The 45,567-nt window shown below is 60.6% G+C and carries 34 protein-coding genes (1 of these 34 running past the window's edge); 21 read left to right on the plus strand and 13 right to left on the minus strand.

Features of this window, described 5'->3' with window-relative positions:
- Window positions 1-1,921, minus strand: the 5' portion of a protein-coding gene (locus tag ACLEJR_RS07455) for an autotransporter outer membrane beta-barrel domain-containing protein (RefSeq protein WP_440813041.1). The gene continues 173 nt to the left of window position 1, outside the view; the window shows 1,921 of its 2,094 coding nt (coding positions 1-1,921); the start codon lies at window positions 1,919-1,921; its stop codon lies off the left edge, out of view.
- 398 nt (window positions 1,922-2,319) lie between these two features.
- Between ACLEJR_RS07455 and ACLEJR_RS07460 the strand changes: the two genes are divergently transcribed.
- A complete protein-coding gene (locus ACLEJR_RS07460; RefSeq protein ID WP_440813043.1) occupies window positions 2,320-7,269 on the plus strand; it encodes a hypothetical protein in 4,950 nt (1,649 codons plus the stop codon).
- A gap of 58 nt (window positions 7,270-7,327) precedes the next feature.
- On the opposite strand, the gene ACLEJR_RS07465 is transcribed toward ACLEJR_RS07460, so the two are convergent.
- The 3 genes from ACLEJR_RS07465 to ACLEJR_RS07475 are packed head-to-tail and all read right to left on the minus strand — an operon-like array spanning window position 7,328 to window position 9,103.
- On the minus strand, window positions 7,328-8,002 hold the full coding sequence (locus tag ACLEJR_RS07465) for a GNAT family N-acetyltransferase (protein WP_440813046.1): 675 nt from the start codon (window positions 8,000-8,002) through the stop codon (window positions 7,328-7,330).
- A gap of 10 nt (window positions 8,003-8,012) precedes the next feature.
- Complete coding sequence (locus ACLEJR_RS07470; RefSeq protein WP_440794727.1) at window positions 8,013-8,459, minus strand: N-acetyltransferase family protein; 447 nt, start codon at window positions 8,457-8,459, stop codon at window positions 8,013-8,015.
- A gap of 2 nt (window positions 8,460-8,461) precedes the next feature.
- Window positions 8,462-9,103 carry an FMN-binding negative transcriptional regulator gene (locus tag ACLEJR_RS07475; RefSeq protein WP_440813049.1) on the minus strand — a complete coding sequence of 214 codons (642 nt, stop codon included), beginning with the start codon at window positions 9,101-9,103 and terminating at the stop codon, window positions 8,462-8,464.
- Window positions 9,104-9,201: 98 nt separating this feature from the next.
- Here ACLEJR_RS07475 and pdxR point away from each other — a divergent pair, with 98 nt between their 5' ends.
- Window positions 9,202-10,830, plus strand: coding sequence for a MocR-like pyridoxine biosynthesis transcription factor PdxR (gene pdxR / locus ACLEJR_RS07480; protein WP_440813051.1), 1,629 nt, complete (start codon window positions 9,202-9,204; stop codon window positions 10,828-10,830).
- A 236-nt stretch (window positions 10,831-11,066) separates the two neighbouring features.
- Here the strand turns inward: pdxR and ACLEJR_RS07485 are convergent, their stop codons facing one another.
- From ACLEJR_RS07485 to ACLEJR_RS07495, 3 genes are all read right to left on the minus strand, one after another.
- Entirely contained in the window at window positions 11,067-15,683 is a 4,617-nt protein-coding gene (locus ACLEJR_RS07485) for a dermonecrotic toxin domain-containing protein (RefSeq protein WP_440813052.1), read from the minus strand.
- 271 nt (window positions 15,684-15,954) lie between these two features.
- Window positions 15,955-17,055, minus strand: coding sequence for a polyamine ABC transporter substrate-binding protein (locus tag ACLEJR_RS07490; RefSeq protein ID WP_440813055.1), 1,101 nt, complete (start codon window positions 17,053-17,055; stop codon window positions 15,955-15,957).
- 11 nt (window positions 17,056-17,066) lie between these two features.
- Complete coding sequence (locus ACLEJR_RS07495; RefSeq protein WP_440813057.1) at window positions 17,067-18,098, minus strand: histone deacetylase family protein; 1,032 nt, start codon at window positions 18,096-18,098, stop codon at window positions 17,067-17,069.
- Window positions 18,099-18,670: 572 nt separating this feature from the next.
- Here ACLEJR_RS07495 and tssA point away from each other — a divergent pair.
- Genes tssA through ACLEJR_RS07575 form a run of 16 tightly spaced genes read left to right on the plus strand, consistent with a single transcriptional unit; the run spans window position 18,671 to window position 38,826 of the window.
- Entirely contained in the window at window positions 18,671-20,230 is a 1,560-nt protein-coding gene (gene tssA / locus ACLEJR_RS07500) for a type VI secretion system protein TssA (RefSeq protein ID WP_440813060.1), read from the plus strand.
- Window positions 20,231-20,262: 32 nt separating this feature from the next.
- On the plus strand, window positions 20,263-20,766 hold the full coding sequence (gene tssB / locus ACLEJR_RS07505; protein WP_440794740.1) for a type VI secretion system contractile sheath small subunit: 504 nt from the start codon (window positions 20,263-20,265) through the stop codon (window positions 20,764-20,766).
- A gap of 23 nt (window positions 20,767-20,789) precedes the next feature.
- Window positions 20,790-22,265 carry a type VI secretion system contractile sheath large subunit gene (tssC, locus tag ACLEJR_RS07510; protein WP_440794742.1) on the plus strand — a complete coding sequence of 492 codons (1,476 nt, stop codon included), beginning with the start codon at window positions 20,790-20,792 and terminating at the stop codon, window positions 22,263-22,265.
- Window positions 22,266-22,273: 8 nt separating this feature from the next.
- On the plus strand, window positions 22,274-22,684 hold the full coding sequence (tssE, locus tag ACLEJR_RS07515) for a type VI secretion system baseplate subunit TssE (RefSeq protein WP_440794744.1): 411 nt from the start codon (window positions 22,274-22,276) through the stop codon (window positions 22,682-22,684).
- A gap of 6 nt (window positions 22,685-22,690) precedes the next feature.
- On the plus strand, window positions 22,691-24,478 hold the full coding sequence (tssF, locus tag ACLEJR_RS07520; RefSeq protein ID WP_440813062.1) for a type VI secretion system baseplate subunit TssF: 1,788 nt from the start codon (window positions 22,691-22,693) through the stop codon (window positions 24,476-24,478).
- Window positions 24,442-25,461 (plus strand): type VI secretion system baseplate subunit TssG, encoded by a 1,020-nt coding sequence (tssG, locus tag ACLEJR_RS07525; RefSeq protein WP_440794748.1) that lies wholly within the window; start codon window positions 24,442-24,444, stop codon window positions 25,459-25,461. The genes tssF and tssG overlap by 37 nt, the downstream gene beginning before the upstream one ends.
- Complete coding sequence (tssH, locus tag ACLEJR_RS07530) at window positions 25,458-28,040, plus strand: type VI secretion system ATPase TssH (protein WP_440813064.1); 2,583 nt, start codon at window positions 25,458-25,460, stop codon at window positions 28,038-28,040. Before tssG ends, tssH begins: the two co-directional genes overlap by 4 nt.
- 10 nt (window positions 28,041-28,050) lie before the next feature.
- The gene (locus ACLEJR_RS07535) at window positions 28,051-29,568 is read left to right on the plus strand and encodes a sigma-54 interaction domain-containing protein (protein WP_440813067.1); all 1,518 of its coding nucleotides are present in this window, start codon (window positions 28,051-28,053) and stop codon (window positions 29,566-29,568) included.
- A gap of 58 nt (window positions 29,569-29,626) precedes the next feature.
- Window positions 29,627-29,767, plus strand: coding sequence for a type VI secretion protein (locus ACLEJR_RS07540; protein WP_440813069.1), 141 nt, complete (start codon window positions 29,627-29,629; stop codon window positions 29,765-29,767).
- Between the two features lie 19 nt (window positions 29,768-29,786).
- The gene (gene tagH / locus ACLEJR_RS07545) at window positions 29,787-30,989 is read left to right on the plus strand and encodes a type VI secretion system-associated FHA domain protein TagH (protein ID WP_440813071.1); all 1,203 of its coding nucleotides are present in this window, start codon (window positions 29,787-29,789) and stop codon (window positions 30,987-30,989) included.
- A gap of 5 nt (window positions 30,990-30,994) precedes the next feature.
- Window positions 30,995-31,507: a type VI secretion system lipoprotein TssJ gene (gene tssJ, locus ACLEJR_RS07550; protein ID WP_440813104.1), complete on the plus strand. Its 513-nt coding sequence runs from the start codon at window positions 30,995-30,997 to the stop codon at window positions 31,505-31,507.
- Window positions 31,494-32,825: a type VI secretion system baseplate subunit TssK gene (tssK, locus tag ACLEJR_RS07555; RefSeq protein WP_440813074.1), complete on the plus strand. Its 1,332-nt coding sequence runs from the start codon at window positions 31,494-31,496 to the stop codon at window positions 32,823-32,825. Before tssJ ends, tssK begins: the two co-directional genes overlap by 14 nt.
- 5 nt (window positions 32,826-32,830) lie before the next feature.
- A complete protein-coding gene (gene icmH / locus ACLEJR_RS07560) occupies window positions 32,831-33,691 on the plus strand; it encodes a type IVB secretion system protein IcmH/DotU (protein ID WP_440794759.1) in 861 nt (286 codons plus the stop codon).
- Window positions 33,692-33,704: 13 nt separating this feature from the next.
- Window positions 33,705-37,175: a type VI secretion system membrane subunit TssM gene (gene tssM / locus ACLEJR_RS07565; RefSeq protein ID WP_440813076.1), complete on the plus strand. Its 3,471-nt coding sequence runs from the start codon at window positions 33,705-33,707 to the stop codon at window positions 37,173-37,175.
- Window positions 37,172-37,900, plus strand: a complete 729-nt coding sequence (locus ACLEJR_RS07570; RefSeq protein ID WP_440813079.1) for a PP2C family protein-serine/threonine phosphatase — start codon at window positions 37,172-37,174, stop codon at window positions 37,898-37,900. Before tssM ends, ACLEJR_RS07570 begins: the two co-directional genes overlap by 4 nt.
- The gene (locus ACLEJR_RS07575; protein ID WP_440813082.1) at window positions 37,897-38,826 is read left to right on the plus strand and encodes a serine/threonine-protein kinase; all 930 of its coding nucleotides are present in this window, start codon (window positions 37,897-37,899) and stop codon (window positions 38,824-38,826) included. Before ACLEJR_RS07570 ends, ACLEJR_RS07575 begins: the two co-directional genes overlap by 4 nt.
- Before the next feature lie 175 nt (window positions 38,827-39,001).
- Here ACLEJR_RS07575 and ACLEJR_RS07580 read toward each other — a convergent pair whose 3' ends face one another.
- A complete protein-coding gene (locus ACLEJR_RS07580) occupies window positions 39,002-39,361 on the minus strand; it encodes a DUF6124 family protein (RefSeq protein WP_440813084.1) in 360 nt (119 codons plus the stop codon).
- Between the two features lie 655 nt (window positions 39,362-40,016).
- Here ACLEJR_RS07580 and ACLEJR_RS07585 point away from each other — a divergent pair.
- The 3 genes from ACLEJR_RS07585 to ACLEJR_RS07595 are packed head-to-tail and all read left to right on the plus strand — an operon-like array spanning window position 40,017 to window position 42,300.
- Window positions 40,017-40,451 (plus strand): DcrB-related protein, encoded by a 435-nt coding sequence (locus ACLEJR_RS07585; protein WP_440794771.1) that lies wholly within the window; start codon window positions 40,017-40,019, stop codon window positions 40,449-40,451.
- A 23-nt stretch (window positions 40,452-40,474) separates the two neighbouring features.
- Window positions 40,475-41,770: a PAAR domain-containing protein gene (locus tag ACLEJR_RS07590; RefSeq protein WP_440813085.1), complete on the plus strand. Its 1,296-nt coding sequence runs from the start codon at window positions 40,475-40,477 to the stop codon at window positions 41,768-41,770.
- Window positions 41,767-42,300: a hypothetical protein gene (locus ACLEJR_RS07595; RefSeq protein ID WP_440813088.1), complete on the plus strand. Its 534-nt coding sequence runs from the start codon at window positions 41,767-41,769 to the stop codon at window positions 42,298-42,300. The genes ACLEJR_RS07590 and ACLEJR_RS07595 overlap by 4 nt, the downstream gene beginning before the upstream one ends.
- A gap of 388 nt (window positions 42,301-42,688) precedes the next feature.
- Here ACLEJR_RS07595 and ACLEJR_RS07600 read toward each other — a convergent pair whose 3' ends face one another.
- The 5 genes from ACLEJR_RS07600 to ACLEJR_RS07620 form a co-directional block, all read right to left on the minus strand.
- Window positions 42,689-42,943: an SMI1/KNR4 family protein gene (locus tag ACLEJR_RS07600; RefSeq protein WP_440813089.1), complete on the minus strand. Its 255-nt coding sequence runs from the start codon at window positions 42,941-42,943 to the stop codon at window positions 42,689-42,691.
- Window positions 42,847-43,161, minus strand: a complete 315-nt coding sequence (locus ACLEJR_RS07605; protein ID WP_440813091.1) for an SMI1/KNR4 family protein — start codon at window positions 43,159-43,161, stop codon at window positions 42,847-42,849. Before ACLEJR_RS07605 ends, ACLEJR_RS07600 begins: the two co-directional genes overlap by 97 nt.
- Before the next feature lie 80 nt (window positions 43,162-43,241).
- Window positions 43,242-43,859: a hypothetical protein gene (locus tag ACLEJR_RS07610; RefSeq protein ID WP_440813093.1), complete on the minus strand. Its 618-nt coding sequence runs from the start codon at window positions 43,857-43,859 to the stop codon at window positions 43,242-43,244.
- 148 nt (window positions 43,860-44,007) lie between these two features.
- Window positions 44,008-44,418 carry an SMI1/KNR4 family protein gene (locus ACLEJR_RS07615; protein WP_440813094.1) on the minus strand — a complete coding sequence of 137 codons (411 nt, stop codon included), beginning with the start codon at window positions 44,416-44,418 and terminating at the stop codon, window positions 44,008-44,010.
- The coding region (locus ACLEJR_RS07620; protein WP_440813095.1) for an RHS repeat-associated core domain-containing protein at window positions 44,409-45,567 on the minus strand (1,159 nt) is incomplete at its 5' end. The genes ACLEJR_RS07620 and ACLEJR_RS07615, both read right to left, overlap by 10 nt.

Here is a 45,567-nt window from a genome sequence, read left to right on the forward strand (position 1 = left end):
CGCCGTCGACCAGACGCTGGCGAGAACTGCCGCGGACGTCGCCATAGAGGTGCTTCCAGCCGACATTCAGCCGGGGAATCAACCGCGTGCCCTGGTCCAGAACGAAGGCGCGGGCGAGGTGTAGGCCCAGACCACTGGTGTAGTGGTCTTGGGTCTGGCCCTCGAACTGCAGCGCCGCGTCGCCGCCTTTCTCCGTGAAGTGATCGCGTTGGTAGCGCTGGTAGCCCAGCTGGACGTAGGGCTCGATATCGAAATGACCAACGTCCAGGTTGTAGCCGATTTGCCCGAAGACCTGCTGCGTGCTGGCGTCGTAACGACCCTTCAAGCGATCGTTGAAGCCATTGAAGTCGACGTGGCGCTTGGTGTTGCCTTCGTGGTTGCCGTACACCGCGCCCAGGCGTAGCGCCAGCGGCCCGTCCTGACGCAAGGCGTAGGCGCCGACGTGCCAACTGTCGAGCCCGCCATCGAATCGATAACCGTCCAGCCGCGTCTCGCTCTTGCCGCCGGCGATCCCCAGGCGCCAAGCCGGGCTGATTGCCCAATCGGTCCCTAACAGCACCCCTGTAGTCGAATGCTTCAGGGCGTAGTCGTCCAGATGTTTGCCGATGCGGCCGCTGTTGCCGATGGCCTGGACCCAGACCTGGCCGTTGCCATGGGCGCCCTGGGGATTGCTCCGGCCCATGGCCGCGAGCACCCCGGTGCCGATGGGGGTGATGCTGCTCAAGGTGGCATTGCCCAGGTCGGCCACGTCATAGCCAGTGAGCTGGTCGATGGCGTCGGCGGCGGTCGTCAGGTTGGTGCCGAGCAGGGCATTGATGGCGGTGTTGGGTTTTGGTTGGGACTGGGCCGTTTGCGCCGGGGCGACCGAGGCTTGAGCCGCTGCTTGCAGGGGTTCGACGAGCGGGGTTGCCGTTGCTTTTGTTTCCGCTGGAACCACCGCAGCCTCGGCAATGATGGCTACTTCGATAGGCTCGGTCACTGTCGGTTTGAGCGGCTGCAGGTCTTCAACAGCCTCGACGAACGATTGCCCGTTTTCGGTGGTCGCTGCCAGCGTGACCGGTACGTAGTTACGGGTGTAGGTCAGGCGAACTTCCTTGTCCAGGTAGTCTGCATTGGCGTCCATAAAGGCCAGTTCATTGACGACCTCGCCGAACTCACCTTCGATGGCGTTCGCCCGGATCACTGTATGCGCGCCGTTCTCGATGGCATCGCCCGCCACGCCGGTGACGGTCAATGTTGCGTTGCCCAGGCGTGCGGTACCGCCCACGTCGAGGGTGGCGTAATGGCCCTCGGCGTTGACCCGGTGAATCAGGTTGGCCGTTTCCGACAGGGAAAGATCCCGGACCACCGACGGCGCACCGGTCTGTGGGCCGATTTCCAGCTGGCCCGCGACGTTGAGCCACTCCACCGTACCATTGCCACCGAACCAGGCTTTCTCGCGCACCTCCACACGGCCGGTGACAGTGCCGGTGTTGGTCATGCGCGCTTCGGGCTCGACAATGATGCGATTGGCCAACACGCCCTGGTTATCCAACGTACCGAGCACGCCGATCGGTCCTTCGATATGGCCGCTGTTCACGAGTGTGGTCTTCGGCTCGATCACAGCCCAGCCAGCGAAGCGTCCAGTGTGTTGCCACTCACCTTTTGTCAGATGCAACGCCTCGAAATGGCGCGCCTCTTCAAGTTTCCCGCCCTTGGCAATGTCCAGTTTCAGCATGTTCGTGCCGCCACCCCCGTCCACGGCACCAACGAATTTTCCGCGTCCGTTGAGGATGGCCAGGTCGTTGATGTCCGTCAGCCTCTCGCCGTCCTTGTGAGGCTTGAGATTCTTGCTCGGATGGGTGTCCGTCGCCTCGGCGAACGCTTTGAGACGACCTTGCAGCTCGGCCGTTGTGGGGATATCGGCCAACGGCTGAGCCATACAGATATCAGCACTACCCAGCACCAGCGCAACGGCCAGGGCGAGGTGTCGGGGCGGGTATGAATGTCGGGCGGGCATCGAATGCGACCTCTCATGAAGGGAGTCCGCACTGTAAAAATTCCACCCGTCGAGCGATGCCAGCCATGTCTTTGCTGCGGGCAAGACGCGGCGGATGAAATCCGTAGGCCACTGGCGGCGCACTCAATGATTCATGGTGTCGGCTGGCAAGGGCTGACGCTTTGCCCTACAGCATCCTCGGACCGGTCGGTTTGACGGGCCATGGTCACATCAACTTACGCTCGCGCAGCGGCCCAGCTGTCTCCCATACATATGTACGCCATGGCGGCTCGAACGGCGCGATAGGGTCCGGACTCTTCAATCAGAACCGGACCCTTCAGATGTCGATTTTCCCCAACGATGAACCGGGTGTTGCATCGCCCGGCCCCCGGTCGGAAGCGACCGACGCCCAGGCGAGGGAGCAACTCAGGCAGTTGGACCTGCTGGACACCCACCAGGTACAGCTGTCCCGGTTGTTCGCCGCCGTTCCCACCTTCGACAAGGTCATGGGAAACCTGCTGGTCGGCCTGCTCAAGGCCAGGATTGCGGCAAAGATGTTTCGTCCATCGCTGCTGGCGGGACTGGAACCGGATCACTGCTATGTGAACCGCTTCACCACGAGCCCGAACGGCCAACGCATCCTGATTTCAACAGAAAGCTTTACCCAGCTGCTGCGCAACAGCCTGATAACCGGCACTGCCCCTGACTTTGCCAACGGTGGCGTCGGTTTTTTCACTCGCCCCGATTCCCTCAAGGACGCCGACAGCCTCTTTGCCGGCGCGCTCGACGTGCCTACGTTGCGGGCCCTGCAGACGGTGTTCCATATCCCACACCCGCCCACGAACGAGCAGGTGAAACGTGAGTTCCGTGACGAGCTGGCGCGTTTTCGCCAGCGCAAGGACTGGGAGGCGGCGCTGGGCGTGACGGCCTCGTCCACCACGCAAGCCGCCCTGGCGCAGTTGTTGTCCCGACGCTTCCTGCACCTGTTCGATCTGTACAAGGCCGATCGGGACCCTGTCGCCCAGCCCAGCCAGGCTGTGCGAATCCAGCAAAGCGATGACGATCGTCTGCTGGACCTCATCACCACGCATCCGTCCCAAGACGACCGGAGTCGTTTGTCGCGCGCTCCCGTGCCCCATGTCTATGCAGTCATGCTCGACAGCGGCGCGGCACAGCGGCAGAAGTGGCCGGCGGCGATGGTGATCAAGTTTACCGACCGGCCTTCGCTGTTCCTGTATTCCCTGGAGCGTGGGCTTGAGCGCTTCGAAGCGTTCCAGGACCTGGTCAGCCGCGTACGGCCCTTTCTTGACGGTCAGGAGCACGTGATCCGGGACATTTCCACGGAACTGTCGGGGCATGTCTTCGAGGTGGCGGCCGCGGACCTGCTGCAGATGCAAGGCGCGGCGCTGGAAAAGGTTTTCAGCGCGCCCGCAAACCCAACGGTTGCGGTGAATGATTTTGCGCGGCTCACCGAAGATGCCCTCGGCCTGCCGTCGTTATCGTTGGCCGGGCCACTGGTGGCCCGCCAGGAAGCCTTGATAGAGAAGCGTCGCCCCGCTTTCTACAAGAGCGCGGCCCCGGCCGAGCAGGCCCATTATCGGCGTCTCGAAAGCCAGGTATTCGACGCCGTCTACGTTCTGGGCAGCGACGTGCCGACGCTGGTGCGGTTCACGCAGCAGAAGATCAGGCAGTACGTACAACAAGCCTTCCACCCGCGCATCGACGTGGACCCGGATCGGACCCAGGTCAAGCTGTTCTTCGGCGACAGGGCCAACCCGAGACAATCGCGGACCACTAGCCTGACTCAGTTGATGCTCGACAATCTGCGGGCGCAGCAATACCCGAACGCCATGCGCGAAGTGCTGGCGGTGTACCTGATCGACCGCCACGGTCAACGCATTCGGCACCCGGACAGTGGCTTCTCGGTCACGATGACCGGAGGCGAGCTGGCCAGGATGGCGACGAGCATCGACGCCGGTGGCAACTATGAACTCCTGTTGCGCGAGCGAATGAACGAACCTCGCTACAAGTCGGCCTGGAAGGCGGCCTACCGGGCCAACCTGCTATTCAAGGGCTATGAGGCGACGCTCCAGGGCGACGCCGTGTTCAAGGCGCGTGTGATCGATCCGGTCGCCAAGCCCGCCCATCCGCCAAAGCTGTTGGCCAGTTGGCTGGAGGCGATCGTGCAATCTCCCACGGTTGCCACGCGGCCATGGGTGGGAGGCCGCCGGGTTCATGTCTACGGTCTGCTCCTGGGAGGCAGTGTCGATGCTCAGGGCAGCGCGCCGCGCAATGCCCTGAGCATCGACGGTGCGTTGATCTTTTCAGACCAGGCCGGGCCAGACATCAAGGGCACCGTGGGCGTGTATTTTCCGGACAGCCCCCAGGGTAATGACCTGCATGAATTCGCCGACCTGAGCGACGGCATTACCGGGCTGTTGCAGCAGGAAGAGTGGCGCACGTATTTCCGTTCGCGAATTTCAGCCCTCGATCAGGAAGAAATCAAACGCGCCCTGGGCCAGCACCGTGGGCGTCCCCTGATTCGGGGCTGGCTGATCAGCGACGATTGGCTGGAGAGTTTTCACCGGGCCCACGTCAACTACCACAGCGCCTACGCGGATCACCGCTCCAACAGCAATCGCGACATCGGCCTGCAAACCACTGCGCGACTGGTGATGATGGCGGTGGAAATCGTCATGGACCTGGCCGCCCTGTTGCTGATCCCCGGCTTCCAGATGCTGACCCGTGCCATCAGGACCGGCTTGCTGGTGCTCAGAACCGGCGCGGTGCCAACGAACACGACCACGCTGGCGTTTGTCCATGCGGTGGCCAATACCCGTAAGACCGCAGGCCTTGGTGGCGTGAGCTTCAACCTACGCGGAGGTTCCTCCTTCCTGGCGGTGACGGCGCGCCAGAACGCGCCTGGCGCGCCGTTTGGCCTGCCCCTCGAAGCGGCGCTTTATCGGCGCTATGCCGTGGCCGATACCACGGTGATCCGGGGGCTGCCCGCGGACGCCCGCGGCTTCTATCGCCCCACCATCACCGACAGCGCCACGGGGAGCGCCGCGCGCCGGGTGTATGTGCAGCAACCCGACGGAACGGTGTTTCGGGTGCACGACCACACGCCGCTCGGGGCCGTCGAGGCGACCATCGTCGACCCGGTGTCAGGGTTGAACATCCGCTCCAGTGGCGTGATGAGAAGCACCGTGGCGCGTGCGCCCAATGGCGAATGGCACGCCGTCGGCTTTGGCTTGGGCGGGGGTAAGCGCTCGCCTGCAGGTTCGCCTCAAGCGGGCCCGTCGAGCGCCAAACAACCCTCGACCGCGCTTCGCGCCGTGGCCGACCTGGTCCGCACGCCCAATGAGTGGGACGTCGAGATCATGGACCTGGTCCCCGCGCTCATCACCCGCCTTCCAAGCTGGCCGCGAAACCGCAGCCTGTTGGTCATCGATCAACGGCGTGGACACCAGGACTGGTCGATACGCTTTACCCCGGGCGTGGTCGAAAGCGGCTACCCGACCGGCACGCACCCGCTGCGCGCCGACACGGACGTCGTGCTGATTCGCACAGGGGAAGACCACTACACGCTGCGGCTGGCGGGCGATACCGACGTCACGTTCGACCCCGACGGCAACTGCTTCTTCAACGCCGTCGCCCGAGGGTTGAACGAGGGCCAGCCGTCACAGAGGTTTTCGATGCAGGGGCTGCGTAACGAAACCGCTGCCTACATCGAAGGCCACCCCGAGATGAGCAATTACCTGGTGGCCCCGCCCACCGGCCTGCAGCAAGCGCTCGCCGACAATGCACGTTCCCTGGAGCATCTGATGGGCAAGGCCGCGGTCTTCGATGTGAGCCAGATTGTCTACGGCACGCACAACCCGCATAACCTGTTTCAACCGCTGGTGAATTTTCTCAACCTCTATGCTGGCGATGCTGCTCGCCGAACATTGAATCAGGCCTGGGACGCCGCCCTGCCGCCCGAAATCCTGCGGCACATCGGCAGTTACCTGTCCCCCCGGGCACCGGGTCGCCCGATACTGAGCAGCATCCCGTACTACACGCAAACCGATCGATCCCTGCGGACCTTCTTCGAAGACACGCTGTTGGGGCCCATCAACCGTTCGGAAATCGTCGAACTGCTCAACAATGAATACCTGATGTTTTCCCAGGACGTGGTGCACATCATGCTCGAATACGGGCTCAAGGCCCGTGAGCTGACCGATCACCATCCCAGGAACAGCCTGGCCTATGTGCGCTATGACGACGCCCTGCATGGCCACCTCAACGAGACGCAGCTCGAAGAGGCGCTCAACGGTGCCTACCTGGTGGACCGCGATGACTTGAAGAAGGCCAAGAGACGCTACGAGCAGGAGACCGGCAACCTCATGGATGACGACGCGGACTTGCTGGAGCAACACATTTATTACGACCGCGCCGATGACCTTGTCGACTTGCTCACCGTGGCGCTGGAGCGATTTCCCGTGTTGCAGGCGCGGGCAAGCATTCTACTCAAGTCTCCGGTGATCGCCTCCAACCTGGGAGGCCTGTTCCCCGTGAGCCTGCTGTCGCAATGGATACGCACACCGAGCATCTCCAACTCGCGCCTTCAGCTCATCGGCGATTACGTCAGCGGCCGCTATGACGAATTGACGAGGTATGGCGCCATCGATATCAACTGGATGCGGCCGTTCGACGACTGGAACCTGCACAGCCTGTTCACCCATCGCCAGGCCTTGCTGGATTTCTTCGGCTTTCTCCAGGAGGTCCGGTACGTCAAGGACAGTGACCTGTCGGCGGTCGCCCGGTTGTTTAGTTTGCCAGGGCAGCCGCTGTCCAACAGCCGGGTCGCGATCCTGTTCAACCGGCCGAACCTTTGGGTCTCCATTCGCTCGATGCGCGGGATTTCGCGCGACAGCGCCAGGGCGATCTGGCACGACTTGATCGGGCCGCAGTTCAGCGACGACAACATCCGTTTCGCATTGGGGCGACCAGGTTCGTTGGACAGCGAGTCGGCGCTCACCAGCGCCTTGATCGACAGCCTGGTCAATGATGAGGCCCGGGCGCATCGACTGATCCGGGATGCGTTCACCATGAGCGACCGACAGGTTCAGTACTTCCTGCATAACTTCGATTTTTCGGCGAGCTCCACAGGGCATGGCCGGCTGGATTTCGCCAGTTATGTCAGTGCCCATGGGGCCATACCCCAATGGGCCTGGCCGTACGCTCGAAGCGGGGTGACGCCGCAGGTACTCGAGCCGTTCCTGGCCACGAGAAAACCGCCTGAATCCTGATCGACCTTGAACGATCGCCACCGCGCGCCGATGCGCGGTGGCGATCCTCGCTCGCTCATCACGCCGAGCGACATTCGGCCAGGCTGCGCACCTGGCCGCCTTCTCGCTGATTCTCGTCGCTGAGCCATCGCTCGAACGCCGCGCCGAGCGCCGGCCATTCCGAATCCAGCATCGAGTACCACGCGGTGTCGCGGTTCTGTCCCTTGACCACCATGTGCTGACGGAACACGCCTTCAAAGGTGAAGCCCAGCCGTTCGGCGGCGTAGCGCGAACGGGCGTTGGCGTTGTTGCACTTCCATTCCAGGCGCCGATAGCCCAGGGCAAACGCTTCCTTCGCCAGCAGGTACACCGCCTCGGTGCTTTTCGGCGAGCGCTGCATCGGCGCGCCGAAGGTTACGTGGCCGATCTCGATGCGGCCTTGCGCGGGAACGATGGACATCAGGCTGAGGATGCCTTGCACCTGTTCATTGGCGCGATCGATCACGGTGAAGAAATACGGGTCGAGATGGGCAGCGTGGTTGTCCAGCCAGGCATTGAATGCCTTGCGCTCGGAAAACGGACCGTAGGGCAGGTAGTCCCAGAGTTTCGGATCGGCGCCGGGGCCTTCGAGCGCTTGCCATAACCCGTCGGCGTGGCGCGCCGGGTCGAGCTTTTCCAGGCGGATGAACCTTCCTTCGATCAGTCGAGTGGTAGGCGCCGGGACACCTTTCCAATTGGCGAGTGAAATCGACATGCTGCGCTCCTTACAGGGCTTTGCGAAATTGAATGAAGCCAGGCCGTTCGGCGACGCGCTCGTAGAGCTGGATCGCGGTCGCGTTGGTTTCGTGGGTCAGCCAGTGAACCTTGCAGCAACCGTCGGCCTTGGCGGTGTGGTAGACGAATTCGATCAACTGCCGGCCGACGCCCGTGCCGCGGCATTGTTCCGTCACCAACAGGTCTTGCAGGTAGCAGGAGTTCTCGATGCTCCAGTTCGAGCGGTGATAAATGAAGTGCACCAGGCCTACCGCCTTATCGCCCTGCCAGGCGAGTGCACCGTGGGTCGGCTCGCGCTCGTCGAGCAAGCGTTGCCAGGTGCTCTGGCTGACGGCGTCCGGCAGTTCGGTGTTGTAGAACCGCAGGTAGGCCTGCCACAACGGCAGCCAGGCGGCGTGGTCGTCAGCGCTGACGAGGCGGATCTGGGTCTGGCTCATGTTCACTCCTTGGGCGAGGGGGCGGGCATCAAGCGTGCGAGCGCCTGATCCTGCGGGTCGAGGCTGGCGGCGAGGCCGTTCTGTACCCCGGCGGCGTCCGCCGGGCTGCGGTTCTGGCTGAGCTTGCGCTTGCCTTCCAAACGCTGGATGGGCAGGGCGAACCCGACGATGGCCTTGAGCATGCTGTCGATGTATTCGGCCGGCGCATCGTCGAGTTTCCAGGGCTGGCTGCGACCGGTTTCGTGGCGGTCGGTGAGGGCGCCGACCAGCTTGCGCAGCCGATGCGGATCGCTGAACACCTCGGCACTGCCGTAGGCGTGTACGGCCAGGTAGTTCCAGGTCGGCACGACTTTGCCGTGCTCGGCTTTGCCGGGATAGAAAGCCGGGCTGACGTAGGCATCGGCCCCGGCAAAAACCACCAGGGCCTGTGCCCCGGCTTGCAGGTCGCGCCACTGCGGATTGGCCCGGGCCATGTGCCCATAAAGGCTGCCGTTGGGGCCTTGTTGCGTATCCAGCAACAGCGGCAGATGACTGGCCTGCAAGCCGTGCTCACCTTGGGTGATCAACACGGCCAGGCGGCAGTCGTCCATCATCCGGTGCAGCTCGGACAGGTCCTCCACGGCGAAAGCTTTGGGGTTGTACATGACGATTTTCCTTGGCGATTGCGAGCATCCTAGGCAGGCTATTGGTCTGTTGTAAGAGCCACTTCAGGCCAATTCGATAGGACCATTGCGAGGTTGTCATGAGCCCCACCGTGCCGCCGCTGTCATTCAACCCCGCCGGAATCGAGCTGGACCGTCGTCATGGACTCAGTCGCCAGCTGTACCAGGCGTTGCGTGCGCGGGTACTCGACGGGCGCCTCGCCAGTGGCACGCGGCTGCCGGCCAGTCGTGACCTGGCGACGGCGTTGTCGATCTCCCGTAACAGCGTGGTGCGCGCTTACGATCAGCTATACGCCGAGGGATTCATCGAGGGGCGGGTGGGGGACGGCACATATGTGGCTGAGCTGTCTTCTCTGGTGACGGGCGGACCCCATCGCGAGCAGGCCCGCACCCGCGGGAATGTGCATTCGAACGTGGGAGCGAGCCTGCTCGCGAAAAGCCCTTCGCCGGAAAATATATCCACAAATATATCCACAGGGTTTTCAACAGGCTTATACACAGCCTTATCCACAGATTGGCTGGATTTACCTGTGGGTCCATCCAGTAAAGTTATCCACAGTGATGCGCTGGAGCGGGTCCAAAAGAACCATTTGGCCCAGCCACCCAGCGGTCCGCCACGGGCTTTTCGAGTGGGCGTGCCGGCGTTCGATCTGTTCCCATTCGACGTCTGGGCCAAGCTGAATGCGGCTTTCTGGCGTAAACCGGATCTGCAACAGCTGTGCTACGGCGATGCTCAGGGCGATGCACGCCTGCGCGGCCTGATCGCCGCCTATCTGCGCAGTTCCCGAGGCCTGCAATGCACGGCTGAACAAATTGTGATCACCAGCGGCGCCCAACAGGGCATCAGCCTTTGTGCACAGCTGTTGGTGGACCCCGGCGATGTGGTGGCGGTGGAAAACCCTGGTTATCGCGCTGCCGGGCACGCATTTGCCGTAGCCGGGGCTGAGGTGCGGGGCGTGCCGGTGGACAGCGACGGCCTGGATTGCTCCGCGCTTGCTTCGTTGAGCCATTGTCGGCTGGCGTACGTCACGCCGTCTCATCAATACCCCACCGGGGTGGTCATGAGTCTACCCAGGCGCCTGGAGCTGCTGGCCTGGGCCGAGCGCAACGATGGCTGGATCGTCGAAGACGACTATGACGGTGAGTACCGCTACAGCGGCGCACCGCTGGCGCCCTTGGCGGCGCTGGATCGCCAGGGACGGGTGCTGTACGTCGGCACGTTTGGAAAGGTGGCGTTCCCGGCGCTGCGCCTGGGCTACCTGGTACTGCCGCCGGGCCTGGTCAACGCGTTCGCCCGGCGCCGTGCGGTGGATGTGCGCCACTCGGAAGTCAGTACTCAGGCGGTGATGGCCCAGTTCATGGCCGCCGGGCATTTTCAGCGGCATATCCGGCGCATGCGCCGGGCCGCCCTGGCCCGGCGTGATGCGCTGCTGGCCGGTTGGCCGAAGGCTATCGCCGGGGTCCGTGCCATGCCCACGGTCGTCGCGGGCCTGCACGTCATGGTGCCGGTGGACAACGTTGAACGTGAACGCCAGTTGATCGCGCAGGCCACTGCGGTGGGGGTCGAAATCAATGGTCTGAGCAGTTATTGGTTACCGGCTACCCCGGCAGAGCAGGCTCGGGCCGGGCTGGTACTGGGTTTCGCTGCCGTCCCGCCAGCGGCGATTGCAACGGCGCTGGCGGACCTGGTGAAAGCCTGGAGAAACTGAGGCGTCAGACCTGCCATGAAGTGCAACGCCGCTCATTCAACAATCACCCAACCTGTGGCGAGGGAGCTTGCTCCCGCTGGGCTGCGCAGCGGCCCCCGTAGCGGCAACCCGGTTCAGCAGGCAAAACGCCGCCAGCTGTGATGGGCCTGCTGCGCAGTCCAGCGGGAGCAAGCTCCCTCGCCACAATGAGTCAGACAAGCCTTAAGTGAACAGCCTTACAGGCCCAACGCTGAGTGTCATGAGTGTTTCTTCTGAAAGAACACCTCCTTGGCCTGATCCACCGCAATTTCACTGCGGTAAAGGTCGATCAGTTGTCGTTGGCTAAGGGGCTGGTTCACCTCGTCAAGGGTGCTCCTCTCGTTGGCTTGCTCCACGGTTTTCAAGCGTGCCGACAGAAAAGTGTAGGCGGGCACCCAGTTGGTCGAATAACGGAAATCGGCAAACCAGAGCGTTTTGTTGGACTTCAGGTCCTTGATCTCATAGCGGTCGAGGTAGCCGTAGGGCGGCTGCTTGATGCGCTGCCGGTTCGTCTTTTTGCTGATGGAGATCTGGTTGCGACTCTTGAGCCATACCACGCCACTCATGGTCGGCGGGCGTTGCTTGATCACACTCATCACAGTGTCGAAGCCCAGGACATACAGGGCGCTCGCTTCCTTATCGAGTTGCGTGCGCAGGGCCTCTGCCGAGCGCCGTTGTGCCTCGGGCAGCTCGAAGGTTTCGTTGGATTCCACACCCTGGGCCTGATCGAGCGCTTTTTTGATCGCCGCGCTGACTTTTTCCATTCGACCGGCGTGAGCGTTGAGCACCATGCCGATACCGGCGGTTGTCTGGCCGGGCTTTTTCACCGCCTCCTCCATCTGCGCCTTAAATGCCGTCAGCCCGTTGATCAGGTTATTACCCTTGACGATGCTGACGTCCAGTGCCGGCACCGTGGCAGACGCAGCGTCCGGTTTCACATGGGGAATCCATTCACCGGTCTCCTTGCGGTGGAAGGTGACGATGATGTCTCCCGAGAACGGATTCTTCACGTCGAGCCAATCGGTTTCTTCCATCATTCTGGACAGGCGCGGTTCGCCACTGACCAGGCCCCAGAAGCGCGCACGAATGAATTTTTTCCTGGGCCTGGGGCGCTGTTCATAAGGCGAGCCGGCGTTTCGCCGGTCGCGTCTTTCATCCAGGGCAGACGCCAGGTGATAGACCGTCCACTGCTCGAGCGCAGCGATTCCCGTGCGCAGGCGAGTCAGTTGCTGCGGCAGTACGCTGCCCCGGTATTCGGTACCCAGGTAGTGAAGGTGTTCATCGATGGCGGCGAACTGTTCGGCCAGGCTGCCAAATGCATCGATTCGCTCGTCCAGTCGGATCACGCTGCGCTCATCGATCGCGTCGCGCAGGCTCTGGTACGCAACCGTGGCGTTATCGACAACCTGGTTGAGCGCTTCCCAGCCTTCGGGCATCGTCTCGACGCTTTCCAGTGACAGGCACAGGTGGCGGTACATATCCAGCTTGATCAGGCGCAGGTCGGCGGCGGTGTAGAGCGGCATTTTTCTGCGGTGCCGGCGGATGAATTCGAAGCCTTCATAGCCGAGTTCCTTGAGCTCGGTGAAGCGTGTTTCCATGTAGTCCAGGCGCTCGATCATGTCATCGCCGACGTTGACCATGTTCTGGGCCGCATCGATGTGCTCTTGCTCCAGCACCTTGACCCTGGAGGTGACCATGCTCTTGGCCTTGCCGATGGCCGGGGCGAATCGTTCCTGAAGCGCTTCCATCTCGGCGAAGGTGAAGTTGATCTGCGCGTTCAGGTAGCCGAGCCGGGTGCGGGGGTAGTCGGGTCTGGACTGGAAGAGTGGCCACTCCATCAGCACCTTCAGTGCCTGTTCGTAGTTCGCGCGTTGTGCCTTGAGCAGGCTGACGTACTCATCGCGCTTCACTTCCCTGGCAGGCCCCGATGCTTCGTTCATTTCCTTGGCGTGCATGGTCAGCAGTTGCTGGTTCTGCGGTTTCGTTTCCTCGAATTTGTTCAGCGCCGCCAGCAGATCGATCCGGCGCCGCTGGGCGTCGGCCACGACTTTCTGCCTGATGGCTTTGGAGCCACTGCCGCGTATGCGCAGGCGCGTGTCGATGTGCCATTTACCGTGAGCGTCGCCTATCAGGGGCGGTCCCTCGCGGGTGGGGTCCTTGCCATCGACGATGGAGACCAGCTCGCCTTCGACCTTCACCTTGAACCAGCTGCCGGCCATTTTGACCGACCAGTCCTGCCCCTGCTGATAGAGCCCTTTAAGCGCGCCCTCGGCTTGCAGCTGCCCCGGATCCTGGGGTTCGTCGATACTCAAGGTGTCAAGCAACCTGGTGCTGTCGCGTGATCGGCCCATCAAGGCGCCGCTGGAACGGATGGCCTCGTAGTGTTCGGCCGGCAGCGCCTTGCTCGAAAGCGGTTCGAGTTGCTCTATCACCAGCTCATGCTTGGGCTTGGGCAGGCTTTCCAGCTCGCGCACTTCCTGTGGGCGTTGGGCCTGATATGGCTTTCGGGAGGCCCTGGCGCGGTCGATGGCGTGTGTAATGATTGCCAGTGCGACGTTCAGCAGCAGGTCGGTGAACACTTCCCATTTGGCTGGCCGGTCGGCCGGGTCCTTGAGCTGAGTCAGTTTGTCGATGTCGTCCAGGATTTGCCAGAGCCAGGTTGCGGTGCCGACCGCCGTGCCCAGGTACGGCAGCGCCAGATTGAATATCAGCCAGCCGGCGCGCTTGAAACTCTCCCAGCGATTTTCTCGATTGGAAACCGACTGACGATCAGCCAACTCGACCATGGCATCGGCGTTGGCCTTGAACAGCTGCGTCAGGAAGTCCGCCCCCAGGGTCTTGTCGGTCAGGCTGACGGGCCCGCTATTGGCCAGGGACGTCAAAGGCGCAGCCACGAACGCCACGATGCTCCAGGGCGAGGGCAGCAAGTCCGGGAACACATAACGGCCGTAGTCGTCACGTACCCCGTCGGGTAACCAGGCCAGCACCGACTGGCGTAGCGAAGGGGTCTGCCTGATCGCATACAACAGGTTGCTGAACGAGGGGTACTGGCTCAACTGCGGTTGCAGCATCGGGCGATACAGCAGGCAAGGCCCGGCGCTCGAATCCTCGGGGCCGATGACGAACATATTGGTGACGATGTCTTCGGCGTCGCCCAGTTGCAGTTCGGGTACGAAGGCCAGTTTGCGTATGACAATGGTTTTGCCGTCGACCTTGCGATCAGCCTCCCGCCTCGCCATCAGGGCGGCGACGTAGCGGTAGCCACGGTCGTCCAGGTGCCCTTCACCGCGGATCTTGCATTCGAGCGCCAGCATGGGGAGCTGAATGCGCAACTGTTCGATGTACAGCTTTTCACGGCGGCTCGACTCCGCCGGATCGTCACGCAGTTTGCGCTTGATCAACTCGGGGTATACGCGGCCGATATCCACCTGGGTAATGAGGCCTTCGAGGTAGTCGACGGTCAGCCACTCGGGTAACTCTGTCTCGTCCAGGAACACCACGGACTTGTCGCCCAGTGGCAGCGCGATCAGGTTCTGCAAGGCCAGCTCAACGAGGCTGAAACGGGTGACGTCGATCTGGCCCGGTACCACGAAACTACCCCAGATGACCGGGCTGCGGACTTCGATCTCCAGTTCTTGCAGGTCCAGCTTCGCGGCGTCAGGATGCTGCGCGATCATCTGGGTCCTCAGCAGGTTCAAGGCGTAGTCACGAATCGGCGGAATTTCATCCAGGTAAGTCTTGCCGGCATGGACCTGGTTCAGGATCGACAGGTCTTTCATGTGCTGGGCGAACAAGGTCTGATCCGAAGGCGAGGCTGCCATCAGCCAATGCGGCATCTGCTTCTGGAACCAGGCCACCAGCGCATCTTCATCGGGATCGTCCGCGCCGGCAGGCGTGTTCTCGTAGGTCATCCACGTTTGCGGCAACGTACCGATCACCTTGACCTGCTCGGCAATCATCCCGCAGGCCTTGTGATCGAAAATATTGCCGTCGGGCTCAAACAGCTGCCACTGGATCTTGCGGTAAGTAGCACTGCCAAAGTGGTCCGGAAGGGATTGCCCCAGGGCCTGCCGGGAGTCGAATTTCTGGTAGCCGTTGACGATCGAGTACTTGAGGATGACCTCTTTTTTGTCGATGGTGCCGATCAGCACCACGATCGAGTTACCGCCCAGCCGCGATACCTCGGGGCCATCGACCTTATCGATGTCGATCAGGTACGCGTGGCTGTCGTAAGAGTCATGCTCCTTGCGGTCCTTATAGTCAGGATACTGAAACAGTTGCCTGGCCATGGCGCATTCATCCGACGTCCAGCCTTTTACATGCCCGACATTCCAGGCCTTGCGCAGTGCGCTGGAGAGTTCATGCCAGCGCGGGCCGGCCTCACCCAGCGAGGCATTCCAGTACGCCAGTTGCTGCTCCTGGCAGGCCGTCAACATCGCCGGTACCAGTTCGTTGAGCAATCGCCCGATCTGGTCGATACGCACTGGCAAATGCACGTCGGGGGAGGTGAGCGGCAGTTGCGTCAGGAAGTGCAACCCTTCGATCAGCAACATCGGATCGCTTTTTTCATTCACCAGCCCGGCCAGCATTTCGCTAAGGGTTTCATAGCGTGTCGGGCGGCGCACGATTTCGTCATCGACAATGTCCCAGGCCGGCTGGCCGACCACGGTGTTATAGGGATCGAGGTTCAGCTCGGGGTAGAGCTTCTTGAGCGCATCGCGCAGCAGTACCGACGCGACCTCCGGATACGTCGGCCCGGCGAGCAACTGATTGAGCACGACATCCCTGGGGCTGGTCTCGGGCTTGGGGATCGGTGTGATAGCGGTGGGTGTCATCTATGGCTCCCTGCCTTGATACATGGAAACCCCGCAGCAAAACGCTCCGGGGTTTCCATGCTAGGGCGGTGCCAGATGGGTGAGGCGGTAACTATGTATGCCCTGTGGAAGCAGGCTTGCTCCCACAGTTTCGGCTAATGCGGCTCGCAAACTCCGCGCCCACCACGGACTCCCGTGGGAGCAAGCCTGCTCGCGATGACGGCGGCACCTACAGCATCTTCACCACAGGCATATCCCTGATCGCGGGCAAACCTTGCTCTCACAGAGTCTTTCACTGTCCGGACTTGATCCGGGTCCAGGCCCGCGTTCGCGCCCGCTCGGCGTCCTTGGGCAGCGGCTGCAGGGTGTACAGCGTCGCCATCGCCGCCTCGGTCGGGTACAGGTTGGGGTTGTTGCGAATGGCCGGGTCGACCCTGTCCGTGGCGTCCTTGTTCGGGTTCGGATAACCGACGAAATCGCTGACCGGCGCGATCACCTCCGGTTGCAGCAAGTAATTGATGAAGGTGTAGGCATCGTCCGGGTTCTTCGCGCCTTTGGGGATGGCGAGCATGTCGAACCAGATCGGCGCGCCTTCCTTGGGCAGGCGCATGTCCACCGTCACGCCGTTTTTGGCTTCCTTGGCCCGGTTGGCGGCCTGGGAGAAGCTGCCGGAATAGCCGACCGCCACGCAGATGTCACCGTTGGCGATGTCGGCCATGTACTTGGACGAATGAAAATAAGTGACGTGCGGACGAATCTTCATCAACAGCGCTTCAGCCTTGGCGTAATCCGCCGGCTTCTTGCTGTTGGGGTCCAGGCCCAGGTGCTGCAAGGCCAGAGGCAGAATCTCCGAAGGCGAGTCCAGCAGCGCCACGCCGCACTGCTTGAGCTTGCTGATGTTCTCTTCCTTGAAAATCAGGTCCCAGCTGTCCACCGGTGCATTGTCGCCCAGGGCTGCCTTGACCTTGTCCGGATTGAAGCCGATCAGAATGGTGCCGTACATGTAGGGCACGGCGAATTTGTTGCCCGGATCGTTGGCCTCGATCAACTTCATCAGCTTGGGATCGAGGTGGTTCCAGTTCGGCAGCTTGCTGCGGTCCAGCGGCTGGAACACCCCGGCCTCGATCTGCTTGGCCAGGAATACGTTGGATGGCACCACCACGTCATAGCCGGAGTTGCCGGTCAGCAGCTTGGCCTCCAGGGCTTCGTTGGTGTCGAAAATATCGTAGACCAGTTTCACCTGGCTGTTCTGCGCCTTGAAATCGTCCAGGGCCTTGGGCGTGATGTAGTCGAACCAGTTGTAGACGCGCAAGGTGCGCTCCTCGGCCTGAACGGCGCCACACAGCAGCGCGGCGCACAGGGCCGGGGCCATTAAACGCTTGAGTTTATTCATGCTGTTTTTCCTCATTGGGCGCTTTGAAAACCTTCGAGAACGTTCACGGCATTGATGCCGATTTCTGCCACCGCATAACCGCCTTCCATCACGAACAGCGTCGGTTTTCCGAGCGCCGCCAGGCGTTTGCCCATCGCCAGGTAGTCCGGGCTGTCGAGCTTGAATTGCGAGATCGGATCGTCCTTGAACGTGTCCACGCCCAGCGACACCACCAGCACATCGGCGTCGTAGCGCTGGGCTTCGCCGCACGCTTGCTCCAGCGCCGCGCTCCAGGTGTCCCAGCCTGAGCCGGCCGGCAAAGGGTAGTTGAAATTGAAGCCTTCACCCGCGCCTTCACCGCGCTCATCGGCATAGCCCAGGAAAAACGGGAATTCAGCCTCCGGGTGCCCATGGATCGAGGCGAACAACACATCGCTGCGTTCATAAAAAATCGACTGCGTGCCGTTGCCGTGATGGTAATCCACGTCCAGGATCGCCACTTTCTTGTGGCCCTGGTCGAGGAATGCCTGGGCTGCGATGGCCGCGTTATTGAGGTAGCAATAACCGCCCATCAAGTCACTGGCCGCGTGATGCCCCGGTGGGCGGCACAACGCAAAAGCACTGCGGGAGCCGCGCTGGATCGCAGCCTGGGCGGTGAGCGCCACTTGGGCGGCGCTGTAGGCCGCCTGCCAGGTTCCGGCAGTGATCGGCGCACCACCGTCGAAACTGTAATAACCCAACTGCCCGTGCAGACTGGTGGGCATGACCGTGCGCAACGTCCGCGCCGGCCACGTGAAGGGCAGCAAGTCGCCGTCGCGCCCGAACTCAGCCCAGCGCGCCCAGGCGCCCTTGAAGAACTCCAGGTAGGCGGGCGTGTGAATCCGCTGGATCGGCCCCAACCCAAAGTCCTCCGGCGCTTCAACGGGCCCCAGCGCTTGAGCCTTGACCCGCTCCAGCACGTGATCGGCACGCGAAGGCATCTCGAAACAGGGCATCAACTGCCCGTCCATCAATTCGCAGCGTCCGTGGTGCAGGTGATGATCGTCCGAATAGATCGTCAGCATTGTTGTTCTCCGCAGGCTGAATCGTTGGCTCACAGTCTTGCGGGGCAGGGCGTTTCAGAGAACGGCAGGAGAGGCCAAAAGGGGATCGAAACGGCCAAAAGGTTTGACCGCAAATGGCCCCTGGAAGAACTCGGTGGCTGGACCGCTGAACCGGACCTTGCTACGACCCGTGGCGAGGGAGCTTGCTCCCGCTCGGCGGCGAAGCCGTCGCTGATCCCGTGGGTACGGTTTGCCTTTAGGACATAGAAAAAATGATGTGTGGTTTTTATTCAGTGAAGAAAGTGTTTCGTCTGGGGCATTGAAACAATATTTAAGGGGACAATTTCTGTTCTGAAACTTCCAGTGCGAATTTGATTTCCAGCTTTTATAGAAAAAGCGAAATTTCCTACTTTTTTAATTTCTGAATCTTGGCATTCTGCCGGGCGTTCGAAAGATCGAAGCCCATGCTGAATGGCGTCGGGCGGGCAATGACGGCATGAGATGAAACTTCCTACAAGTCGTTGCGAAGATTCAACGCGAATAGCCCCATCACTCATGTAAGTCCATTAGGAAAGTTCAAAACAGGCTCGCGAATGTCCTATTCCGAAAAGCTGTCCACCCATTATCTGGCTATAGCCAGGAGCCCAATCTCCCAAGAGAGTTTTGTGGGCGTGGATGTACGCTTTTCAAACGAATACGAAGCACTGGAGCGCGAGGTAAATAAAGCCGGGTCGATGCACGGAAGTAGTCAGGTCGACTGGTCAAAGGTCATTGAAGGCTGCGAGCAACTGCTGCGCACCCAGTCGAAGGATCTGCGTGTCGCGGCATGGCTGACCTGGGCGTTATATCAGTGCGAGTCGTACCGAGGCCTGCTGGCCGGAATCGGCCTGTTGCAGCAGTTGTGTCATCACCATTGGCCACAGGTGCATCCACTCAGAAATCGAACCCGTGCAGCCAGCATCGGTTGGTTGCTGCCCCGTCTGGAACAGGCATTGGGTGATGACGTAGCGATCAAGGACCAGTTGCCGATATTTCATCATCTGGCGGAGCGACTTGCAGGCCTCGAGGCCATCTGTAGCGCTCAGTTGGGCGATGACGCGCCGTTGTTGTTGCCGCTGTGCCGGCGGCTCAACACCATGATCCAACGTACAACCGAAAACCTGCCCCAGCCCGGTGCCATTGAGGCGGTGGTGGCCCAGGTAAAACAAGCCGCCACGCAGTTGCTCGCGCCTGGCACCCCCATTGAAAGCGAAAAAGAGGCTCATAAGGCGCTGCGCGCGCAGCAGGAAGGCGCTCAACAGTTATGTGCCTGGTGGCTCAAGCAAAAAGCGACCGATGTCCGTGCCCTACGCCTCAATCGAACCTTGCTCTGGCTCTCCATCGACGTATTGCCCGAGCGGAACGCCGAACAGATCACGCAACTTCGCGGGCTGCCGGCGGACACGTTGAAAAGATTTTTGGACGGTTTCCGGCAGGGGCACTACGCGGACCTGCTCGTGGAAATCGAGGCCAGCCTGGCGAAGTCCCCGTTCTGGTTCGATGGCCACAGGCTTGCCTGGGAATGTCTGCGAGGCCTGGAGGCCGAACAAGCCATGCGGGAAGTGGAAATCCATTTCGCATCGTTCATCGAGCGACTACCGGGGGTCATTGACCTGCGTTGGCATGACGGGGGGGCTTTCGCCGACCCGGCTACTCGGTCCTGGATCGAAACCCACGTCAAGCCCCACCTGGGAACTGCCAGCCCTGCGCCCGATACCGCTGTCATTGGGGACAACCAGGCACCTTGGGAGCAGGCCTTCGAAGAAGCCCAAGCGGTCCTGCATCAGGAAGGGCTCAAGCCTGCCATCCGGTCGCTCAGGCAAGGAATGCAAAGCGCCCAAGGGGCACGCGAGCAATTCCTCTGGCGGTTCGCAATGGCCCGCCTGTGCTTCTCGGCCAGGAAATACGAACTTGCCAAGGTTCAACTCGAAGCGCTCGACCAGATGTTGCATCGCGCCGAGCTGCATGTATGGGAGCCCGAACTCGCGCTCCAGATACTGCATCTGCTCCATAACTGCTGCGAGCTGTTACCCCAGAGCCACACCATACGTGAGCACAGGGAAGAGACCTATCGCAGGTTGTGTCATCTCGACCTGGAACGGGTCATTGAATAGGCCTTCGGGCCCTGGAACGTAAGGAAAAAATCATGGCCAGAGAAGGCTCGATCGCCCCCAAGGAACGCATCAACATCACCTTCAAGCCCGCCACCGGCGGCGCCCAGGAGGAGATCGAGCTGCCGTTGAAGCTGTTGGCGATCGGTGACTACACCCACCGCAAGGACGAACGCAACGTCGAGGATCGCAAGCCGATCAGCATCGACAAAACGACGTTCGATGAAGTGCTGGCCAAGCAAGAGCTGAGCCTGACGCTGAGCGTAGCGAACCGCCTCCAGGAAGAGAGCGAAACCGAGGATCTGGCCGTACAGCTGCGCGTGCGTTCGATGAAGGACTTCACCCCTGCCAATCTGGTCGACCAGGTGCCGGAGCTCAACAAGCTCATGGAGTTGCGCAACGCGCTGGTGGCGCTGAAGGGGCCGCTGGGCAATGCGCCGGCGTTTCGAAAAGCGATCGAAAACGTGCTCGCCGACCAGGATTCGCGCAGTCGAATATTGGATGAGCTGGGCTTGAATGCCGCCGTCCAGGACGCCTGAACCCATAGTCAAGGAAGCTATCGATGAGCACCCGTGCAGCACAGCAAGCAATTAGCGAACACAACGAACAGAGCATTCTCGACGGCATCGTCGCTCAAACCCGACTTTTGCCGGATGACGAGGCCTACAGCATCGCCAGGCGCGGCGTATCGGCATTTATCGAAGAACTGTTGAAACCGCATAACAACGGCGAGCCGGTCAAGAAGGCCATGGTCGACCGCATGATCGCCGAGATCGATGCCAAGCTCAGTCGCCAGATGGATGAGATTCTCCACCACCCCGACTTCCAGGCACTTGAGTCAGCCTGGCGCGGGCTGCAACTGCTGGTCGAACGCACCGATTTTCGCGAGAACATCAAGATCGAAATGCTCAACGTCTCCAAGAGTGACCTGCTGGAGGACTTCGATGACTCTCCCGAAATCATGCAGTCGGGCCTCTACAAGCATGTCTACACGGCCGAGTACGGGCAGTTCGGTGGGCAGCCGGTGGGGGCGATCATCGCCAACTATTTCATGTCTCCCAGCGCGCCCGATGTGAAATTGATGCAGTACGTATCGAGCGTCGCCTGCATGTCCCATGCGCCGTTCATCGCTGCGGCCGGCCCGAGCTTCTTTGGTCTGGAAAGCTTCACGGGTCTGCCGGACATCAAGGATCTGAAGGACCACTTCGAAGGACCGCAATTCGCCAAGTGGCAAAGCTTGCGTCAGTCTGAAGATGCTCGATATATCGCCCTGACCGTGCCGCGCTTTCTGTTGCGTAATCCATATGATCCCGACGAGAACCCCGTCAAATCCTTTGCCTACAAGGAGACCGTAGCCAACAGCCACGAGCACTACTTGTGGGGCAATACCGCATACGCGCTGGGTACGCGGCTGACCGACAGTTTCGCCAGGTTCCGCTGGTGCCCGAACATCGTCGGTCCTCAAAGCGGCGGCGCGGTTGAAGACCTGCCGTTGCACCACTTCGAAAGCATGGGCGAGATCGAAACCAAGATTGCGACTGAGGTGTTGGTTTCCGATCGCCGCGAGTATGAGCTGGCTGAAGAGGGCTTCATTTCCCTGACCATGCGCAAAGGTAGCGATAACGCTGCGTTCTTCTCTGCCAGCTCGGTGCAGAAGCCCAAGTTCTTTGGCACCGGTGCCGACGACAAGCATGCGGAGCTGAGCTACAAGCTGGGCACCCAACTGCCGTACATGATGATCGTTAATCGTTTGGCTCATTACTTGAAAGTTCTACAACGTGAGCAACTGGGGTCATGGAAGGAGCGTACGGACCTGGAGAGGGAGCTCAACAACTGGATCCGCCAGTACGTTGCCGATCAGGAGAACCCGGCTGCCGAAGTCCGTGGTCGTCGTCCGTTGCGTGCGGCGAAGATCGTTGTCAGCGATGTCGAAGGCGAGCCGGGCTGGTATCGCGTAGGCCTGAATGTACGGCCTCACTTCAAGTACATGGGGGCTGATTTCACCTTGTCGCTGGTCGGCAAGCTGGATAAGGCGTAAGCGGCCTCATGACTTATGGCAGCCTTTTTGAGCGCCTTGGTGGTGATGTCGAAGCACGGCCAGGTATGAGTCACGAGGCCGGTGTCGCGTCATCCGTAGCTGCTCATTTGGCCAGGATGCTCAGTACCCGAGCGGGTAGCGTGCAGACGCTGGCTGATTTCGGGCTTCCGGATCTCAATGACCTGCGCTTGGGCCTGCACGATGCAAGGAGTCAGGCCCGCTTGGCGATCCAGGCGTTCGTCGAGGCCTGTGAACCCCGCCTCAGGAATGTCCGTGTCGCTTCAAGGCCCGGTGACGCCGATCCGCTTCGATTGTCCTTCAGCATCGAGGCGGTCCTGGAGGTTGGCAGCATGAAGCGGCAGGTCAGTTTCGCCGCATGCCTGGACGGCGGCGGGCAGGTCCAGGTCAGACAGGGATAGCCGCACATGCCTCTTAACCATTACTACCAAAGCGAGCTGACTGCGCTTCGCCAATTGGGTGCACGCTTTGCTGAACGCAATCCTGCTTTGGCGCCCTTTCTTGGGCAGGCGGGACAAGACCCGGATGTGGAGCGGCTGCTGGAGGGCTTCGCGTTCCTCACGGGGCGCCTGCGCCAGAAGCTCGACGATCAGTTGCCGGAACTGAGTCATTCGTTGATGCAGCTGTTGTGGCCCAATTATATGCGGCCGTTGCCAGCCTTTGGCATGTTGCAGTTCGACCCGCTCAGGCGCCCCGGCCCTGCGCTGAGAGTGGCGCGTGATACATCAGTACAGAGCAAGCCTGTCGAAGAGGTCTCTTGCCGTTTTCTGACCTGTTATCCAATCGACCTCCTGGCATTGGAACTGACGGGCTTGAATTATTCGGTTAAAGGCGAAGGTTCGCTGCTGAACCTGCGGTTGGAGATGTGCTGCGACGGTCATTTTGGCGACCTCCAACTGAGTCGTTTGCGTCTGCACCTGGCTGGGGAGCGTTACATCAGCCAGGCACTCTATCTCAGCTTGCTACGTCACCTTGAACGTATCGAGTTGGTTCCGCTGGACGGAGCCGGGGCAGCCCTCAAGGCTGCAGACGGCGCCCCATTCACATTCAATATCGCGCCCGACAGTGTCCGGCCCGTAGGGTTTGCCGAAGAGGAAGCCCTGCTTCCCTACCCGCTGAATACCTTCCGCGGTTATCGCTACTTGCAGGAGTATTTTGCATTCCAGGACAAGTTTCTGTTTGTCGACGTCATCGGCCTGGATGTGATCAATACCTTGCAAGCCGATAGCTTCGAACAGATGCGCGGTCTGGAGCTGCGCTTCGACATTGGCACAAGTGCTTTGCAGCGGATGCGCCCGACACTGGAAAACGTAAAGCTCTACTGCACGCCGATTGTCAACCTGTTCAAGCATGATGCGCAGCCCATCCGCCTGGATGGCAAGCAGGACGACTACCCATTGTTGCCGGCCGACTACGAGCAGAAGCATTGCGCGGTATTTTCAGTAGAAGGCGTCACCGGGTGGAAGCCTGGTGGGTTGGGCCACCAGATCTATGTACCGTTCGAATCCTTCGAGCACGATGCAAGCTTTGACGTGTCCCAGGACCGTCCTTATTACAGCGTCCGCCAGCGTCCATCGTCACTGCATGGCGGCCTCGATACCCGCCTGAGCTTCGGGGTGCAACACATCAGGCCTCATGAAACCCTGTCCATAGAGCTGATGTGCACCAATCAGGACCTGCCACGCCAGTTGAGGCCTGGGGACATCGACCAGCCTGGAGAAAAAACTCCGGAGTCTTTGAGTTTTCGCAATATCGGCCGGGTGACGCCGAGCTTCGCACCTCCGCTCGGTCACGACTTCCTCTGGAAATTGATCAGCAACATGTCACTCAACTACCTGTCGCTGGCAAACGTCAATGCGCTCAAGGTGATCCTCAAAACCTACGATTTTGCGCAGTACCACGATGAGCAGGCGGAAAAGGTCAGCAAGCGATTGCTCGATGGGCTCAAGTCCATCAGACATCGGCCTGTCGACCGGCTGCATCGAGGCTTGCCGGTTCGTGGCCTGTGTACGGAGCTGACCATCGACCCTCAGGGTTATATCGGCGAAGGCGACTTGTTCGTCTTCGCTTCAGTGCTCAACGAATTTTTCGCGTTGTATGCCAGCCTCAATTCGTACCACGAACTGCGCGTGACCAGCACACAAGGAGAGGTGTACCAATGGGCGCCCCGTATGGGACAGCAGCCGCTTCTATGAGCGCGCTGACACAAGCAATACGCGAGTACTCGTTGTTCCAGGCTGTGTCGCTGGTCATCGATAAGCTGCGTGAGGCCCATCCCGAACTCGATGACGAAGCGCTGTATGACCGGTTGGAATTCCATGCCAACCCGAGCCTGGGGTTTCCCGCCAGCGATATTGACCGCGTCGAATTCTTCGAGGAGCACGGCGAGCTACGGGCGCGCTTGCGCCTGAATCTGCTGAGCCTGGTTGGAGCCGGATCGCCGCTACCGGCGTTCTACGGTGAACAGGCCTTGGGGGAGGAGGGCAGTAATCCGACGCTGCATTTCCTGGACATCTTCCACCACCGCCTCCAGCGATTGATGCTGCCGATCTGGCGCAAGTACCGTTATTGCGCGAGTTTTAAAAGAGGGGCGCAAGACCCGTTCTCGCAACAGCTGTTTGCCCTGGTCGGTCTGGGCGACGAAGAGCTGCGCAGGGCCGGCCACCTGAACTGGCGGCGTCTGCTGCCTTACCTGGGCCTGTTGAGTCTACGTGCTCATTCGGCTGCATTGATCGAAGCCGTACTGCGTTACTACTTCAAGCACGCCGAAGTCCACCTTGAACAGTGCGTCGAGCGTCGCGTGGACATTCCTGACGAGCAGTGCAATCGCCTTGGGAACGTCAACAGCCGGTTGAGCAGCGAGCTGGTACTCGGCGAACGAGTGCGCGATTGCGGTGGCAAGTTCCGGATCCATATCAGCGGGCTGGACTGGCAACGCTTCCATGAATTCCTGCCCATAGGCATCGGTTACCAGCCGCTGTGTTCGTTGGTGCGATTCACCCTGCGTGACTCGCTGGAATACGACATCCGCCTGGTCCTGTGTCAGCAGCAGATACGCGATTTGCGCATCGGCGAGCAGAACACCTGTCGCCTGGGATGGACCAGTTGGCTGGGGCGCGAGCGTGCGGATGGCGTGGTGATCCTCGGCAGCAAATCTCATTTGGAATGGACGACATGATCAACGTAGACCTTCAGCAACTTATCCAGGCGCTGGACGCCGAAACGAAAAGCGACCTGGAGCGCTCGGCCGAGCAGTGCATAGTCCGCAGCGCGGACAAAGTGCTGGTGGAAGATCTATTGCTCAGCCTGCTGGGTCGTCCGCAGGGGCTGCTTGTACGTGCTTTGCAGGAGGCGCGAATAGATGTCGGCGAGCTGAACGCCGCCTTGCAACCGCAGTTGGGACACAGTACTACGCGCAGTCCGGTGTTCGCGCCCGAGCTGGTGCAATGGTTGCAGGATGCGTTGTTGGTCGCCCATCTCGAACTGGGCCAGAGCCAGGTCGGACAAGCTGCGCTGGTCCTGGTGTTGCTACGTAACCCGCTTCGCTATGCGGGCAGTGCTTATCAGGCCTTGCTTGGCAGGTTGAGTGCCGACCGACTCAAGGAATTGGCCTTACAGCCGCCCCAGTCGGACCTCAATCGATCCGCGACGATGAACGCCGACATGCTGGAGCAGTTCACCCATAACCTGACCCGGCAGGCCCGCGAGGGCCAGATCGACCCCGTGCTTTGTCGGGACGATGAGATCAGGCAAATGATCGATATCCTTGTTCGTCGGCGCAAGAATAATCCAATCGTGGTGGGTGAAGCCGGGGTGGGCAAGACGGCCATTGTCGAGGGGCTGGCCTTGCGCATCGCGGCCGGGGAAGTGCCGTCGGTGCTTGAAGGTGTGGAACTGCTGGCACTGGACATGGGGCTACTGCAAGCCGGCGCCAGCATCAAAGGGGAGTTCGAGCGGCGTCTCAAGGGTGTGATCGACGACGTAAAGGCGTCGGCCAGCCCCATCATCCTGTTTATCGACGAAGCACATACCCTGATTGGCGCTGGCAACAACGCTGGCGCCAGCGACGCCGCCAACCTGCTCAAGCCTGCTCTGGCCCGGGGCGAGCTGCGCACCATCGCCGCCACCACCTGGACCGAGTACAAACAATATTTCGAAAAGGACCCGGCGCTGGCCCGCCGTTTCCAACCGGTTCAATTGCACGAACCGACCGTCGATCAAGCCGTGACGATCCTGCGAGGGCTGGCCCGGATCTACGAAAGCAGCCACGGCATTTATCTGCGCGATGATGCGGTGGTCGCGGCGGCGCAGTTGTCGGCTCGCTACCTGGCAGGCCGGCAACTGCCCGACAAGGCCGTAGATGTACTCGACACTGCCTGTGCCCGCGTGCGCATCAGCTTGGCCGCTGCGCCTCCAAGCCTCGAACGATTGCGTGGCGAGCAGGCTGAAGGCGAACGCCAGCGGTATGCGTTGCGCCGTGATGCAGAAGCTGGATTACCGGTCGATCCCCACGCATTGGACGCGCTGGAGAAACACCTGCAAGCCATTGATCTCAAGCATCGGACGCTGGAAATCCAATGGTCCGAGCAGCGCATCCTTGCCGAGCGGCTGTTGTCACTGCGACGGCAGTTGGCCGAGGCGCGCGAGATCAAAGGCGATCAGCTTCTAGGTGTCGAGGCCCTGGAGGAGGCGCTGCACGAGACCCACCGCTTGTTGGTGGCTGCGCAGCTCCAGGAGCGACTGGTCAGCTTCGAAGTCTGCCCGCGACTGGTGGCGGAGGTGATCAATGCATGGACCGGTGTGCCGCTGGCACAACTGGCTCGGGAACATAACGCCAAGGTCGCCAGTTTCGCGGGGGACTTGCGTACCCGCATTCGAGGCCAGGAACCGGCCGTACAGGCGCTTGATCGGGCGATGCGCGCCGCCGCTTCAGGCCTGAATCGGACCGATGCACCGGTGGGCGTGTTTCTGTTGGTCGGGCCCAGCGGAGTCGGCAAGACCGAAACGGCACATGCCCTTGCCGACCTTTTGTACGGCGGCGATCGCTTCATCACCATACTCAACATGGCCGAGTTTCAGGAAAAACATACGGTTTCCCGCCTGATCGGCGCACCCCCGGGTTACGTTGGCTTTGGCGAAGGCGGCATGCTCACCGAGGCCGTTCGCCAAAGACCCTATTGCGTCGTGTTGCTGGACGAGGTTGAAAAGGCCGATCCGGAGGTGTTGAACCTGTTTTACCAGATCTTCGACAAAGGTCTGGCCAATGACGGGGAAGGACGGGAAATCGATTTTCGTAACACCCTCATTTTGCTGACGTCCAACCTGGGCAGCGAACGTATCGCCGAACTGTGCGAAAGCGATGAGACGCCGAGTGCCGAGCGCCTTGAGGAGGCAATTCGCCCGATATTGAGTCAGCATTTCAAGCCCGCACTGTTAGCGCGTATGTGCGTGGTGCCCTATCTACCGGTCGATGGGGCGGTTCTGCGTGAGTTGGTGGTAGCCAAGCTCGATCAATGGGGCGAGCGGCTGCATCGCCGCCAGATGGGCTTCACCTATTGTGAGACTCTGGTGGGACATCTGGTCGAGCGATGCACACGCAGCGACAGCGGCGCACGGTTGATTGACCGTTTGCTGGACCGGCACTTGACGCCTTTGGTCGCTGACCGATTGCTGGCGGCCATGGCGGGGGAGGAACAGGTGCGGCATGTACATGCCACGCTCGACAGCGATGCGGGCGTCGTGTGTGAGTTCAGCTGAGGTGGGTGCGATGTTGAGAGAGATTGCGCATCCGCTGCCCTATGCAGAAGCGCTCCTGGAGCAGTTTGCCAGCCTTTCGGGGGCTACGGACGGCGCTGCGTTGGTGGAAGTCTTCATCCAAGGCGTGGCGCGACTCAGCGATTGCGAGTTGGTGCAGCTGTATCTTTGTGATGCAAACCGCACTCGCCTTGAGTTGAACACCGAATGCCTCGAAGGTCACTTGCACTTTCGTGATCGCAGCGACCTGCCGTCCGATTATCACGATGAGCAACTGCTGCAATACGCCCTGCGCCAGAACCGCGTCGTGTGCCTTGATGCGTTAGGTGAAAGCCTGCACGAGACCCGTTTCCTGCCACCTCGGGCCACGCCATGGCAGTCATTGCTTTGTGTGCCCCTCGTCAATCCACAGGACGGCACGAGAGGGCTGTTGCTGTGTGCCAGTGCCGAGCACCTGGACCTGCAAGGGTACGCTCACTCCTTCACGCAACTTGGGGCATTCGCCCTCGGGCAGATGCATTTGCTGCAGCGTCCGCGCCGTTCCGTCGACGAACCCGCGCCGCCTGCCCCGGCCCTGTCGGGCGGCAATGGCTTCGGCCTGATCGGCAAGAGCGCGGCGATGCGCAAGACCTGTGCGCTGATCAATAAGGTGCTGCACAGCCCCTATACCGTGCTTTTGCGAGGCGAGACCGGTACCGGTAAGGAAGTGGTGGCCCGGGCGATCCACGACCATGGCCCGCGGCGGTCCAAGGCATACATCGTGCAAAATTGCGCTGCAGTACCCGAGAACTTGCTGGAAAGCGAGCTTTTCGGCTATCGCAGAGGCGCGTTCACCGGTGCGGACCGAGACCGGGCCGGGCTGTTCGATGCGGCCAACGGCGGCACGTTGCTGCTCGACGAAATAGGCGACATGCCGCTGGCCCTTCAAGCCAAGCTGCTGCGTGTATTGCAGGAGGGAGAAATCCGACCCTTGGGGTGCAATGACACCCACACCGTGGACGTGCGCATCATCGCCGCCACTCATCGCGACCTGAAGCAGCTCATGGAAGAGGGCAAGTTTCGCGAAGACCTGTATTACCGCCTCGCACAGTTTCCGATCCTGCTACCGGCGTTGCGCCAGCGCGAAGGGGACATCATCGAGTTGGCCCGGCATTTTGCCGACAAGGCCTGCGCGCTCTTGCAGCGTGGGCCGGTGTCCTGGTCAGCGGCGGCGCTTGACCATCTGGCCGCCTATGGCTTCCCGGGAAACGTCCGTGAACTCAAGAGCATCGTCGAAAGAGCCGTGCTGCTATGCGAGGGCGGCGAACTGCTCGTCGAGCATTTTTCCTTGCACATCGATAGCCCACCCGGACGTGGCCAGGTAAGCCTGCGTGAACGGCTGGCGCAAATCGAACGTCGCCTGCTGGTCGATTGCCTGCGCGAGAACAACGGCAACAAGACCCGTGCCGCGCGCGAGCTGGGCTTGCCACTGCGCACACTGCTCTACCGCCTGACCCGTCTGAAGATCGAACGCAGGGACTTCGATGGCTGAACCTGCCACTTGCCCATTTCTACCAATACCCCTGGCCCTTTCATCTGCGGAGATTCCGATGCCTGTCTTTCCATGGCAAGCCGTCCTGCTGCCCTTCGTCCTGCTCATCGCCCTGGGTGGCTGCAATAGCAACTACAAATTCAACGACAGCGATTATCGCCCTCTGGGTGATCCGCAGGCGGTTAACCGTGGCAGTTGATCGCAAGGAGCTTGTGTAGATGGAACTTGTTTTCGAGGTGCTCAGCACCGGGCAATTCATCCCAGCGCAGCTATGCCGGAAAACCTTTGGGCCAGCCGGTGGTGTGATCGGACGCGGCGAAGGTTGCGATTGGGTCATTCCCGACCGAAGACGCGTGCTTTCCAAGCGGCACGCGTTGGTCACCTTCCGCGAGGGGGCATTTTTCCTGACCGATACCAGCGGCAACGGTACCGTTCACCGGGCCAGCGGGGTGCGTCTGTCCAAGGGCAAGCCGGTTCGCGTACAGGACGGCGATGTCTACGTCTTGGGAGATATGGAGGTCGTGGCGCGGTTGGTCCCGGGGAATACTGGCGGTGTCGTGGGAGCCGGGCGTACAACTCCGATGGGCGATCTCATCCCGGACGACGCATTTCTGACCCTCGATCCTTTGAAGGCGCTGGATCAGCAGGAGCGTGCCTTTGGTGACATCGACGAGTTGATCTGTCCCGCTGCCGTGCTGCCTGATGCGTTCGGTCGTGCCGATTACGCCCGCGTCGACATGGAAAACCTGCCGCTGCCGGAGCTGACTGAGGCACCCTTCGAGCCAGTGCCAAAGCCAGCTCCGACCGTCATTGCAGCCGATCACCCATGCGAAGCGTTCTGGCAGCGATTCGGTGCTGCCTTGGGCCTGGACCTTGAGCGCTTGGACGACAAAGCGCGTGAAGCCCTGGCGATCAGCGCAGCGCAGTTGCTCAAGCAAAGCGTCCATGGTTTGCAACAGGGCTTGCGCACTCAGTCGGAGTTGAAGAACGAGCTGCGCCTGTCTGATCCGCCCATTCATGACGAACAGCAGGGCGCGCTGAAATGTACCGACGATCCGCTTCTCGCGTTGAAGAGGCTGTTGCTTCCGGACACGCCATCCGTATTGCCGGCCGATCAGGTCATTGCCCGGGCCCACCGTGACCTGCAAGCCCACCAGGTGGCTCTGCTCTCAGCCAGCCGGGCCACCCTGCGGGCGACGCTGGAGCACTTTTCGCCCCGGCAATTGATCCTCCGCATGGAGCGGGAACATAAACCGCTGATTACCACCTCGGGTCACTACTGGAAGGCTTATGGACGGTATCACCAGGGGCTGTGCCAGGACGACGACTGGACCGAGCGGGTGCTGGCCCGCGATTTCTCCCGCGCCTACGAGGAGCAGGTTCGCCTGGTGTCCAGCCTGCATACCGAGTACCGCGGATGACGACCATGGCTCATTGCACGATGTTTTTATCCAGGACCTTGACCACGCTTGCCACGACGTTGCTTTTGAGCGGGTGCGCCGTGCTGTCGCCGTTCTCGACGATGGCCAAGCTCAACCTCACGCTGGTCACCAGTGATCAGCTCAATCCAGATATCAACGCACGACCATCGCCAGTGGTGGTGAGACTGTTCGAGCTCAAGCATCCAGTGGCGTTCGAGAACGCGGACTTCCTGAGTCTCTATGAGCGAGCGAAAGATACCCTGTCGCCCGACCTGATCTTTAGCGAAGAGTTAGAACTGCGCCCCGGCGAAACGGTGGAGCTCAGGCTCAGTATCTCGGGTATGGGGCGTTACGTCGGCGTGCTGGCCGCTTACCGCGACCTGCCGCATGTCCGCTGGCGCTACACCTTGCCGATCGCGGCGCAGCAGCTGACTGAAGCGCATCTGACTCTGGATCAGAATGGGATCTCCAGGACACCTGTCGCAATGGCCAAAAGGACGGGCAATGAACCACGATAAAGTCATCTGGCAAGAAGGCATGTTGTTGCGCCCGCAGCATCTGCAACACAACGACCGCTATTTCGATCATCAACTCAGGGCGCGCACCCGGTTGCTGTCCAGCTATGCCTGGGGATTCCTGGCGCTGGAAATCGACCGGCAATTTCTCAACATGGGCCAGCTGGTGGTCAGCCAGGCCAGCGGAGTGCTGCCAGACGGCAGCCTCTTCGAGTCGGGAGGCAACGCCGAACCGCTGATCCTGGAAATACCGTCCAACACCCGCAACACCCCGGTTTACCTTGCGCTGCCTTTGGTGACCGGCAATCACATCGAGGCCAGAAGTCCGGAACAGTCCGACGTACTGGCACGCTATACCACATACGACACGCAGGTGATCGACTCCAATGCCGCAAGCGCCGGCGGGAGCCAGATCAGCTGCGGTCGACCGGACCTGCGCCTGCTGCTGGGCGAGCAACAGAGCGACCATGCCTTCGTGAAACTCAAGCTCTGTGAGGTGCTCGACATTACGGCCGATGGCGTTATCCGGCTCGACCCGGAATTTGTGCCGAGCGTTATCCACGTGCGTTCATCCCCTTTTCTACAGTCATGCCTGAAAGAAATCATCGGCATGCTTGGCCACCGTGGCGATAGCCTCGCCGAGCGGATTCGCTCCAACGGCAAAGTCGGCGGCGCTCAGGTCGGCGATTTCATGATGTTGCAGTTGATCAACCGCAGCGAACTGCTGTTGCGCCACTATCTGGATCTGGAACAGGTACACCCTGAAACGCTGTACCAGGCGCTGCTGACGCTGTTGGGAGACCTGTCGACGTTTTCCAGCGAGAGCAAACGCCCGCCGCTCGACAACCGTTACCGGCACCTCGACCAAGGCACGTGTTTTCGAAGCCTGATGCAAGCGATCCGGCAGGTGTTGGCGATGGTGCTCGAGCAGCATGCCATCGAGCTGCAATTGCAGGCACGCCAGTACGGCATCTTCGTCTCACAGCTAAAGGACCCTTCGCTGCTGGACTCGGCCTCGTTCGTACTGGCGGCCAGTGCCCATTGCGACGGCGAAGGGCTGCGCCAGCGGTTGCCGTCGCATCTCAAGATCAGTTCGGTAGAGCGCATCCGCCAATTGGTCAACCTGCACCTGCCCGGTATCCCGCTCAGGCCATTGCCCGTTGCACCGCGGCAGATCGCTTTCCACGCCAACAAGACTTATTTCATTCTCGAGCCCAGCCCCGAAGACCTGGTTCAGCTCAAGCGCTGCGCAGGCTTCGCATTTCATGTCAGCGGCGATTTCGCCGGGCTTGAACTGAACTTTTGGGCCATCAGGAATTGAACGCAATGGATACGGAAAATCCCCAGGACGAAACCACTGTCCTGCTCGATCATCATGGACAGCGCCCCGTCTGCGGGCCCCTGACCGACGGCGCCGCGCCGCCACGCATGGAACAGCTACAGGAGCGCATGATCTATGCGGCGCACCAGCCGCGCCTCCAATCATCGAATGTCAGCCTCAATCCACTGGTCGCGGCAGCGTCCGGGTTGCTGTCGCAAGTGATCCAGCTCAAGCGTGGCGGCGAACGCGAGGACTTGCAGACACTCAAGCAGGAACTGAGTCAGGGCCTGGAGCAGTTCGAGGCCCACGCAGTGCAAAAGGGCGTGGAAAGCAGCCAGTTAATTGCTGCTCGTTACGTGCTTTGCACCGTGATTGACGAGGCGATCGTGACGACCTCGTGGGGTGTTGGGAGTGGCTGGTCGCAGATGAGTATGCTCAGCACGTTCCACAACGAAACGTTTGGCGGCGAGAAGGTTTTCCAGCTGCTCGAGCGCCTATCGAAAAACCCCATCAAACATCTGGCGATGCTCGAGCTGCTATATGTGAGCCTGGCCCTTGGCTTCGAGGGCAAGTATCGGGTTCAGACGCGCGGGATACTGGAGCTGGAAAGTCTTCGAGATGCCCTGTATCGGTTGATTCGCCAAGTCCGCGGGGTGCCCCCCGAGCTATCACCGCCCGGTGAGATGCGCGATGAAAACCGACGCAAACCGATGCGCATGGCTCCTGCCTGGGCCGTGGCGCTTTTCACGGCGATCTGCCTGGGAACGATGTATTCGAGCTTCGCCTGGGTGTTGAGCGAGCATCGTAAAAACGTGCTTCAACCTTATCTATTGCCAGGACCGGCTACCGCTCGGCTGCGGTCGTAAACAGGGACGTGTCATGAAATTGCTTTACCGCAAAACCGTGGATTGGGCGCGCCAGACCTGGGTCTGGACGCTGTTATTGGTGTCGTGGGTCGCGCTGATGGTGTGGTTCGTCGGGCCACTGGTGGCCGTCAATGACTACAGATTCTGGGCGAGCACCACGGCGCGATTGCTGAGCATCATTGTGCTTGTGCTGGGTTGGGGCCTGGGTATGGTGTTCTTCAATGGGCGCGGGAAATCGTCCGCGAGCCTCGGTGGAAACGACACCTGCGAGGTGTCTCAAGCCAGGGTTGAGAGTGAGCGACGCGAGGTGCGCTCGCGCTTCAAGAAGGCGTTGAGAGCGCTGAGGTCCTCCAGTCTTTATCCCGGACGTAGCGGACGCTGGCGCAACGACCTGCCGTGGTACCTGTTGATGGGGCCGCCAGCCAGCGGCAAGACCAGTCTGCTGCGTAGCTGCGGCCATGAACTGTCCCAAGGCGGATTCGACCAGCAAACCCACGACAGCCTGCCCGCTACCCGGCAGTGCGATTGGTTTTTCGCCGGACACGCCGTGCTGGTCGACACCGCCGGGCGCTATCTGACCCAGGCGGACAACGACGTCGACAACAGTGCCTGGGCTGCGTTGCTCGAGCTGATGCGCAAGCGTCGCCGCAGACGCCCTTTGAGTGGTGTGCTGATGACCGTGCCTATCGACCTCCTGCTGTCGGGCAGCGAGAGTGAAGTCGACGCCTTGGCCCGGCAGATCCGAGGACGTCTGCAAGAACTGCGACGGCGGTTACACACTGATGTGCCGACCTACCTGATCCTGAGCAAAGCGGACCGAGTGCCCGGCTTCAATGAGTTCTTCGATTCGCTGACGCGCGAGGAAAACAACCAGGTGCTGGGCGCCAGCTTCAATCGAGACCAGCGGGGTTGCGATGTGAGTCTGCTGCGTAGCGAGTTCGAAGCACTGTTGCAGCGGCTCAATGGCCAGGTGATCACGCGGATGCAGCAGGAGCGTGACTCGCTACGACGCGGCAGCATCCTGGATTTTCCCCATCGACTGGGGCAGATCGGCGCCCATCTGTGTTTGTTGGCCGAACAAGGATTCACCGGCAGCGGCTGCACATTGCGCGGCTTCTATCTGACCTGCGTACCGTCTTCGAGTCTGGTTCCGGACTCGGTCGGCGGACAGACGCGAGCGAACGCCCGAGCTGCGCCTGGTCGGCCTGGGCGATTCGTCCATCATTTGTTCAGTCGGGTAATTTTCCCGGAGGCCGACTTGGCCGACCTCGATCAGCGCGGGCGCCGACGCCTCTACTGGGGGCAGTCAGCCTTGTACTTCGCTGGGTTGGCGATTCCTGGCCTGTTCGGGTTGTTGTGGACACAGGGTTTTGCGGTCAATCACGAGCGTCTGGAAAATCTGCGTCTGTTGGCGCAACGCTGGGATCAGCTCCAGTCTGTTCAGAAAAACACCGGCGATTGGGCTGCAATGCTCGATTCACTTGATACACGCTTCGAGGCTACCCAGGTTTTCCCACCCGTCAGGACAGTGCCGCTGTACGAACGCGTGGGGCTGTACCAAGGTGAGGCCAGTGACGCTGTGCTAGACGACGCTTACCGGCATGCGTTGCAAACGCAACTGTTGCCACGGGTCGCAAAAAGGCTGGAAGAACACATCCGCAGCAACCGGGATGAACGCGAGCACCTGCTTGTCAGCTTGCGTGCGTACCTGATGCTAGGCATGAAAGAGCGTCGCGACAGTGCATGGCTCATGGAGCGGATGGCCACCGATTGGTCCCTTCGCTACCCCGCCGACGCGGCGCGGCAACAGAGGTTGAACGCGCATTTCGCGCGTCTGTTGGAGCAACCCTTCATCCATGCACTCGATGAGCCATTGGTGGCCCAGGCCCGTGAACGCCTGCGCGGTGAATCCATGGCCGTCGTGGTGTACAGGATGCTGCGCGACCAGGCGAGCCATCTGCCGCCCTACAGGCTCAGTCACCACTTGGGCGCCCAGGGGACGTTGCTCGTCGGAACCGACCATGTGATCCCCGGTTTCTACACCCGGCAGGGTTACGAGCAATTCTTTTCGATCCGCGGTGCGACCCTCATCCCCCGGTTACTGCAAGACAACTGGGTATTGGGTGACGGCGAAGGCCTCAGTGACATGGACATGCGTCGCCTGATGGCCGAGTTGGAACAACTGTATTTTCGTGACTATTCCGACCGCTGGAGCGAAGCGGTTGGCCAGGTAGCCGTCCAAACGATCACCCGTGCGGGCCAGGGCGCCGAGCAACTTGCAGGGCTGGCCTCGGCTCATTCGCCGATTGTGCAGATGTTGGTCCAGGTGCGTGAAAACACTCGTATCACGACCGTTGCCGAACACTTCGATACGCTGGCGCCGGCGACCGAGGAAGGAGGGCATCCTGTTGCGAGGCTCGCTGCTGTGGCCGGGAATGTCGCTGGGTCCTTAAAGGAGAGCCTGCCGGACACTGCGCGTAAATCCTTGCAGCGACGTTTCGAGTCACTGCATCGCTTGCTGGGACCCGATAATGCCCCGACGGCCGATCTGAACCACGCCTTGCGGGCGCTTGACGAAGTGCAACTGCAACTGGCGAGCCTGGCTCGAGCCGGTGCGCCGGATCATGCTGCATTCGAACTGGCCCGCAACCGTATGGGCGGCCAGCAGGATGCGTTGAGTCACCTGCGCGCCGCGACCGCTCGGTTACCGCGTCCGGTCGCGGCATGGTTCAGCGCGGTGGCCGAGGACAGCTGGCGTCTGGTGCTCGACGATTCGTACCGCTACTTGAACCAGCGTTATCAGAACGAGCTGTACAGCTTTTACGCCAAGGCGATCAACAAGCGATATCCGTTCAATGCCCACAGTGCCAGCGACGTCGCGCTCAACGACTTTCGGGAGTTCTTCAGGGATCAAGGCGTTGCCGATCGATTCTTCGAAAGTTATATCCGGCCCTTCGTCAACGATTCGGCGGGGCAGTACTGCCTGCGCAGCGTCGACGGCCAGGGCCTGCCGTTGTCCAGGGCCTATCTGGACCAAATGGCAGCGGCGCGCACCATACGGCGTAGCTTTTTCGCCCAGGACCCGGCTGAACCGCAGGTGCAGTTTACGCTTGAGCCTTACACCCTTGATCCAACGGTAAGCCGTTCCGAATTCCGCTTCGGTGACAGGACGCTTGAATACCGCCACGGTCCGATCTTGCCTATGGCGTTCACCTGGCCAAGCGCAGCACAGGACGGGCGTACCGCCTTGGTGCTGGAAAAAACGGTCGGGCGGGGCGTGGGAATCGAGAAGAATACCGGGCCCTGGTCGCTGTTTCGTTTGTTCGACCTTATGCAGACAGAGGACCTGAGCGGACGCGATGTGCGCCTGCTCAAAGCAGACCTGGGTGGCCTGCGAGCCAATTATCTGTTGACGAGCCAGCGTACGCCGAACCCCTTTGACATGAACGTATTGCGCACCTTTCGAATGCCGGTGCAGCTATGACGCCAAGTGTCGGCGCTTGGCACAGTGCCGGGCGTACCGACCGCGGTAAGGTCCGGCAACGCAACGAAGATGCCTTCCTCGAATGCCCACAGCATGGCCTGTGGGCGGTTGCCGACGGGATGGGTGGCCATTGGCGTGGGGATATCGCCAGTCAGCTGGTCATCGCCAACCTGGCGGACCTGCCGCTACACCGGGATCTAAGCGCACGTTCCAAAGCGGTGCGCCAGTGCCTGCGCTGGGCCAATCGACGGCTGGCCCATGAACTCACCGTCACAGCGGATCAACCAGGCATTAGCGCAAGCACAGTCGTGGTGCTGTTGCTGGAAGGTAACCGTGGGATTTGCATCTGGGCCGGCGACAGCCGCTGTTATCTGTGGCGCGGTCGACGGTTGTATCAGCTGTCCAAGGATCACTCGTTGCAACAGCAATTGATCGATACGCGCCGCATCAGCCGCGACGAGGCGTGTGCCCATCCGGCGGCCAAGGCGTTGACTCGCGCGGTGGGTGCCACGCTGGAGTTGAACCTTGAGGTGCTGGAGCTGGACGTTCACCGCGGCGATACGTTTCTGTTATGTACTGATGGCTTATATCAGGACCTGAGCGCTGGAGCCCTGGGGAACGCATTGGACCTGGCATCCCCACGCAGAGTACTGGAGCATCTTTTCGAAGGCGCTCTGGGTGGCACGGCGCGGGATAACCTGACGGCCGTGGTGATTCGCCAATGAGCGAAGAGGACCCTCTCCCAACGTATTGCGCGTTCGCCGCTGGTGCGCCTGCCGTCGCTTCGAACCCGTGCACTGCCGGCGACAGCCCGGAAATACTCGCCGGACGCTATCGTCTCGAACGCTTGCTGGGGGCTGGCGGCATGGGCGTGGTGTACCGCGCTCGGGACCTGCTGCACGAACAGTACGGCGATCCGGAGCCGTATCTCGCCTTGAAAATGCTCAGTGAGCAATTCGATACATCACCTGATGCCAGCGCGTTGCTGTACAGCGAATTTGCCCTGACTCGACAACTGCGCCATCCGAACCTGTTGCAGCCGTACACCTTTGAAGTGGACGCTGCCCGCCGGAAGGCTTTTATCACCATGGAATTGATGCATGGCATCACCCTCGACAAACTGCTTTGCGAGCAGCCGCAGGGATTGCCCTGGCATGAGCTGAGAGCGATTGCCGTGCCGCTGCTTGATGCCTTGGCCTTTATCCATGGCCGAGGCGTTTTGCATGGAGATCTGAAGCCAAGCAACGTCATGCTCTGCGATGAGGGCGTGCGGTTGTTCGATTTCGGCCTGGGCCTCGCCCAAAGGCAGCCCTGCAAGCGCCTTCCCCAACTGGACCGCAAACGCCTCAAAGCCTGGACTCTCGGCTACGCCGCCCCTGAGCTGCTCGAAGGTGATCCCCTATCGGCGAGCGCCGATATCTACAGCGTGGCTTGTTCATTGTACGAACTGGCGAGCGGCGATCACCCGTTTCGTCGCTTATCTTCCATCCAGGCGCGTGATGCCCGGTTGGACCGCCAACTCAAGGCACCACGCAACCTGCCCTGGCGCTGCTGGTCAGCGCTGCGCTCGGCGCTGGCGTTCAATCCGCGACAGCGCGCTATCAGTGCGGCGCAGTTGCGCGATGTGTGGGGTGGTTCGTCCTGGTGGTAGGGACTGAAGCGTCCTGCTCATTGTGGGAACGAGCCTGCTCGCGATAGCGGTGGGTCAGTCTGCATCGAAGCTGCTGACCCGACGCCATCGCGAGCAGGCTCGCTCCCACAGGAGACATGCTTCGCGCAATGGAAAGCGAAGTGAAGGATATGCCTTCTTTCTTTGCCGCTGATGGCTACCGCGGATCGAGGTTATCCAGCACCCGATTCGCCATCAATGAACTCAGCTCAATCAGTTGCTGGATGCCCAGCGCGATATTGCGCCGTGAGCCTTCCAGATCGAATGCGAGTTCGTCGACCATGGCTTCAGCCGAGGCCAGGGTTTCGCTGAGGTTGGCGAGTAGGCTTTCGTTGTCGATGTCTTTCACGACGGTGAATAACTGGCCTGGTTTGGGTTCGTCTTTGGGCTTTGTCGGTTTGGGCGACAGGTAGTGATCGAGAACGCGCTTGGTCGTTTCGTCTTGCTGCTTGGCTTTGGATTTTGCGGACTGAGAGGTGGAGCCCGTTTCCGGGGGATTGGGCGTGATCTTGAACATGGTGGTTCTCCTTTCGTAAGAGACACCGTCACCGTCTGCCGCCAAGCAGGTGGGGTGACGGATTACACAAGGTTGGCGGACCGGAACGAAAGGAACCCGGCATCCCCGAAGGGATCCTTGCGCAACCCGCCATAACAGCAGAGTTTTTGCGCCTTTCGAATACCGGGCCGCCAAGCCCGTTCACTGAATGTGCAGTGACGGGAGATACGATAGGGACCAGAGACAAGGCGCACAAGCGGGCGGATTCTGGCGTAGTTGTAGGCAACGGCGCAAGGATATGTGGGCTGGCGCGAGCAAAGCGGACAGGTTGGACATCTATCTGTAGGCACAAGACGACCCCTGTGGCGAGGGAGCTTGCTCCCGCTCGGCGGCGCAGCCGTCGTGGGGTCGGTTGAGGCTGTTTATTTGGAGTCATTCATTATGGGTTTTGGGGCGGCTTTGCCGCCCAGCGGGAGCAAGCTCCCTCGCCACAGGGGCGGTGAAGTTTCTGGATTGGGTGGCGGTGGTCGGTTGGGCTGGCTGGGCTCGGTGGCAAAAGTGAGAAGGGCGTCATGGCCTCGGTAACGGCTGGTTCAATCACCTTGATTGTTACCGATCATTACTTGAAGATTTGCCGCATGCTGAGCCCACCCTTGCCTTGGAAACGATCCACATCATGACGCTCTATCGCCTTCAAGAAGCCGATCTCGATATCCCCGACAGTTGGCACGACCAGAGCATCAATATCTTCAAGCTGCCGGCGGTCGGTGGCGCCAAGGAAGCCAGTTTCGTCATCAGCCGCGACCCGAGCCGGGGTGAGACGCCGTTCAATGACTATGTCGACCAGCAGTTGGAAAGTGCCAAGCAGCAGTTGCCTGGGTTCAACCTGATCAAGCGCTGGGACTTCCTGCTGCATGACCGCGCCGCTGTGCTGCTCGACTACAGCTGGCAGCGCGAAGGGCGCGAGTTGATGTTGCGCCAGGTGTTCATCGATCGCCAACCGGTGGGGTTGATCACCACGCTGACGACCACGCCGAACGATCTCGTGTACCACGAGCCGGCCTGGAAGGCGGCCATGCATTCATTCAAGGTCCTGCCGCCCAACGCCTGATCACCTTCGGAAGACCTGACGCAATGGATATGTTGGCCGCTGCTCGCCTCGGCGATGAGATAGCCCACGGGTTTGGTGTGGCCGCGATGGTGGCGGGCGCCGTGGCCGGCGCGTTGATCGGTGCTGCGGTGGTGGCCGCGACCGTGGCGACGGGCGGCGTGGCGCTGGCGATCATGGCCGGTTCGATTGCGGCGGGCGGGCTGTCGATGTTCCAGATCCTCAAGGGCCTGAACACCATTTTCAACTTGCCCGAGCCCACGACGGGGGCGTTGATCATGGGCAGCTTCAACGTCCAGATCAACAACCGCAACGCGATGCGCGCCGGGCTCGACGTGGCGGCCGGGTGCAGCGGTTTGCCGATGAACCATCCGGTCTGGCCGTTCCCGGTGCTGATCGCCGAAGGCAGCGCCACGGTGTTCATCAACGGCAAACCGGCGGCCCGGTTGCAGAGCAAGATGGTCTGCGGTGCGCACATCAAGACCGGCAGCCCGAATACCTTTATCGGTGGGCCGACGGTCAGCATGGCGTTCGTGCTGGATATCGAAGGTTGGTTGCACACTGGTCTTGAAGCGCTGGGCATGGTCGCCATGGGCGCCGCTGCCGTGCTGGCCGCCATGGCCGGTGCAGCGGCGTTTGCCGGGTTCGTGGTGATCGGCGGCGCGATGATGGGCGGCATGGCGTTGCTCGGCGAACTGGGCGACCGCCTCGGCCCAGGCTATCGCGACCTGCTGCAGGGCATCGCCGGCATGGCGTTGTTGGGGTTGGGGCCGAAAATGGCCAAGATCGGTGCGGCGCCCAAGCCTCGGGTAGCGGCGTACAAGGCGGGCATGACCGAAGCCGATATCATGGCCATCCCCAAGGGCAGCCGCCCGCCACCGAGCGATTATCTCGAAGGCCCGTACATCGACAAGCACCTCAAGACCTTCGAGGACGAGGGCGGCAGTTTCCTGTTCACCGCCGACGATATCTCCAACCCCAAGTACGGTTCGTTCAACCCGAACAAGTTCGTCATGGCAAAATCCGACCTCAACGCGGTGGTTGCCGAGTACAAGAAAACCGGCGACGTTTCGGTATTGGAGTCGGCCCTGGGGTACGATCCGGGATCGCTGGTGGGCAAGGACATCTACATGATGAACCTCGACAACCCCAAGGTACTGATGCCCACCGGCAACGAAGGCGGCGTGAACTCGCTCTGGCGCCCCGGCGGCCTGACCCATCCGGGCGGCATGCGCGAAGCGGTGCTGGACAACGTGCCCATCGCCCACGGCAACGATATCAACACGCTGATGACGACCCGAGACGTAGTGAGAATCCAATGAACAACCCGCTCGATAACGTGCTGCTGCTGGCGCTGGCCAATGATGAATTGGACAAATTCCTGGTGGGCGAGCCGTTCTACTTTCTCGAGGCCAAGAGTGACAACGACGAGCCGCAGAACGTGGTGGCCGCGTTCGACCAGCTGATCCTGCCGTACTGGCGCCAGACCCACGACGCCACTTTCCCCCAGCGTTTCGTTGCAGGCCTGCTGACCCTGCTGGCGACCTACCCGGACCGCACGCGAGCGATCTACATCGCCCACGACTGGGTCTGGTACTACCGCTTCTGCCAGGACAAACAGCGAAAGCAACCGTTGGGGCCATATGGCGATCTGTTCGACGTGGACATGGGCAGCGTCGGCGTGGCGCTCAAGCGTCTGCTGGAAAGCCACAAGGCTGAACTCGTCGCCGACACCCGCTGGGCCGGCGCCACTTGGAACAGCCCGGACGGCATGTGGACCCCGCTGATGCGCTCGGCAGTGACGGTGCGCGACAAACTGGGCGGCCCGGACTTCGTGCCGGCCAATCTCTGAAGCGGTGTGCGCACAAATCCCAGCCCACCCCAAAACCCTGTGGGAGCGAGCCTGCTCGCGATAGCGGCGTGTCAGCCACCACTGATGCAACTGACCCGACGCCATCGCGAGCAGGCTCGTTCCCACGGAGTGCAACGTCTGTCTCTAAGCAGTGGTATGGGTTGGCACGAGCTAAGTGGACAAGCTGAACACTTGTCAGAAGACCCCCGCGGCCCCTGTGGCGAGGGAGCTTGCTCCCGCTCGGCGGCGCAGCCGTCGCAGACCCGGGTTATGCGGTTTACCTGAAGGGCCGCGGCCACCCTTTTAGGGCGGCTTCGCCACCCAGCGGGAGCAAGCTCCCTCGCCACAAAGGGTTCTGCGTTCCGGTCAATCTTGCGGTGTCGGCCCATTACTCTTCGCCCACATCCTCTTCATCGACCAACCCTTGCACGAATCGCAGAAAATCCGAGCAGAGCGGCCTTTCTGATCTGGCCTGGTTTTCCTCAGGACTCAGATCGCTGTCAAAGTTATCGGTCGTGAAGTAACTGACGGCCCCGGTGTCCAGATTCAGGCAAAAGAAATTACCACCCCAGTCGTTGGCGAAGGGCAGCAGGTGGGCTGGCAGCACCTGGTTCTTGAGCATGAGCTGATAGGTGGAGAGCACCGTGGAGTCGCCAATGGTATCGGCTTGAAGGCCGCCACTTCGATGGGTTCGAAGTCATCTTCGCCGACCCAGTACCCCCGCGCCGGCATGCCGCCGTTGTACTTGAGGTAATGGTTTCTGAAGGACGTTGGCAGCTTCTTGCCGATGGCGAATTCCAGATGATCCAGATCCGCTGGGGTAAGAGCTGCTTCGTCATGTGAGAACCTGTTTTCGAACACTATCGATCTCCTATGCGAGTAGAGATTGATTGCAGAAAAGGGCCTCAGCCCCCGGACCGCCCAGCTTCCTCCACGTTGATTTATCCTCCAGCCAGTAACTTGTTCGCCAATGCCAGATCGAACTGCTTGTTGCCGAAAATTGATTTGGTCGCGAATGCTTTTTTCAGCACCTGCGAATCCAGGCTCAGTTCGTGTTTCTGCGCTGCGAAGAGAATCGTCAGGAATGGGAACGCGTAGGTGTCAGGTTCGGCCAGGACGTCATCAATCAGTGAAAGTGTGCCGAGAATGCAGTTCTCTGCCTTGGTCAGGTAAGTCTTTGTCAGCCGTTCGGTTATTTTGCTAACCGTGGCACTGACTTCATTGGACGCTGGGGTTCTGATGATGCCGCCCAGCTCATCGCCAAATTCTTTTTTGTCTTCCGATAGGGAGCTCTTCGACAGAAAGTAGGCGTTCAGCAGTCGGCTTTCATAGGGCGGGGCCTGGTTTCTGCAGAAGGTGAGCGCTTCGCAGGTAAAAATTTCCATCCCTGCGTAATAGCCGTCGGCTTTGTTCAAGTGTTGAACGTAGATTTCTCCGAGCTTTTCCTTGGCGGTAGACAAAGCAAGCTTATTCTTGCTGGCTTTCAAGCCAACGGAGGGCAATCTGATCTGTTCTAGTACCTTCAGTAATTCCGCTTCCAGGCTTTTGAGGATGCTCATTTATTCCCCTTCTGCCTGACTACCGCGCCGTGAGCTAACGTCGAGCGTCGTTCTGCACCACGTGAGGGGCCTCGTCTTGGTGCGCCCGCAGCATTGTCCTCGATGCTCATGCGGAGGATAAGTTTCTCTAAAAGGCATACTCATGATGCTATTGGCTTGTGAGTTCAGTGAGGAATTCCTCAAACGATTCGCATACGAACGCGAGATCTTCTTCGTCCATCAAATACAAATAAACGCTTCCGAAATCATCCCTTTTTACCGACAGCAGAAAGGGGTTCCCACCCTGATCGTAGGCAAAGGGGATCATTGCTTTTAACGAGGGGACGTCGTCAGTCAGGTCGCGATAGACGATTTCGATAGGTGCTTCTCCGTACTTGATCGGGGTGAATCCGCCCAACAAAAATTCATTTTCGCTGTTGCTCTCAGACAAGTTTCCGCCGTTGTGCTTTAAATAGAAGTTCCTAAAGGCGGTCGGTAATTCCACATTGAATTTTTCTTGAAACTCATTCAGCTCCTGCACAGAGAGGGCGTTTTCGGAGTCTTCGAGGGTCAACCGCATTTGGATGCTCCTTTTGTTCTGCTCTTGAAACGAGCTGGGTGGGTATAGGCCTTGCCGGTAGCTGCTTTGTATTGAGCTACCCCGCCATTATGGCTTATGCCGTTGTGGGCGCTTTGCTTGATGAGCTGCATAGTGCCTGTGTTGGTCTTGGGATCGTAATCATCCAGGTGATGCCACACGTGGCCGGACGGCGTAGTTTTCTGACTCAGCTTGGCTGCCTTGTTTGCAGCCTCGAAGTCTTTGCCATAGTCCCCGGTGTATTCAATTCTGACGATTGGGTTCACTCCGGGCTTTTTGTTGTAAAGCGCGTTACTTTCAGAATAGTCGAGCCCTCCACCGGGCGTCTTAGTAACGCCTGTATAGCCGCGCTCTTTCAGTTTTATCAGAGGGTCGACTGCAAGGCCCAGAGGGTCTGCGTAGCCAATAGGGTTGGGTGCATAGGCGTAAAAGTTCAGGCCTCCCGCCAAACCTATCGGATCGGGCGTAGTGAAGCGCCCCACGTCGGGATCGTAGAACCTCAAAACGTTGTAGTGCAGTCCAATTTCTCGATCAAGATATTGGCCTTGGAACCGTAGGTTCTGCTCTTCGATGAAGTAGGCTTCACGAGTTTCCTGGAGGGTGTTACCCCACACCTCAAAGCGAGCCTGCCAGACGCTATGTCCGTCGGCTTCTGTGAGTTGTTCTGGCAGGCCGTTCAGATCGTTGTGGTAATACCGGACTTTCTGATGCGCTCCGTATCCATCGACCCGTGCAAGGGGTTCGTAGGTGTTATCCGTATAAAGATAAAGGCTTGTCTGGTTGTACCGACTTTCCTGCAACAGGCGCAGGCCGTCCCAGGTGAAGCGGGTTTCGCCCAGCGGGTAGCCGTGGGTGTCGTGCTCGGTCTTGGCGATGCGCCGGCCCAGCGGGTCGTAGGTCATGCGCACAACGCTGCCGTTTTCGTTGCGCACTTCGCTCAGGCGGCTTTCGGCGTCGTAGGCAAAGCGTTGCAGGCCGCGGGCGGCGCTGCGTTTTTCGATCAGGCGGCCGAAGGCGTCGTAGCGGTAGCGTTTGTCCTGGTAGGTCAGCAGTTTGTTGTGGACCACCCGCCCGGCGCCTGCCTGCGGGCCGTCCAGCAGGTTGGCGGCGGCGTCGTAGGCGAAGGTTTCC

The sequence above is a fragment of the Pseudomonas sp. SMN5 genome (genome assembly GCF_052041925.1).
GTDB lineage: Bacteria > Pseudomonadota > Gammaproteobacteria > Pseudomonadales > Pseudomonadaceae > Aquipseudomonas.

Bases quoted from the DNA above. Each gene is read 5' to 3' on its own strand.
- icmH (WP_440794759.1), top strand. From the start codon at position 32,831: ATGGATACGGAAAATCCCCAGGACGAAACCACTGTCCTGCTCGATCAT.
- ACLEJR_RS07470 (WP_440794727.1), bottom strand. From the start codon at position 8,459: ATGAGCCAGACCCAGATCCGCCTCGTCAGCGCTGACGACCACGCCGCC.
- ACLEJR_RS07465 (WP_440813046.1), bottom strand. From the start codon at position 8,002: ATGTCGATTTCACTCGCCAATTGGAAAGGTGTCCCGGCGCCTACCACT.
- ACLEJR_RS07490 (WP_440813055.1), bottom strand. From the start codon at position 17,055: ATGAATAAACTCAAGCGTTTAATGGCCCCGGCCCTGTGCGCCGCGCTG.
- ACLEJR_RS07535 (WP_440813067.1), top strand. From the start codon at position 28,051: ATGTTGAGAGAGATTGCGCATCCGCTGCCCTATGCAGAAGCGCTCCTG.
- ACLEJR_RS07485 (WP_440813052.1), bottom strand. From the start codon at position 15,683: ATGACACCCACCGCTATCACACCGATCCCCAAGCCCGAGACCAGCCCC.
- ACLEJR_RS07590 (WP_440813085.1), top strand. From the start codon at position 40,475: ATGGATATGTTGGCCGCTGCTCGCCTCGGCGATGAGATAGCCCACGGG.
- tssA (WP_440813060.1), top strand. From the start codon at position 18,671: ATGTCCTATTCCGAAAAGCTGTCCACCCATTATCTGGCTATAGCCAGG.
- ACLEJR_RS07585 (WP_440794771.1), top strand. From the start codon at position 40,017: ATGACGCTCTATCGCCTTCAAGAAGCCGATCTCGATATCCCCGACAGT.
- ACLEJR_RS07615 (WP_440813094.1), bottom strand. From the start codon at position 44,418: ATGCGGTTGACCCTCGAAGACTCCGAAAACGCCCTCTCTGTGCAGGAG.
- ACLEJR_RS07610 (WP_440813093.1), bottom strand. From the start codon at position 43,859: ATGAGCATCCTCAAAAGCCTGGAAGCGGAATTACTGAAGGTACTAGAA.
- tssG (WP_440794748.1), top strand. From the start codon at position 24,442: ATGGGCGCCCCGTATGGGACAGCAGCCGCTTCTATGAGCGCGCTGACA.
- tssM (WP_440813076.1), top strand. From the start codon at position 33,705: ATGAAATTGCTTTACCGCAAAACCGTGGATTGGGCGCGCCAGACCTGG.
- tssJ (WP_440813104.1), top strand. From the start codon at position 30,995: ATGGCTCATTGCACGATGTTTTTATCCAGGACCTTGACCACGCTTGCC.
- tssF (WP_440813062.1), top strand. From the start codon at position 22,691: ATGCCTCTTAACCATTACTACCAAAGCGAGCTGACTGCGCTTCGCCAA.
- ACLEJR_RS07575 (WP_440813082.1), top strand. From the start codon at position 37,897: ATGAGCGAAGAGGACCCTCTCCCAACGTATTGCGCGTTCGCCGCTGGT.
- ACLEJR_RS07475 (WP_440813049.1), bottom strand. From the start codon at position 9,103: ATGTACAACCCCAAAGCTTTCGCCGTGGAGGACCTGTCCGAGCTGCAC.
- ACLEJR_RS07540 (WP_440813069.1), top strand. From the start codon at position 29,627: ATGCCTGTCTTTCCATGGCAAGCCGTCCTGCTGCCCTTCGTCCTGCTC.
- ACLEJR_RS07495 (WP_440813057.1), bottom strand. From the start codon at position 18,098: ATGCTGACGATCTATTCGGACGATCATCACCTGCACCACGGACGCTGC.
- pdxR (WP_440813051.1), top strand. From the start codon at position 9,202: ATGAGCCCCACCGTGCCGCCGCTGTCATTCAACCCCGCCGGAATCGAG.
- ACLEJR_RS07570 (WP_440813079.1), top strand. From the start codon at position 37,172: ATGACGCCAAGTGTCGGCGCTTGGCACAGTGCCGGGCGTACCGACCGC.
- ACLEJR_RS07595 (WP_440813088.1), top strand. From the start codon at position 41,767: ATGAACAACCCGCTCGATAACGTGCTGCTGCTGGCGCTGGCCAATGAT.
- tssC (WP_440794742.1), top strand. From the start codon at position 20,790: ATGAGCACCCGTGCAGCACAGCAAGCAATTAGCGAACACAACGAACAG.
- tssE (WP_440794744.1), top strand. From the start codon at position 22,274: ATGACTTATGGCAGCCTTTTTGAGCGCCTTGGTGGTGATGTCGAAGCA.
- tssB (WP_440794740.1), top strand. From the start codon at position 20,263: ATGGCCAGAGAAGGCTCGATCGCCCCCAAGGAACGCATCAACATCACC.
- tssK (WP_440813074.1), top strand. From the start codon at position 31,494: ATGAACCACGATAAAGTCATCTGGCAAGAAGGCATGTTGTTGCGCCCG.
- tagH (WP_440813071.1), top strand. From the start codon at position 29,787: ATGGAACTTGTTTTCGAGGTGCTCAGCACCGGGCAATTCATCCCAGCG.
- tssH (WP_440813064.1), top strand. From the start codon at position 25,458: ATGATCAACGTAGACCTTCAGCAACTTATCCAGGCGCTGGACGCCGAA.
- ACLEJR_RS07460 (WP_440813043.1), top strand. From the start codon at position 2,320: ATGTCGATTTTCCCCAACGATGAACCGGGTGTTGCATCGCCCGGCCCC.
- ACLEJR_RS07580 (WP_440813084.1), bottom strand. From the start codon at position 39,361: ATGTTCAAGATCACGCCCAATCCCCCGGAAACGGGCTCCACCTCTCAG.